The sequence below is a fragment of the Caballeronia grimmiae genome, assembly GCF_022879615.1.
Taxonomy (GTDB): domain Bacteria; phylum Pseudomonadota; class Gammaproteobacteria; order Burkholderiales; family Burkholderiaceae; genus Caballeronia; species Caballeronia grimmiae.
This window is the reverse complement of sequence record NZ_CP084271.1, coordinates 1,363,145-1,418,922: the sequence shown is the minus strand read 5'-3', so window position 1 is coordinate 1,418,922 and position 55,778 is coordinate 1,363,145. Positions and strand designations below refer to the sequence as shown.

The window sequence follows — 55,778 nt, the reverse complement described above, 5'->3', positions numbered from 1 at the left end:
CGACGGCGTAATTCTCGCGCACTCGAACGAGTCGGAATGGAAGGCGTTCCGCAACAACAAGAACAACGAGGCACTGCTCGACCGGATCTTCGTGGTCAAGGTGCCGTATTGCCTGCGCTACGGCGAAGAGGTCAAGATCTACGAGAAGCTCTTGCGCAACTCGTCGCTGGCGGATGCGGTATGCGCGCCCGGCACGCTCAAGATGATGGCGCAGATGGCGGTCCTCACGCGCCTGCACGAACCGGAGAATTCGAGTCTCTTCTCGAAGATGCAGGTCTATGACGGCGAGAACCTGAAAGACACGGACCCAAAAGCGAAGTCGTATCAGGAGTATCGCGATTTCGCCGGTGTCGATGAAGGCATGACGGGTGTCTCCACACGCTTCGCGTTCAAGATCCTCTCGCGCGTCTTCAACTTCGATTCGACCGAAGTCGCGGCCAATCCCGTGCATCTGATGTACGTGCTGGAACAGCAGATCGAACGGGAGCAGTTCCCGCCGGAAACGGAGCAGAAGTATCTGTCCTTCATCAAGGACGTGCTGGCTTCGCGGTATGCGGAATTCATCGGCAAGGAGATTCAGACCGCGTATCTGGAGTCGTATTCCGAGTATGGACAAAACATCTTCGATCGTTATGTGACGTATGCGGACTTCTGGATTCAGGATCAGGAGTTCCGCGATCACGACACCGGCGAGAGCTTCGACCGTGCCGCGCTCAATGCGGAACTGGAGAAGATCGAGAAGCCCGCGGGCATCAGCAATCCGAAGGACTTCCGCAACGAGATCGTGAACTTCGTGTTGCGTGCGCGTGCGGCCAACGGGGGCAAGAATCCCGCGTGGATCAGCTACGAGAAGCTGCGCGTCGTGATCGAGAAAAAGATGTTCTCCAACACGGAGGAACTCTTACCGGTCATCTCGTTCAATGCGAAGGGATCGGCGGAAGAGCAGAGGAAGCACGAGGACTTCGTCAATCGCATGGTCGCGAAGGGTTACACCCCGAAGCAGGTCCGCCTGCTGTGCGACTGGTATCTGCGGGTGCGCAAGTCGTCTTGAGGTGGTAGAGAAGGACAGGTTGTCGTGACTCAGGCTCGCGCCGCCCGGCTTCATCAATCGAACCGGGTGGCAAGGCGGGCACGTTGCGAGTGAGAGACGCTGGCGAGCCGCGCGGTACGCCAAGAACTCGAGCAGCGCCTCGCACCTCGCCAATTACGCGGGAGACTGGATGTGCTGCACCAAATCATCGACCGCAGGTTAGCCGGCAAGAACAAGAGCATCGCGAACCGCGAACGCTTCCTGCGACGCGTCAAGAACTACATTCGCCGTGCGGTGTCCGACGCGGTGCGCGATCGCAGCATCAAGGACATTCAAAGCACGCAAAGCATCACGATTCCGAAGAAGGACATCGCGGAGCCGTCGTTCCGGCATGGGCCGGGCGGCAAGCGCGAGTATGTCCATCCGGGCAACGCCGACTACATACGCGGCGACAAGATTCCGCGTCCGCCGGGCGGCTCGGGCGGCGGCGGCAAGAGTGCCAGCAACGAGGGCGAAGGGCAGGACGACTTCGTCTTCGAGTTGTCGCGCGAAGAGTTCATGCAGTACTTCTTCGACGATCTCGAACTGCCGCGCCTCGTCAAGACGCAACTGCTCGCGGTGCCCACGTGGAAGAACGTGCGCGCGGGCTGGGCGGCGGAAGGCACGCCGAACAATATCGACGTGGTGCGATCGCTGCGCTCCGCGCTCGGGCGGCGCATCGCGCTCGGCTGGCCGCTCGCGACGCAACTGCGCGAAATGGAACGCCAGCTCGAACAGCTCAAGGCCGAAGATGGCGACGCCGAAGAGATTGCGCGTCTCGAAGCGGAAATTGTCGTCATGCAGGGGCGGATCACACGCATTCCGTTCATCGATCCCTTCGATCTGCGCTATATCAACCGCGTGAAGCAGCCGACGCCATCGAGCAAGGCCGTGATGTTCTGCCTGATGGACGTATCCGGTTCGATGGACGAGCAGCGCAAGGACCTCTCGAAGCGCTTCTTCATCCTGCTGTATCTGTTCCTGCAACGGAACTACGAGAAGATCGAAGTCGTCTTCATCCGTCACCATACTCGTGCGGAGGAAGTGGACGAGGACACCTTCTTTCATTCGACGGAAAGCGGCGGCACGGTGGTATCGAGCGCGCTGGAGTTGATGAAGAAGATCATGGACGAGCGCTATTCGCCGACTGAATGGAACATTTACGGCGCACAGGCTTCCGACGGCGACAACTGGACGGACGATTCCCCTAAATGCCGCAAGCTGCTGGCGGACGACATCCTCCCGAAGGTCCGGTATTTTGCCTATATCCAGGTAGCGCCAGAGGAGCAGAATCTCTGGTTGGAGTATGCTCAACTGGCAGCGGGCGCCCCTGAGCTGGCGATGAAGAAAGTCGACTCGGCCTCGGATATCTATCCGGTCTTCCGCGAGCTTTTCGAAAAACAACAGGCGGCCGCATGACGAGCAGGCATTCGAACAACGAAGCGCGTGGTTATCATCTGGACGGCACGGACGATCGTGCTCCTTCGAAGCTCGGACCGGAAGCGGGGCAACGCAATGCGTCCGAAAAGACGCACGAGGAAGGCAGGATGAACGTTGCAGACAAGCGGCCGCTGCCGTGTCCGTCGGACTGGAGCGTCGAGCTGATCGAAGAATACGACGCCGAGATTTCGCGCGTCGCGAATCGTTATGGGCTGGACGTGTATCCCATTCAGCTCGAGATCATCAGCGCCGAGCAGATGATGGACGCGTATGCCTCCGTCGGCATGCCGGTGAACTATCGGCACTGGTCGTTCGGCAAGCACTTTCTCTCCACTGAGAAAAGCTATCGGCGCGGGCAGATGGGTCTCGCGTATGAGATCGTCATCAATTCGAACCCCTGCATCGCGTATCTGATGGAAGAGAACACGATGACGATGCAGGCGCTCGTCATCGCGCATGCCGCCTACGGGCATAACTCGTTCTTCAAGGGCAACTATCTGTTCCGGCTGTGGACGGATGCCCACGCGATCATCGATTACCTCGTTTATGCGAAGAATTACATCGCGGAGTGCGAGGAGCGTTACGGGCTGGATCGCGTCGAGGAACTGCTGGACTCGTGTCACGCGCTGATGAACTATGGCGTCGACCGTTACAAGCGTCCGCAAAAGTTGTCGCTCGCGAAGGAAGCGGCGATGCGCCGCGAGCGCGAGGCGTACCTGCAATCGCAGGTCAACGAACTGTGGCGCACGCTGCCGAACAAGAAGGCGCCGTCCGCCGAGGAAACGGAAAGCCGCTATCCGCCGGAGCCGCAAGAAAATCTGCTGTACTTCGCGGAAAAGAACGCGCCGCTCCTGGAGCCGTGGGAGCGCGAAGTAATCCGCATCGTGCGCAAGGTCGGGCAGTACTTCTATCCGCAGCGCCAGACGCAGGTGATGAACGAAGGCTGGGCGACCTTCTGGCACTACACGCTGTTGAACACGCTCTATAACGAAGGCCGTCTCGAAGACGGCTTCATGATGGAGTTCCTGCATTCGCACAGCAACGTGGTGTATCAGCCGCCGGTCACGAAGCCGTATTACAGCGGCATCAATCCGTACGCGCTCGGCTTCTCGATGATGAGCGACATTCGCCGCATCTGCGAAAGCCCGACGGACGAAGACCGCGAGTGGTTCCCCGAGCTTGCGGGCAGCGACTGGCTCGAATCGCTGCACTACGCGATGCGCAATTTCAAGGACGAGAGCTTCATCGCGCAGTACTTGTCGCCGCATTTGATACGCGAGATGCGCCTCTTCTCGATCCTCGACGACGACATGCGCGATGCGCTCGAAGTATCGGCGATTCACGACGGGAGCGGCTATCGGTACGTGCGGCAGGCGTTGTCGCGGCAGTACGACATTCATCATCGCGAGCCGAACATTCAGGTGTATTCGGTGAACACGCGCGGCGATCGCAGCCTCACGCTGCGTCACTTCATGACCGATAACCGCCATCTGTCGAACGACAGCGACGAAGTGCTCAAGCACATGGCGCGCTTGTGGCAGTTCGATGTGTATCTGGAAAGCGTCGATGAGAACGGGACGGTGAGAAAGCGCTTCGAGTGCCGTTACAACTCGCCGCATTCACGCTGACGCGGCGGTTTCCCAAAATGAAAACGGCTCCTACGCGGAGCCGTTTTTTCATACGCTCTTGCCTTCCTCGTCCTGCGAGAAGATATCCCAGCTCGCCATGAAGAGCGCGGCAACCAGCGGCCCGATCACGAAGCCGTTGATGCCGAAAAGCGCCATGCCGCCGAGCGTCGAGATGAGCACGACCCAGTCCGGCATCTTCGTGTCCTTGCCGACGAGAATCGGCCGCAACACGTTATCGACGAGCCCGATCACCACGACGCAGAACACCACCAGCACGATGCCGCGCCATATCTCGCCCGTCATGAAGAAGTAGAGGGCGGCGGGCACCCACACGAGCGCCGCGCCCACGGCGGGCAAGAGCGACAGAAACGCCATCAGCACGCCCCACAGGAGCGAGCCGTTGATGCCGAGAATCCAGAAGATCATTCCGCCGAGAAAGCCCTGCACGGCCGCAACCGCGATGTTGCCCTTGACCGTCGCGCGCACGACGGTGGTGAACTTCGCGATCAGATGCTGCTTCGGCGCGGGATCGAGCGGAATTGCGCGGCGAATGCGCCGGCCGATCTCGCCGCCATCGCGCAGCAGGAAGAATACGAGGTACAGCATCACGCCGAAGCTCACGACGAACTGGAACGTGTTCTGGCCGATCAGCAGCGCCTGCGCCGCCGCAAACTGGCTGATCTGCGACGCGCCTTCCATCAGCTTGCGCTGGAGGCCGGGGATGTCGTCGAGGCCGTATCGCCCGAGCATTTGCTGCGCGGACATGGGCAACGCATGAAGCACATGCTGGTAATACAGGCCGAAGTTGAGGTCGCCGCTCTTGATGCGCGTATAGACGAGCGCGACTTCCTGCACGAGCGTCACCGCGACAACCGCCACCGGAATGATCACGATGAGAATCGCGGCGGCGAGCGTCGTCAGCGCGGCGAGGTTGCGGCGTTTGCCGAAGCGGACGGTGAGCCAGCGCTGCATCGGCTGAAACAGCAGGGCGAGAATCGCGCCCCAGAAGATGGCGCCGAAGAACGGCAGCAGCACCCAGCCGAGCGCAACCGAGACGACGAACAGCAGGATGTGAAAGAACCGGGTATGGACGGACGGCTGATTGTTGTTCATTAGCGAAGCGACAGGTGATTGTGCGGGGCCATGCTAGCACGTGACTTCGAGCACGAATCTCGCCCGGGCTCGCGCAAAAGACAGGAAACGCCGCCGCGTCGACTAGAATTCTGCTTCCATTCCTTGCAGACGGCTTCCGATCGGTTCCGCAGCCTTACTGCCTCACGCATCGAACAATGAATCCAGGCGTCGTCTATGCTTTCACGGCCTTTGCCATTTGGGGCCTCTTTCCGATCTATTTCAAGGCGCTGCACGAGATCGGCGCGGTGGAAATGCTCGCGCACCGCATGGCGTGGTCCATGGCGTTTTTGCTCATCGTGCTCACCGTGCGGCGTCAGTGGCAATGGCTCGGCCCCGTGTTGCGCGACCGGCGGCTGCTCGCGCGCTTCGCGGCGAGCGCGGTGCTGCTATCGGCCAACTGGGGCATTTATATCTGGGCGGTGAACGACGGGCGCATCGTCGAGGCGAGTCTTGGCTACTTCATCAATCCGCTCGTCAACGTGCTATTCGGCATGGCGTTCCTGCACGAACGGCTGAGGCCGGGGCAGTGGATCGCGGTAATTGTCGCCGCGCTCGGCGTCGCGTGGCTCACGTGGGCCAACGGCGCGCCGCCGTGGATCAGCTTCGCGCTCGCGCTCACCTTCGGCGGCTACGGCCTGCTGCGCAAGACGGCGACGCTCGGCGCGCTGGAAGGGCTCACGCTCGAAACCATGCTGCTGTGCCCGATTGCGCTGCTGTATCTCTTCGTGTTGAGTTCGCACGGCGGCAGCGGTTTCGCCCATGCATCCACCGGTGTAAAGCTGCTGCTCGCCGCGGCCGGCCCTGTCACCGCCGTGCCGCTGCTGCTGTTTGCCGCCGGCGCGCGCCGCATTCCGCTGTCGATGCTCGGGCTCATCCAGTACATCACGCCGTCGTTGCAACTGCTGATCGGCGTCGTGCTGTATCGCGAGGCGTTCGGCCACGACCAGTTGATCGGCTATGGCGCAATCTGGGCCGCGCTCGCGCTGTATTCGCTCGAAGGCATCTATCGGGCGCGGCAGTCGCGAGCGTGATGGCGCTTACCGCTGCGCGTCGCCCCAGCGGTATTCGACGGTCAGATCGTCCAGCTTCGCCTTGAGGTCCGCATCGAGCGGCTGATCGACGGCCGCGAGGGTATCGTCGAGCTGTTCCGGCCGGCTTGCACCGATGATCGCCGACGTCACCGCAGGATTTTCGAGCACCCACGCCAGCGACGTGCTCGCAAGCGAACGTCCGGTCGGCGCGACGAGTTCCTTCAGCTTCTCGATGGTGCGGAACTCGCGCTCGTGCCAATAGCGCTCCTGATACATCTCGCCCGCCTTGCCGACCGTCGCGGTAAAGCGGCCATCGGAAGGCGCGGCGTCGTGACGATGCTTGCCCGTCAGCAATCCGCCCGCGAGCGGGTTGTACGGAATCACCGCAAGCCCTTCCTCGTTCGCCAGCGGCAGCAATTCGCGCTCGATCTGCCGGAACAGCAGGTTATAGCGCGGCTGCACGGAGACGAAGCGCGCCGTGCGCAGCACGTCGGCACGGCCCAGCGCCCGCGCGAGCCGATAGGCCAGAAAGTTCGACACGCCGATATAACGCGCCTTGCCCTGCCGCACGATCACATCCAGTGCTTCGAGCGTCTCGTCGAGCGGCGTGTCGCGGTCATCCATGTGTAGCTGATACAGATCGACGTAATCGGTATTGAGCCGCTTCAGCGATGCGTCGATCGCGTCGAGCAGATGCTTGCGCGACGCGCCCTTGTTCCACGCGAGCGGCCCCATGACGCCGACGGCCTTCGTCGCGAGAATGAAGCGGTCGCGCTTGCCTGCCAGCCAGCGCCCGACGATCTCCTCCGTGCGCCCGACGATGTCTTCCGTGCCGCCGAGCGGATAGACATCGGCGGTATCGATGAAATTGACGCCCGCATCGCTCGCGCGGTCCATGATGTCGCGCGACACGTCTTCGTCCGTTTGCAGGCCGAAGGTCATCGTGCCGAGGGTGAGACGCGAGACGGTGAGACCGGTGCTGCCGAATTTGCGGTATTGCACGGTTACGCTCCGAAAGAGGGAAGGGCTTGCGGGAAGAGGCAGGATAGCGCCGATGCCCTACGCCTGCCCGAAGCGCAGGCTGACGTCACGCGCTAACGCGCCGCCGATGCCTGCGCTTGCGCGGGCGGCGCCGGATCGAGCCGCCGGAACACCACGCCTGACAGCAGCGTGACCACGCCCATGCAGACGAAGCTCAGCCGAAAGCCAATCGACGCCGAGCCGAAGTGTCCTTCGAACACCTGCACGAGCGATCCGCCGATCGACACGCCGAGGCCGATCGCGAGCATCTGCACCATCGAGAAGAGGCTGTTGCCGCTGCCCGCATCCTCGCGCGACAAGCCTTTGAGCGTGACGCTGTTCATCGCGGCGAACTGCATCGAGTTGCATGCGCCGAAGAGGACGAGCACCGCAATCTCGACGGCGAGCGGCACCGACGCCGAGAACGCCGCGAACGCGACGATCGACACGCCGACGAGCGCCGTGTTCACCAGCAGAAACTGATCGTAGCCGTAGCGCTTGACGAGCCGCGCGATCCAGCGCTTCGAAAGCGTGCCGGCGATCGCGATGGGCAGCATCATCAAGCCGGATTGCAGCGGGCTATAGCCGAGTTCGAGCTGCATCATGAGCGGCAAAAGAAACGGCACCGCGCTCGACCCGATGCGGCACAGCAGGTTGCCGACGAGCCCCACGCTGAAATTCGGCTCGCGAAAGAGCCTGAGTTGAAAGAGCGGATTGGCCCGGTGCCGCGCGTACGGGATATACGCGAACGCGGACGCCACGGCGGTGGCGAACAGTGCAGCCGATACCGCGCCGCGATGCGTCTCGACCGGGCAATCGAGCGCGAGCGAAAACGACACCATGCACAGCGACAGCAGTCCGCAGCCGATGAAATCGAAAGGCGGCGCATCGTGCAGCGTGTCGACGGGCAAGAAGCGATGCACCGCATAAAGCCCGACCGCGCCGATCGGCACGTTGATCAGAAAGATCCAGTGCCATGTGAACGATTCCACGAACCAGCCGCCGAGCGTCGGGCCGAGAATGGGTCCGACCTGGCCGGCGACGGAAATCATCGCGAGCGCGGAGACATAGGCTTCGCCGCTGACAGCGCGCAGGATCGCAAGGCGGCCGATCGGCAGCAGCATGGACCCGCCGATGCCTTGCAGCACGCGGGCGAGCACCAGTTGATCAAGTGAGCGCGCCATCGCGCAGGTCAGCGATCCGATGACGAACAGGCTGATCGACACGAAGTAGACGCGCCGTGTGCCGAAGCGGTCCGCGAGCCAGCCCGATGCGGGCGTCAGCAGCGCCATCGTGAGCGTGTAGGCGACGACGATCGCCTGCATGGCGAGCGGCGCGGCGTGCAGATCGCGTGCGATCGAAGGCAGCGCCGTGTTGACGATGGTCGTATCGAGCGCCTGCATGAAAAAGCCCACGGCGACGATCCAAAGTAGCGCCGTGTGCGAAGACTGTCTGGTCATGGGGTGAAGTCGTAAGCGCGCCGCTGATATCGGTATCAAGGGCATCGTGAAATTTTAATGACGGGCGATATCATCGGGAAGCCCGCTAACCACATTGACTGTGATCGGAAAAGCCGATCAAAATGCCGCATGTTGAATCCGCTCTGGCTGAACACCTTCGCGACGGTGGCCGCGTCGCACAGCTTTACCGATGCCGGCCGGCAACTCGGCCTGCGGCAATCGAGCGTGTCGGAGCACATTCGACGCCTCGAAGAAAGCGTCGGCCGGCGGCTGTTCGTGCGCGACACGCACTCGCTCGCGCTCACCGCCGACGGCGAAGCGATGCTCGTCCACGCCCGCGTGATCCTCGAAGCGATGATGCACGCGGAATCGCAGTTCAGCTCGCAGCGGCTGCGCGGGCGCGTGCGGCTGGGCTCATCGGACGATCTCGCGCTCGGGCCGCTGCCCAGCGTGCTCGCGGCGTTCCGCGATACGCATCCGGACGTTGACCTCGAGATCACCATCGGCATGACGGGGCGGCTTTATCAACTGGTCGATTCCGGCGAACTCGACCTCGCGGTCGGCAAGCGCAGACTCGGCGATGCGCGCGGCACGCGGCTTTTCAGCGGGCGTCTGGAATGGCTGGCGAAGCCGGGCACGGTCGTCGATACCAGCCTGCCGCTGCCGCTGATTCTCGTCGCGGAGCCGAGCGTCACGCGCGCCGTCGTCCTCGATGCGCTCGCGATGGCCGGTGCGCGCTGGCAGATCGTCTGCACGAGCAGCAGCCACGCTGGCTGCATCGCCGCGGCTCGCGGCGGGCTCGGGCTCACGGTGCGCTCGCATTTTCTGGCGGGCCGGGGGCTGGCGCCGCCGGCGAACCGGGCGGAGTTGCCGGAATTGCCCGAAGTGGAGTTCATCGCGTTCGGGGCGAAGCATCTGAGCCGGCCCGCCGAAACGCTTCTGCAACTCCTGCAGGACAGCGATTTGCGCGGGGAGTGGGACGGCGAGTGAGGCACACGCCGTGCTTCGCGGCGGTTGTGCCGCTGCAACGCCGGACGGCGGCCCCGAATGGCTATCGCCGATCGCTTCTTATATATTGAGCGGCCATCGAAGTATCCTCGCCAACCCGTGCTTCCCAACCGCCGTTTCTTTTCCTCCGATGCCTCGCGCCGGTTGTCACGGGCGTGCCGCGCACTGTTGCTCGCGATCGCCGCGACGATGCCGCTCGCGAACGCGCACGCCGCCGCGTATGTCACGAAGCATTGCGACGACCTCGCCGGCAAGACCGTGCCCGCGTCGATCATCGGCTTGCCGACGCGCGGCGCGCTGATCACCACGGCATCGGTCGTCAAGGCCGCCGCGCCGGGCAACCGTAACGGCGAGTATTGCCGCATCAACGGCGTCATCCGGGCGCTGCAGGACACCACGCCCGACATCCGCTTCGAAGTCAATCTGCCGAGCCGCTGGAACGGCCGCGCGCTGCAGATGGGCGGCGGCGGCTACAACGGAGTGCTCGTTTCCGGCACTCAGCCGATGCCCTTCGCCCCGGACTCGACGCCGCTCGCACGTGGCTACGCGACGTTCGGTTCCGACTCGGGCCACGTCGGCAATTCGGGGCGCGCGGACTTCGCGGTCAACGACGAGGCGATCGTCAATTTCGGCTTTGCGCATCTCAAGAAAACGCGCGACGTGGCGCTTGCGCTGATCCAGATGGGCTACGGGCGCACGCCGGACAAGACGTATTTCGCGGGCGGATCGACGGGCGGACGCGAAGGCTTCACCGTGATCGAACGTTTCCCGAACGACTACGACGGCGTGATCGCCAACGCGCCCGCCATCAACTTCTCGGGCGTGCGGCTGCTCGGCGTGAAGCTCGGGCAGGCGTCGTATGCGAAACCGGGCGGTTTCGTCGGGATTGCGCAGCAGCGGCGCGTGTTCGAAACCGTCGTGCACGAATGCGACCGGCTGGATGGCCTCGCGGATGGCATCGTCGGTAACGTGGAGGCGTGCCGGAAGCTGGAACCGCAGATCATCGCGTCACTGCGTTGCGCGAACGGGCAGCGTCCGTCCCTGCGCGACAGTTGCCTGTCCGATGCGCAACTCGACACGCTGCAATTGCTGCGCGACGGACTGACGATGCCTTACGCGCTTGCCTACGGCGTCGATCAGTATCCGGGTTACAACGTGTTCCAGGGCGTCGATTTTTCGGGCGCGCTCGGCCTCGGCGACTCGCCGACGCTCGTCGCGCCGCCGACGTTCGCGGCCAACGGCTATCTCTTCGCTCAGGGCGATGCGTATATCCGCCACTTCGTCACGCGCGATCCGGGCTTCAGCGTGTTGTCGTTCGATATCGACAACCCCGGAAACTGGCGGCAGCGGCTCTTGACGCTTTCATACACCGTCGGTGCGATGAACCCGGATTTCACCGCGTTCATCGCGCACGGCGGCAAGCTCGTTGCGATGCACGGCCTGGCCGACGAAGTGATCAGCCCGAACCAGACGCTTGCGTTCTATCGCGGGCTCGTCGAGCGTTATGGTCAGGACACCGTCGATTCGTTCATGCGGCTCTACATGGTGCCGGGCTTTCAGCACGGCAACGGCGTGTTCATTCCCGCATGGGACGAACTCGGCGCGCTCGACGACTGGGTGACGAACGGCGTCGCACCGGAGACGCTCGTCGGCAGCGACATCGCACCCGCCACCAACGGACGCACGCGACCCATCTGCCGCTATCCCGGCTATCCGCGCTATATCGGCAAGGGCAGCGTCAATCTCGCGACGAGCTTTCGGTGCGTCGCGCCTTAGGCGGCGGGCTTCATATGGCGTCGACGGCGCGCGGCATGAAGCGCTCCACGATGCGCGCCCACGCCGGGCGCTTCAAGTTCGCACGATACGACGTCAGCGAGACCTCGATCGCGTGATCGCAGTCCGACGACAGCCAGATGCGTTCGCCGCGCACGAGACGCAGCACGTCGCCCGGCTGCATCCAGTAGTCGTAGGGATCCGAATGGCGTGTGAGCCACACAGACGCGCTCCCGATGCGCAATTCCGCATCGCACGGGAGACGCCACGACACGGTATGACGCGCGGCCACATCGACATACACCACGACGCGCGTCCCGCGCCTGTCCAGCAGTTTCGACAGCTCTTCCATCTTGCTCTCCATGATGTGAGCCAAAGACGGGGCGCGATGCACGCATAAAGCAGAAGGCCCCGTCTTTCGGCGGGGCCTTCGGAATCGACTTGCCAGCTTTTGCTTGTTTCTCGCTAGCGCACACGCTCTCCCGATGACCCGCCGTACATGGCGTTCACTGGGTTTTTAATCGCGGCGATGGCGAGGAGAAGAGTTGCGTGCATGTCGTGCAGTATCGAGGCGAATGCGCGGCGCTGTCAATATCGAGATGACGTCCGCATCGATCCTGACAGTTACGCGCCGGTATAGCCCTGCGGCCTCGTCGCGTTCTTCTTCGCGATATCCGCGTTCACCGATACGACGTACTGCGGCGATTCGGTGAGCGTCAGCGTGACGACGCCGTTCGTGTACGGCGCGCTCGATACGTTGCCCATCGCGTCGATCAGTTGCACGGTGCCGCTCGTGCCGGCTGCATCGACGTTGAGCTTGTAGGCGGCGCTGTACGTCGCGCTGAAGGTTCCGTTCGATGCCGGCCATACCGCGTTGTTGTGCGTCCAGAGCGCGGTGATGACCTTGCCGTTACCGCGCTGCTGGAACGCATACGCATACACGCCCGACGGCAGGTTGTTCACCGGGCCGAGCGTCACGGTGCCGTCGAGCACGCGCGTCATCGCGGCGACGGCCATGGCGGCCGGCTTCGGGCTGATGTTCGTGGTGCCGAATTCGGCTTGCGGATGATCGAGATCGAAGAACGTGCCGTAACCGGGTTCGCCGGGGAAGTCCGGGCCGAAGAACACGTAGGTCTGATCCGCGCCTTCGCCGAGCAGGATGATGTGCGTGCGCGCGACGACCGCGCCCTGCGCGAACAGCACGTTCGGCGTCGGATAGTTGGGACCGTAGCTCGAGCCGATGTCATAGCTGATGCCCGTCTCGGTCACGAACAGCTTCATGTTCGGCTTGTAGTCCTTCGCCATCTCCGCGCGCAGATTACGCATCTCGTTGAGCAGCGAATTGGCGGCATCGGCGAGGTTGGCGTCGGTGTGACGCCGCTCCGGCGGATGCGACGGCGACGTGCCTGCATCGTAATAACCGTGCGTGGCGATGCCGTCGAGATACTGCGCCAGCCCGAGCGGCGCGAGGCGCTTGAGGCGCTCCGTCGTCAGCGACGGGAACGGCTCGGCCGGGCCCATCACGACCGCGTGCGGATCTCTCGAATGCAGGCCCTGATACGCCGCCTTGTACAGCGCGACGAAGTTGGCGTCCGTGTCCTTCCACAGGATGTACGGCTCCCACGTGACCTGGTAATAGTTCGCGGACATCGTCGGGTAGTAGCGCGCGCGGATCGCTTCCGTTTCCTGGCCGACGCGCGCCGTGTAGTTCGCGAAGTACGACAGGTCGTTCGGAACGTAGCCGTAGTCCGGACTCTGGCCGTGCGCGCTCGCCCAGCCCGGCATGCCGTCGAGCCGCACGAGGCGCATCACGTTGCCGGACGTATAGAACGGATCGAGATTGTTCGCGGCCGGGTTGAAGGTGTTGCGGCCGCTCGGCTCCATCACGGACATCTGGCGGTCGTCGATGGTCGATGAGATACCGAGCGCGCCGAGCATCGTCGCGTTGCCGTTGAACCCCTGCATGCCGAAGCGATGCTGCTCCTGCTTCGCATACGTCACCGGAGGGATGACGCTGGCGAGATTCGGCATCACGCCGAAAGTCGCGATGCCGTTTGGCCGCGTGCCCGCCGTCTGCACCTGTCCGCCGCGATTCGCGAGCGTTGCCGAGACGGCGAAATAGCCCGCGAGCGTCGACGAGCAGGTGAGGGTGGTTTTCGTGGCGGCGCCCGGCACGGCGAAGCTGCCGCTCGCGACCGTCTTGCCGAGCGCATCGGCGATGGTCCACTTGAGCGTATCGGCCGAACCGGCGCGCGTCGTGATCGCCACCGGGAATTTCGCACCGGCGGGATACATGCGCGAGCCATCGGTGCTCGGGGTATCGACGGTGATCTGGCCCGAGCCGCCCGACGCCGATGACGTCGCCGGCGACGCGCACGTGAGAGCGGGCTTGGTTGCCGCGTTGGCGACGGACGCGGGCATCGAAGCGTCGTCGGCTCCGCCGCCGCAAGCAGCGAGCGCAAGGACGAGAGGAGACAGCAGGAATGCGTTCTTGTTGTTCATAAGCAGCGAGGAAGTTGGACGGAACCGCGAGGGCGCACCGGTCGTTTTTGCCTGAGTCGCGTCAGCGATCAGACGATTGGCCGCAGATACTACCTTCGATTGATGCGAACTGCACGTAACGGCGCGTAACTCGATGTAACGTACGACAATTGATCCTTATTGTCGTACGAATCTTTCCCGATTGCGGCGTGCCTCGCGACGGTTTAAGTTGGCGGCACGAATCCGCTCTAAGGAGACCGCCGTGGCTTTTCTGTTGCTCATCGTTGAACCGGTCGAACAGCGTACGCAGCGAACGCCGGAAGAAGGCCGGGAGGCGTATCGGCAGATGGTCGAATACGCCGATGGACTCAAAGCGCGCGGCGTGTTGCGCGCGTGCGAATCGCTGACATCGCTGAAGGATGCGTCGCGGGTATCGAATGCATCGGGCGGCGATCGCCGCGCCAGAATCATCGACGGACCCTTCGCCGAGGCGAAGGAAATGATCGGCGGCTTCTTCCTGCTCGATTGCGAGACGCACGCCGAAGCTGTCGCGATCGCCGCGGAATGCCCGGCTGCGGCGTGGTGCACGGTCGAAGTGCGCAAGATAGGGCCGTGTTATCTGTGATTTTTTGTCGATCGGTGTGGTCGTCGATCGTCGTCATCGAAGAAAAGGAAAACCAGGACACGCAACATGCACAAGCAAATCTTCGTGAATCTTCCGGTACGCGATCTCAAGCGATCGATGACGTTCTTCAAGGCGCTCGGTCTCGGCTTCAACCCGGCGTTCACGAACGAGAATGCCGCGTGCCTCGTCATTGGCGAGAACCTGTACGCGATGCTGCTCACCGAACCGTTCTTCCAGACCTTCACCGACAAGACGCTGATCGACGCGCACACGCACGTGGAGACGCTCGTCTGCCTGTCGTGCGAGAGCAGGGCGGAAGTGGATGACGTGATCGCGAAGGCCGTCGCCGCGGGCGGGCGCACGCCGCGTCCGCCTCAGGATCACGGCTTCATGTACGGACACGCTTTCGAGGATCCGGACGGACACATCTGGGAACTGGTGCACATGGCGCCGGAAGCGGCGTGAACGACGCGTTGAACGAGCGCGATGCGGCGACGCGCCGGGTGATCGACGCGGTATGGCGCATGGAGGCCGCGAAGGTGATTGCCAGCGTGGCGCGCGTGGTGCGCGACGTCGCGCTCGCCGAGGAACTGGCGCAGGACGCGTTCGTCGCGGCGCTCGAGCACTGGGGCCGTGCGGGCGTGCCGGACAAGCCGGGAGCGTGGCTGATGACGACAGCGAAGAACAGGGCGCTCGACCGTCTGCGGCAGCATGCGCTGCACGCACGCAAGCACGAGGAACTGGGCCGCGATCTGGACGCGCAGGAGATGCACGTGACCCCCGATTTCGTCGATGCCCTCGACGCCGCCCGCGAAGACGATATCGGCGACGATCTGCTTCGGCTCGTGTTCACGGCGTGCCATCCGGTGCTGTCGCTGGATGCGCGCGTCGCGCTGACGTTGCGGCTGCTCGGCGGGCTGACGACGGACGAAATCGCGCGGGGCTTTCTCGTGCCGGAACCGACGATCGCGCAGCGGATCGTGCGTGCGAAGCGGACGTTGTCGGCGGCGCGCGTCGCATTCGAGGCGCCGAAGGCCGCTGAACGCGCGGCGCGGCTGGCGTCGGTGCTCGAAGTGATCTACCTGATTTTCAACGAAGGCTATTCGGCGACGGCCGGCGCCGACTGGATGCGTCCCGCGCTATGCGAGGACGCGCTGCGGCTCGCGCGCGTTCTTGCGGAGCTGATGCCGGAAGAAAGCGAAGTGCACGGGCTCGTCGCGTTGATGGAGATTCAGGCGTCGCGGATCAAGGCGCGCGTGGACCGCGACGGGCGTCCGGTACTGCTGCCGGATCAGGACCGCAGCCGATGGGATCCGCTGCTGATCCAGCGCGGGTTCGCCGCGCTTGCGCGAGCCGACGCGCTGGGCGGTGCGCGCGGCGTGTATGCGCTGCAGGCGGCGCTCGCTGCATGCCACGCGCGAGCGGCGACCGCAGCGGAGACGGATTGGGCGATGATCGTTGCGCTTTATGACGCGTTGATGGTGGTCGCGCCGACGCCGGTTGTGGAGCTGAATCGGGCTGTCGCGGTCAGTATGGCGGTCGGGGCGCAGGCTGGGCTGGATATCGTCGATCGGTTGCGGGATTCGGAAGCGTTACGGGGGTATCACTTGTTGCCCGGTGTGCGGGCCGATCTGCTGGCGCGCGTCGGACGGAAGGACGAGGCGCGGGAAGAGTTTCTTGCAGCGGCGGCGTTGGCGAGGAATGCGAGGGAGCGGGAGTTTCTGTTGGGGCGTGAGCGGGAGTTAGGGTGATGTGGCTTGGCGCATTGTCGATTTGACATAAGACAAATTAGCGGTATTTCTATTACGTGCTTACATCCGATATCGCGCTTGTCATTAGCAGATGCCTTCAGCTTGACGCAGCCGCTCTTCGTGCGTGGTTGCCGGTTTGGCGTCTCCGCATCCAGTCATTACCGAAAGCTACGATGAACTGGCAAAGAATCGGCCGCACGGCGGCCGTCCCGCTGGCGCTCAAGACAGATCCGTCGGCGTTCGCGTGTTGCCGTCATCGGCTTCGGTTAACGGCAAGTCCTTGTTGGTCTCGTCGGCCTGCGTGGCTGGCTGCTTCGCCTTGTCGTTATCGACGACATCGGTGCCGGGTTCGTTCTGCGGAATTGTCATGGTCAACTCCCAGTTCAGTTGTTCGTGGAAGCGCGTCCGAGCGCGCGATACCGTTTCAGCACGAAAAATGCCCACGCAAGCGGACCACCGCTTGCTGCGCAACGAGAACTGGAACGTCACGGAAATGGAGCCACTATGTCGACCGCATCTACCGAAAACACCAACCCGCCCGCAAACCCCATCGACTCGGACGGCCTGACCGATCTGGGCCCGGCGCAGCCAAAAGATCCGCCGCACGCCCCGGAGCAAGACGCCGAGTTGCGTGATCCCCCGAGTCCCGCAGGCGTGCCGCCTGACGGCGAAAATGCGGATCGCTAGGAAGGCTGGCGCTGCCGCGGACCGCGCCTTTTCTATTCTCATAGAAGCCGTCTGTACGGCACTGCCCGGGCTTTTTGAGACGTGAGCGACCAGCCTTGCTTCATGCGATCGCTCGCGCGTTCTTGAACCTTCCATCACGCTCTTCCTTGTATAGCGAAGTCGATAAGCTGACTCGCGCATTCCCACGCATCCTGCGCGGCCGCGCCTTTCCTGCCCGTCTGTGCAAAAAAGATCGCGCCGTACAGCAAAAACACCATCTGGCGGCTCAACTGGTCCAGGACGGATGGATGAATCATGTCGAACAACGTGCGCCGGATCAGTTCCCGAAGCCGCTCCCTTTGCGCCTCCGCCATGCTGACTACCTGCGGATGAGCGTGATACTCGTAAAGTGCGGCGACAAAGACGCATCCCTGAAAATCGGGCTGATTGAACCAGCTTTCGTACCATTGGAAGATCGCCCTGAGCCGCTCCCTGCCCGACGGGTTGCAGGCGATGGCGGATGTCAGCGCCTCTTCTATTGCCTGCATCCGTTCCTTCAACACTTCCAGCAACAACGCTTCCTTCGACTGGAAGTATCGGTACATCGTCACCTTCGACACGTTCGATTCCCTCGCAATCAGGTCGACGCCGATCTGGTGGCAGCTATGCTGAGAAAACAAACGCGCGGCGGTTCCGAGGATGCGCTCTCGTACATCATTCATACAAGCCTCTCAACTGTACAGCGTATGTAAGCGCGGAACTTGCGCTTCACTGTACGCACTTCTATCGTGGTTCGGGAACGAGATTATAGGCAGTCGACCGATTGAGATAAGTCGAATCACCAAGGGCGGGGTTAGCTCAACTTGAATTCGGTTGCGAATATCGAACGGGGGGCAGTCGCGCTTCATTAACTCGATGGTAGGGAATCAATGAAATACGGACGTTCCCGTTGAATAGCAGGGAAAGGATGTTTCGCATAAATTTGGCATTAATTTCCACATATCGCGGCGACACAAACTGACATGCAGTATTAATGTCGGACTCCGCTTTACACGCTGTTTAAGAGAATCGGCGAACGACAACCGTCTACGTGTACCGCCTGTAAATCTAGCAACGCTCATCGAACGCACGCCCCCCAAAAAGGCCCATGACTCCACGTCCTCGGCCGGGGTCGGCACCACGCCACGCACATCAATTCAGATACATCGTATTGCGCCCTCACCTCCTTGGTCACACTCTCTCGGCTGCAAAGACGGGGCTTGCAACAACGCCAGCAAGACGAACTGCATCTGTTCAGCCAGCGCCACAATTTTTTGAAGGTTTCATGCGTGACCTGTTCACTTGAGCCGTTTCGACGATTACAGGCATCGATCACGGACTTATCAAAACTAACTGCCGCGAATCCGTTAATTCACCTCGAAGGCATTTAATTTAACTCGGATTTCCCTAAGAATGACTCTTACTATGGAATTTAGAATGGACAGTCGAAAAATTTTAATAGTACGTGACCTCTTACTCAGTTATTCTCGGCTTCTGAAACCGATTCACTCTTCAACACATCACAGGGCATGGAAATGAAACAGGAGTTTGCTCGTCGTCAGATTCTCGTCGCTGAAACCGCACCGGTCATTGTTCACGCCTTGCGATCGCTGCTCAGCGAAGGTCCATTGGAGAGTACGGTTGATTCGGTGATTTTACGTTTCGATCTGATTGACCGCCTGCAGGCCAACAGCGTCGACCTTCTCATACTCGATCCCGTGTGCGTGCAGCGAGACGTGGATATCGGTAATCTGGATTGTCTTCTCGAATTGAGACGCCGCTTTCCCTGCGTTCCTATTTTGTTTTGCACGACATTAAGAGACGTGATTATTCTGGACGAGATTTTCTGCATGAATAGAATCGGGATCTGCAGCAAATCGGACGAAATGATCGACATCTTCCGTCTTTGCGAGCAGCTGTTGTCCGGCAATTTCGGCGGCGTATCCCCGAAGATCGACGCAATGTTCCGTGGCGCCCGTCAGCTGGTATAAAGCGCTGATTACCAGAACGAACTTGTTCAATCATGGCGTCCGCCATTCGTCCAGAATCCGTACCGCTTGTGCGCGACTTTTGACGAACGCCTGGCTTGCAACCTTGCCCGCGGCTTATCTGGAATAACCGCGGAATTTTCAATTCGGTCGCAGGTCGAGATCGTCCAATCGTCAAATTTTTTGGGCGATCATCCCGAATCTGAAACACTGCCGCTCTGCGTGCCATAGTCGCGTGTTGATGCGCCACGCTGGTCCTACTACAAAGAGGTAAGCAAGCGGGATCACACGATCGAGCGCAGCTGAACCTACTTCATGGACTCCAGCATGATCGAGCAATACCACGACCTCCATCAGCAACTCTACGCAGGCAATATCGCCGAGTGTTTCCGTTTCCTCGACGAACGGCGTGCGTCGGACGGCCACACGCCCGACTACTGGCACTGGCGAGCCGTCACTCATCTTCGCGCTGGCCAATTCAACAAGGCGCTCGACATTTGCGTCGGGCTGACACGCAAATCCGAGAATTTCGCTTTCCACGTTCACTGTCTGTGTGACATCTGTGTTCACCTAGGACTTAAGGAAGTGGCGCTCGCGGCCATTGAACAGTTCGCGCAGAAGGCGAACACCTCGCCGGTTGCCGCCCGTCTATGGCGCGTTTACGGCTGGCATTATCTCGGTGACGACGACGGCGTGATCGGCATCACTCCCGAAGGTCTCGACGAGCATTCAGCTTTCGTGCTCGGTCACCATCAGGCGCGCAGCACGATGCGGCGCGATGGCATCGCGCAGGGCGTCGCGGCAATGCATCATTACTGGTCGTCCCATGATTCGCGCCGGATTCTTTTCCCTCATCTCGATCTGGCAGGCTACTGGACCGGCGAGCGCGCCCTGCCCGCGCGCCTCGAAGTTCGTCTGGTCGCGTCCGGCTATGGCGATATGGTCAATTGGTCGCGCTACCTTTGCGCGCTGGAAGCGATGGGTGTACAGGTGTTTTACGACAACAACCTGCTTCGCCTCGCGATGCCCGAGCCGGAGCGAGCCGAACTGGCCCGCGCAATGTACGCCGCCGGTTTCGAAAGGCCGTCGGGCGACTCCGCGATGTGGACCGACCCGTTCAGTCTTTTCACGTCACTCTTCCCGGTGCTGGGTTACGCGCCGTCGCACCGGTACATCGAGCCGGCCCATCCGTCGAGTGTCGACGGCATCATCGATGAAATTCGGACGCGTGCGCGCGGACGGCGCTGCGTCGGCCTGTTCTGGTCTTCTTGCGAATCGGCGAACAACTTCGCGAACCGCAGCCTGTGTCTGCCCGACCTCGATCCGCTGTTCGAGGACTCCCTCGATGTGTACTGGGTCATCATGCAACGGGGCTTCGAACGCCGCCGCTGGCTGAACGACCCGCGCTCGGCCGATCTCGACCGTTTCACCACGCTCAACCTGGATCTGACGCTGGCTCACTCGGCGGCAATCATCGACCAGCTGGATATCTTCATCGGCAACGATGGCGGGCTGAGTCATTACGCCGGCGCTCTCGGCAAGCGCTGCTACATGTTCCTGAATCAGGTCGCCGAGTGGCGATACGAGCGCGAGCCGACGTCCACGCCCTGGTATCCGAGCATGCGCCTCGTGCGGGCAAGCGAACTCGGCGGCTGGGACCGAGTCGTCGGCACGTTGCAGCAACTCCTGCACGCCGACGCCTGATCGTCCGGCAGCTCGGCAGTCCGGCGTGATGATCCGCCGGACCGCCTGTCCCGCTTAACGCGCGACCGTCTTGAAGCCGTACTCTTCGCGTGCGCCGTAGCGTCCCGGCGCAAACCCGTTGAACACGTGACCGCCTACCTTCGCGCCCACGTTTTCCAGGCGGCGCAAGGTTTCCTCGAGTTGCCGCGCACCCGTCCGATCGGCCCGCGACACCAGCAGCACCAGGTCGCAGTTCTGCGTCGCGATCGAAAGCGCGTCGCTAACCGGCAGGACCGGCGGCGAATCGATCACGACGTAATCGTAGATGTCGCGCAGCATGGCGAGCGTTTCCTGGAACGCCGGCCGGCCGAGCAGTTCCGCCGGGTTCTCCGGATAGAACGCACCCGCATCCATGATCGAGAGACCACCGTTGCCGAGCGGGACGATTGCTTCGTCCGGGCGCGCGGTCCCTTCCAGCACTTCGGCCAGCCCCGGCCCGGTGCGGCCATCGACGAGATGACGCAGCCGCCCTTGACGCATGTCGGCGTCGATCAGCAGCACGGACGCGCGCGTCTCGGCCAGCAGATACGCGAAGTTCGACGACACGAAGCTCTTGCCCACACCTTGCGTCGGACCGGTGAACAGGATGACCTTGCCGCCCGGTTGATTTGCATCGACGACATAGCCGGGATTCATCACGCTCGTGGTGCCGGCGAACGACATCGCGTTGGCCGAATTGAACGGATTCATGCCGCCCAGGCCGAACTGGTTCATCGGAACCGGCGCGCCGCTCAGCATCGCACGCACACTGCTGCGCAGCGAACGAAGCGCTTCGATGCTCGGATCGGTCGGACTCGCCATCGCGAGCAGCTTGGCGGGCGCGGCGTTGTGCGTCAGCGCGCGGACGTCCTGCTTCAGTTGCGCGGTCGAACGAGCAATCACGGCAAGACGCGGCAGTTGCGAGAAGTGATCGATTTCTTCCGGACTACGAAGCTCCTTGCGATTCATCGCGATCAGATAGATCGACACAGTGCTGAGGAACAAGCCGCCGAAGATAGAGCCGAGCAGCACGATCCACGCACGCGGCCACGATTGCTTCTCGGGTGCGACCGCCCAGTCGACCACGGCCATGCCCGGCGGCGTGCTGGCTGCCGCGACTTCGAGCTGTTGCGCATTGGTCAGCACGCTCGTGTAGAGCTGAGTCGTGACGGCCACATCGCGTGCAAGCTCGACGTATTGCCGCTGCACGGTAGGCAGATTCGCCGCAATCTTCGACGTCTCGGCAATCTCATGCTTCACCTGATTGAGCTGCGTGAGCGCGCTTTGATAGTTCTCGTTCTCCGGCCGATAGCGATGCTGCGCGGCGTCGAGCGCCAGTTGCAAGGTCGTCTGCTGCTCTTCAAGGCGGCTCATGCGCGTGATGAGCGCGGTGTTCTGCTGCGCCATATCCACCGTGCCGGTCTGCGTGCGAAACGCGTTCAGACGGCTCTCGGCGGCTTCCAGATCATGCTTCAGCGCGGGCAGGCGCTTCTTCAGGAAGTCGAGGCTCGTCTGCGCCTGCGCAGCGCGGCGTTCGGCATCGCGCTCCTGATACGTCTTGATGATCGCGTTGACCATGGCCTGTGCCACCAGCGGCGATTCGGCCTGATAGCTGAGACGGATCAACGACGGATCGCGCAGCGTCGATTCACGCGGCGGAATCGACGTGCGCAGCCGCGCGAGCACGTTGTCGAACGTCGTCTGTTGCGAATACTTGCGCAACTCGAAGCTCACGCCGGGACGCGCACGCAACGTGTCGATGCGCAGCTCGCCGGGAGCACGCCCGTCCGGCGTATCGACCTGAAAGAACACAGTCTCGCCGATACGTCCTTGCGCGAGCGCCTTGTCGTCTTTGTCGAAGAGCGTCCAGCGTCCGCCCTGCCCCGCGATCACGTGGAACTTCATCTTCAACGCGGATTCGGGCACCGTGAAAACGCCGGGCTTCAGGCGCTCGCCGCCCCATGCATATTGGTCCAGTCCGAACGGCGCGGGCGCGAGTTCGCTGTCGCTTGCGTGACGCGAAGCCAGATAACTGCCGATCAGCGGAAAATGACTTTGCGTCTCGACGACCGTATCGGCGCTCGTCTGCGCTATCGCCGCGCTCACGACCGAGCGTGAAGTCAGTACATCGCTTTCATCACTGGCGGAAGCATCGGCGGCCATGGAACCGGATACGTCCGACAGTGCGCTGATCGACGTGCCCGCCTTGCTTTGCACGCGCAACAGCGCCTCGGCGCGGTATTGCGGCGTTGCGAGCAAAACGTAGAGCACGCCCGCTGCGCAACACGTGCCGGTCACAGCGCCGAGCAACGTCTTGTGACGCACGACGCTGCGCCACAGATCGACCAGACCGTCGCCGCGTTGCGGAACTGGCGTCATGGCGGGGCGCATGTTATATGAAAGCATGTTATATCCCTAACAAATTAGATGAAAACCAGAGACGTCAGTCGCAACCGACGACGGCGCGTTCCCTCGTACACGCCGCTTGATACTATGAACCGACCGTGATGAACACCGGTCCTTCCGCTTCGGTCACTGCGAGCACGTTGCGCCTGTCGCGCCGCGTGCCGTACAGATCGGCGATGACCGCGCTGGCCGGCAGACGCGATACATCGAGATTCATGACGTTGCCCGCGCCGTAGCACCAGACAACGTATTTCGTGGCGCGCGCATCGTCGAACTTGAGCACGACGGTCTGCTCCTTCTCGTCGATGAAGTAGCGCGCATTTTTCGTGTTGGCCGTGAACGCGAACAGATGCTTTACTGCGTGATACGCGGGCAGTTTTCTGTTTCCGGCATCCAGTAGTCCGAAGTTATGTTCCATTTCCTTCGGGTTGGTGCCGTCGTTGCGCATGTCGTAATACGACGTCAGCCCGACTTGCGCGATCCAGTTCATCATCAGCAGCCGCACCGCGTAGTTGGCCTGTCTCGCACGCGCCTCGCTTGAATGACCATTTCCGATATCAGTTACATAGTGATATCCGAAGCTCGGGTATGACCATTCGGTTGCCCACACTTGCGGACGTTTAACGTAGCCCGACAGGTCGTGGCGCAACTCGCGATAGTCGTCGAGCACTGTTTCCGGCTCCTGCTGCCGGTATGGATGCACACTCACTGCATCGGGGCCCGTCTGCGTCGCGCTGATATCGCCGACTGCGCGAATGAAGCCGCGATCCACCTGCTGGACTCCGCCCGTTGCGATTACCACGTTCGGATTGGCGGTCCGCGCCGCTTGCACCGCGTTCTGAAGCAGCGCGCGGTAAGCCGCAGGCGATGGTTCCGCGAGCCAGTAATCCTTGTGGTCCTGCTCGTTCCATACTTCGAAGCGCACGGGCGCATCGCGATAGCGGAAGGCAGCCTGATAGACATACGTGCGAAACGCGGCAAGCTGCGGCGCGGATGTCGGCGGCTGATTCGGGCTATAGGCGTAATGCTTGTAGCCGAGAATCAGCAGCGCGCCGAGGCCGCGTGCGCGCAGATTGTTCACGAGACCATCGAAGCCGGCGAAGTGCCAGCCATCGGGCGCTTGCACCGCTTCCCAGAAGAGGTCCGTACGCACGAACGAGAAGCCGACGTCCTTCACGGCGTCGAGCAGTTTCGTATCGCCGATCTGGTGGATCGCCACGCCCGTGTTCGCCCTCGCCGATGCAAACGACGGCAACGCGACGTACGCGCGTTCGAGCGACGACGACGAGCCATCGATGGTGAGACTCGGCGTCGCCGATGCGGGCAGCATGGACGCGCACATCGCCAGTACGGCGGCCACTGCGAGCCGCCGCCGAATATTGCCGCTCTTCTGCATGATGTCAGAGCCCCCGCAGGCCGTCGTGCGGCGCATCGATCACGGTTGCGCGCGCCCGCCAGTTGGCCGGCGTAAAGCGGGCCGGCATGCGCCAGATGACCGGTTGCATGAACGCCGCGTTCTCGCGCAGATAGCTCAACGTGACGCCGAAGAACAGCAGGCAGCCGATCGATTCGAACGTATCGGTCGTCGCACACGAGAAGAGCAGATAGAGCAGCATCGCCCACGTCGGCCGGTCGTCGGTCGGAGCGCGCATCATCAGCCGCACGAAAAACGCCACGAGCAGGAGCGCGCCGACGATCCCGAAGTTCGCCATCGCATACAGCAGCGAGTTGTCCGCGTAGGCGACATTGAAGCCGAACGCGCTCTCGTAATACGTCGTTGCCGAGCCGAAGCCGCCCGGCCCGAGGCCGAGCCAGATGCGGTTGTTCTTCAGCAATCCTTCCATGATGACCGGCCATGTGTTGAACATGCGGTCCTGGAACGAAGCGAGCGTCGTGAAACCGGTGCCTGAAAGATTGAACATCAGCGTGGCGATGTACGACACGAACGGAAACGCGATCGCGATTCCTGCGGCCCACAGGCAGGCGCGCTTGATCGTCATCGTCGAGAAGAAGCAATGCGCAACGACGACAATGGCCAGCGAGACCGGCGCCGTCTTGTTGGTCGTGGCGTGAATCGCCGCGCCTGCACACACAAGCAGCACGCACTGCAACCAGCGCTTGTCCGTGCGCATCAGCAGCCACGCTGTGAGCAGACCCGCCATCAGGCCCGTGGATGCGCTGTCGCGCCCGAAGCCCGAAAGCCGCGATGCGATGCCGACATACGACGCCACAGCGGCACGTACGTTATGCCCGCCGACGGAGACGCTGACGCCGACCCACGGCATCGTCATGAAGGTGTTGGCGAGGATGCCGATGCCGCAAAGCGCCGCCAGCACCGCGAGCCCCGTTGTCGCAACCCGGCCGTTCAGATACGCGAGTGCTTGCGGTGTCGCAGTGAGCGCGAAGAGCATCGGCGTGACCGTCCACAGCCAGAAGCCGACAGCTTCGGGCGCGACGCCATGCGATAGCGACACGCACGATTCCGCGAGCATGTACAACGCGATGAGCGCGTGGCTCGCTCTTGGACGCCTGATCAGCGTGTACATCACCCAGGCAAGCATCAGCAGCTTGGGAAGATACGCGGCCTGAGGCACGCCTGCCATCGAGGTGTAGTAGCGAATGACGCCCGAGAGCACGTCGCTGCCGACGGCTGCGATGAAACTCGCCACCCACAGCTTGTCTTCGAGCGATGCCCTGTCCAATACCCTGTTCATTGTTCTACCGTCGCATGTCGTTGGGTGTCGTCGTGTCGAAAGCAACCGGCGACCGCCTCTTGTTGTGTGCACGCGCGGGTGACTGCCGACGAACCTGGCCAGGCTCATCCCCGTTGCCGGAAATTTACCTGTGGGGTATACGCGGCTCAGTGCGAAGACGCACGCTTCGCCCGGGCGGCGAGGCGCGTTCACGTTTGCTATGTCGGCTTTCGCGCATAACGGTGCGCTCGCAATCGTTGCTAAGAGCGGCAGCGCACATAGACGCGGTATCGGCTCGCCGGCGGCCGCATTCGCGTCGATACGTCACGTCGCGAACATGCGTTCGTCGTCGTACATAGCGGCGTGATGGGCAAGCATAGGATTGCCTATCAAATGCGCCGCAGGACATGCGACGCCCAAGCGAATCGCCGTCCATCCACGTCATCCCGAGAGCGCTATATGAATGCACAAGACCGTGCCGCACTGACGCAGGCATCGCGAGGGGGTATCGCGATCTTCGAATCGATGGTGGCGCCGCCGACGCTCGCCGCGATCAAAAGCAAGCTCGATGCAGCTTACGAAGCGACACCGGATCACGAGCAGTTCTTCGGCTGCGCGAAAGACATCGTGCACACGCTGCGGGACGACGCCGCGTTCAGGGAACTGGAAAGCGAGGCGGTGCGGGCCGCGTCGAACTGGCTCGCCTCGACGATGCATGTCGACGGAAAGGTAGGACCGTGGTTCGGGCTTCGCGTGGGAAGCAGCGCATCGACGTCAGGCAGCCATTGCCGCCATTTCGATTCGCAAGTGCTGACGCTCGTGATCGTGCTGCAGACCGCAAGCGATGACGACCGCAGCGGCGATCTGATCGTCTATCCGAAAGCGCGCGGCATTCCGCGACGCCGCGACAACGTCTTGCGCAAGAGCATGCAGTGGGGCGAACGCGCGCTACCCTTCCCGCTTCGCGCGGCGCGCACGCAGCGCCATCTGGACAAGGGGCTGTGCACGCACATCCGGGGCACGGCGGGCAGCATCTACGTGTTCAACGGATTTCTGATGCAGCACTGCAATCTCGATGTGCTCGAGGGCGAGCGCCGCAGCCTCGTCATTCATTATCTGGACCCGGGTCTGTCGCTGGGGCTGGCGCAGGTCAATCGCCTGCGCCGCAACGAGAGGGCCGTTCCTAAAGAGGCGGCGTATCCCGCCGAGATAGACGCGACTTGACGAGGTGTGCAGAACTCACATAAGCCGCGTCGCGAGCGTTTGCGGCAGCGGACTGCGGCGCGTGAGTGCGCAGGTCGGCGCATCGTGGTGCGGGCCGCGCACGTAGGTTTCGAGTTGGTCGATCGCGAACTGCTGCTCGTCGATCACATAGCGGATCATGTCGCCGATCGACACCATGCCGACGAGCCGCACCCCATCGATCACCGGCAGATGACGGATGCGATGCCGCGTCATCAGCGCCATGCAATCGTCCGTGCGCGTGGCGAGACCGACTGACATCACCGGAGCGGACATGATCTCGCCGACAGTTGTCGTGCGCGATGCCTTGTCCTGCAGTATCACCTTGCGTGCGTAGTCGCGCTCGGTCACGATGCCGCGCACCGCGCCGTTCTGATCCCCGCCCGCCGTCACGACGAGCGCACCGACGCCGGCATGCGACATCAATGCAATCGCTTCGTAGACGTTCGCCTCGGCGCTGATCGTATGGACGGCCGTATCGGACTTCGCTTTCAGGACTTGCTTCACCGTTGCCATGCCTTTCTCCGTTTGCCTGGGAAGTTGCGCTGCACCTGCCTGCTGCCTGCTTCAATCGAAGTCGAACATTTCGCCGAGAAAGGATTTCTTGCGGCGCGGATAACCGTGCCGTCCTTTCGAATCGCTGTAGCGATGATCGTGATCGCGACGGTCCCAGTCGCCATCGCGAGCGTAGTGATGCGGCTGCTGCATTTTCTGCAACGACACCTGCTCGTCGCGCTGAACGAGACGATCGAGTTCGCCGCGATCGAGCCACACGCCGCGGCACTTCGGGCAATAGTCGATTTCGATGCCTTCGCGAGCGGTCATCAGCAGGTCCGTCGCGGGGCAGACAGGGCATTTCATGTCGATTCCTTTCGGTTTGCTTTCGATGGAGACAATCTAGCGGAAGCATCGACGCCATGAAATGCACGAAATCGAGCGCATTAGTTCGTAAAAACCGAAGTCTTCATGCTCCGGACGTAGGTTCGACGCGATGTATCGAACCGTTCGCCCGCTGCGCGCGCAGCCAGTAACGCTCGCCACGGTGCGAAGTCCTTCGCCAACGACTTGCGCATCATCTCAAAACCCCGCAAGCTCTCGGTTGGCGGCGGGCAGCCGCTCGCCAATCCGCACTTAAAGGGCCCCCAATGTCCGATAAATCCACGATGAGCGAACAACGCGAAGGCTCCGATCAGCCCGACCTGCTGTACCTTCTTCAAGGCGCCGAAGACTTCAGCCGCTTCGTTTTTCCCGACAGCGAAGCGCTTTTCAAAAGCCTCGCGCACCAGCAGGCGCCGCATACGCTGTTCATCACCTGCGCGGACTCGCGGGTGTCGCCGGAAATGATTACGCAGACGCGTCCCGGCGAGCTGTTCGTGTGCCGCAACATCGGCAATATCGTGCCGGCGTACGGCGAGATGCTCGGCGGCGTGTCAGCCGTGGTCGAATTTGCGGTGCTGGCGCTGAACGTGCGGCAGATCGTGATCTGCGGCCATTCGGATTGCGGCGCGATGAAAGGCCTCGCGTCGGGCGCGACGATCGCCGATGAAATGCCCACCGTTCACGCGTGGCTGCGCAACGCGGAAGCCGCGCGCAGCGTCGTGACGGCGAGAAAGCTGGAGGAAGAACGCGTCGTGCAGGCGATGGTCGAAGAAAACATCCGGCTGCAACTCACGCATTTGCGCACGCATCCGGCAGTGGCCGGGCGGCTCGCGCTCAAACAATTGCAGGTGCAGGGCTGGGTCTACGACATCGGGCAGGGAGAGGTATCGGTTTTCGACGAAGGCGAAGGTGTCTTCGAGTCGATTCCCGAAGCGCGGGAGCGCTTGCTGCGCCAGGGCGCGCGTTGATCCGCGAACGCTGAGACGGCGCGGCTTGCGCCGCGCCTGTCATGGAACTGCTTACTGCACGCCCTTCTTGGCCGCGAGATCCTGCGCCATCTTCAAATGCTGCTGGATGGTCGGCAGCGCCTTCTGAGCCGCCTTCTTCAGATCCGCGTTCTGCCCTTCCTGCGCTTCCTTCTGGAAAGCCTCGACGGCCTGCTTGTGGCCCTCGACGCCGACCTTCTGAATATAGGCGGTGTCGAACTCCTTGCCCTTCAGGCCCTTCAGCGAATCGAGCACGGCGGTATCGGAGTTGTCCTTCGGCACGGTGACGCCGTGCGGCGCAGCCATCTTCAGTTGCAGCGTGAGCTTGGTGTGATCGACCATCATGTGATGCGCGAAATTCTTCACGTCCTTGTCCTGCGACTGTTTCGACGCGAGCTTGCTTGCATCGATTTCGGTGGAACTCGACATCGACGCTGCCTGCACGAATTCCTTGTCTGGCGATCCCAGTTCATTGGCTTGCGTGGTGCTGGCCGCCTGCGTCTGCGCAAGTGCGACTGCCGGCGCGGCGGATAGAAGCGCCGATGCCAGCGCGGTGAGCAGAACTGCATTGCTTTTCATTGAAGCCTCCTTGGGCGGTTGTTTGCCGCTTCTTCAGCAATACCGATGCCACGCTGTTTCACGCATGACACGATTCGGAACATGGCTTGCTGACGCCATGAGTTGCTACACTGTTCTTGTTCCCTTTCCCGATAGAGCACCATGCCCGTTTATGACTACGAGTGCGCGCGATGCGGCGCGTTCGAAGCAGTGCGCCGCATCGCCGAGCGTGACGACCCCGTTTCCTGTCCCGGCTGCGGCGAGACCGCACCACGTGTGACAATCGGCGCGCCATCGGTAGGAAGCAGCGGCGGAGAATCGAAGGAAAGCGTGGGCGGCTACGGCATGCGGCATGTCGGCGGCTGTTCGTGCTGTTAGCGCAGTGCGGTCGCGGCGGGCATGAGCGTTGCAGACCGTGCAGCGTTTCTCTGACGAAAACAGGAGGTGAAGGATGGCAATAGAGTTCAGCGGGCGGCGTCACGTCGTGGCGGCAGCGCGGGTCGCATTCGAAGCGACCGTCGATGGACGCGAAGTCTGGTGCAGCGTCTCTCTCGATGCGCTCAACGATCACTTCGGTAATGCCGGCACTTCGTCGCACGCGATGCTGAGTGCCTTCGAAGGCGGACGTGTCGAGATCGAGGAAGCAGCCCGGCGAACGCTCGAGCGCAATGGCGGACAGTCGGTCGAACTGGAAACGAACGACTTCAATCGCCGCTGAAGCGTTGCTTAGTTGCGTTGGCTGATGAGCGCGTCCGTCGCGATGCGCGATTCAGCCAAACTCGGAGCGCGACTTTCGCTAGGCGTTCGAACAACGCACGGAAAGAGCGACGTACTCTTTCTTCTCGATAAACGGGCAGCCTTCGTGCTGCTCTTTTCATTGGATGCAATGGAGTTGGCGCATCCGCATCTAACGGACCACGTAATCCATACGTCGAGTTATCGCCGCAGGCTTGCGGTCAATGATCACACCGCGCTCCGTCATCGCGCATAAAAACGCGTCAGTACATCCACCAGCCACCAGAACGGACACGGCTTACGGCACACGCCGTCGTAACCGGCTGTTTGCAGCGTATCGCGCATTTCATCGGCTGCGAAAGCGATCACCAGTTGTTGCGGCGTGTCGGGTGTGTCGGCGTGGCCGCGCAACTCGCGCACGAACCAGTGGTCCGGCATTGCCGGCCTCGCTTGTCCACCCGCCGCGTTGCCGAACCGCGTATCGACGAACACCGCCTGCGGATGCCACGTCGACGACAACTGAACGGCGCGTTCCGGCTCGCCGATCTGCACGGCTTCGAAGCCGCGCATCGCGAGCAGCAGCGCAAAAGAGTCCCCGACATTCGGCTCCGAATGCGCGATCAGCACGCGTCGCGGTGCGCTGACGACCGCCATGCGAGGCGTCCAGACTTCGCGGCGGCCCGTTCCCGCTTTGTTCAGTTCTCCGTCCATGTGTTCGGCGCGGCGATGAGCGCCGCACCGTAATCCATCAAGCAAGGACGAGGCCCGCCGCCCGGCCCGGCGCGTTCAGCGAGAAATCAGCAAGCCGACGATCAGACCGCCTATCGCGCCCATCGTGATCGCTTTCCACGGATTGTCGTGCACGAAGTCATCGGTGCCCTCCGTGACGCGGCGATACCGCGCAACCGCCACATCCTGCGCGCCCGCGATCACGCGTTTCGCGCGTCCGCTCGTCGAAGCGGGATCGGGATGAAAGCGGCTGCCCTGCCCCTCCGACGATGCCGAAGCCGGCTGCGCAAGCACCGCGGGACTGTCGCCGCCTTCGAGCGGGCTGCCATGCACATGCTCCGGGGAACGCGTCGGCACGTGCCGGGGCGGTTTGTGCGCCGCGCCGGCCGCGAGCGGCGTCACGTTGTCATCGCTGCCCTGCTCCATGCCCGGTCCCAGCGCCGCTTCCATCGCGCTCGTCACCGCGCTGCGCGACAGCGGCGGCGCTGGCGGTTGCCCGCCGGGCGTCCCCGCGCCGTTGCCCGACGCGTTATCCGATGTGATGCCTGCCGTGCTCCCCGATGCGTTGCCGTTTACGTTAGCCATGACGTCCTCTCCTTGTGCGTACCAGATGCATTGGCCAATCAATGCGCGTATCGATGACGCAAGAGTCGCACCGGACCGCCACGCCCGCCAGTCGTCCGTTCGGCCTAGGCCGGTTCGCCGGACGGCCGCGCGCCGCATCGCAATTTCTTTCACATACCGGTGAGAATTGCTCGTTTGCCGCCCGCGATCCGCACGCCTACGATGACTCTCCTGTCAGGCGATGCATCTTTCGTTTCACGCCGCGCCGAAGCATCCGTCGCGCGCCCGCCGATACGATGGCTTCGCTCCCGACTCCTTTGCGAAGCCCGCCATGAATCCCGTCAATCTTGCTCAACTGCTCTTACTCGCCGCGCTGTGGGGCGGCTCCTTCCTGTTCATCCGTGTCGGCGTGACCGATCTCGGCGTCGCGCCGCTGATGGCGCTGCGCGTCGGCATCGGCGCGCTGTTTTTGCTGATCGTGCTGGCGCTGCGCGGCTCGCCGCGCGAAGCCATCGCGACGATGCGGCAGCGCGCGTGGCCGCTCATCGTCGTCGGCGTGTTCAACTCCGCCGCGCCTTTCTGTCTCTTCGCGTATGCCGAGCTGACGCTGTCGGCGGGCGTGACCTCCGTCATCAACGCGACGACGCCGCTCTGGGGCGCGCTCGTGGCGTTCGTGTGGCTCGGCGATCGCCTGAGCCGCCTGCGCGTTGCGGGACTCGCGATCGGCTTCGCCGGCGTGCTCGCGCTGGTATGGGACCAGACCTTGGCTCATCCGGGCGCGACGGCCTCCGCGGTCACGCCGATGAGCACCGCGCTCGCTGCCCTGGCCGGCCTCGCCGCGACGCTTTGTTACGGCATCGCGGCAAGCTATACAAAGCGCCATCTGATGGGTGTCGATTCGCTGACCGTCGCCGCCGGCACGATGACGGCCGCGACCCTCGTGCTCCTGCCGTTCGCGCTGGTGTCGTGGCCCGCGGGACCGGTGTCGATGCACGCGTGGGGCGCGGTGATCGCACTGGGTGTCGCATGCACGGGTGTCGCGTACATGGTGTTCTTTCACCTGATCGCGGTGGCCGGGCCGGCGCGCGCGATCACCGTGACGTTCGTGATCCCGATCTTCGGCATCCTATGGGGCGCGCTGTTCTTGTCGGAACGCGTGTCGATCGGCATGGCAGTGGCGTGCGGCATCGTGCTCGCGGGCACGGCGCTGGCGACCGGCGTAGTCAAACGCGTGCCGTCGTGGCGCACCCGCCGTCCGGAATGCGTCAAGCAGTGACGGGACGGCGGAGCATCGCGCTCAACGCCACAGCCGCGTGAGGGCGCCGTCCTCTCCGCCGACGGGATCGGTGGCCGGGAACGGCAAGGCTTGCATCGCGCGCAGGTCGTCGGCGCTGAGGGCGTCGCGCCGGATGTCCCATTGCTGGTTCGGCGGATACGCGCCGATCACCTGAAACCGGCCGCCGCTTTTCAGCAGGCAATGACCGGTGCCGGCAGGCAGAAGGAGCGCATCGCCGGCACGCACGGAGATCACGCGCCCTCCCGGACCGCCGATGATCAGCTCCGCCTCGCCCGATGCAACTCCGAGCACCTCATGCGCCGTCGAGTGGAAATGGTGATAGTCGAAGACGCTGTCGCGCCATTGCGGCGGCCAGCCGTTCTGCGCGAAGAGTGCCTCGAAGCGGCTGCCACAGTCGCGGCCGCCGGGCTCGATCGCGCCGTGCCACAGCAGCACCGGCAGGCGCGCATTGTTCGGCACCCAGCCATTGGCGGCGAGCATGAAGTGCTCGCAGCGGGCGTCGGCTGCATGAAGGGTTTCGGATTGCTCGGCCATATCGGGTTCTCCGCGAGAGTTTGCGAAGGCCGAGCAACGGGTGTTCCAAGGATGCCGGCAAATCAGCCGAACGCGGCTTGCGTCGAACGCCGTTGAGCCGCGAGACAGGCACGGTGGGTGTCACCGCCCGTGCCAGTGCCCATAACCTCCGCCGAATCCCACTCCCACCGACACCGACGGCGCGTAGTGAGCCGGCCCGTACGCGTATCCATACGCCGGCGCGTAGCCGTATGCCGGCGCGGGCGCATAGCCATAAGGCGGCGCATAGACGCACCCGCCCAGCCCTACCGCGAGCCCGAGCGCGACGGGCAGGACGAGCGAGCGCGCCAGACTTCGCCCGCCCGGCTTCGTTGTAGTTGATGTTTTCATGACAACAGCCTCCCCGTCAGTTCCGGCTTACCAGTGACGATAACCATAGCCGCCGTGATGCGCGTACCAGTCGCGACGCTCCCAGTAGCGCGCGCCGTCCCAGTACCGGTCGCCATGCCAGCCGATGACGATCGCCGGCGCGGGCGCCACGACCACGGGCGCGGGCTGATACACGACAGGCGGCGCAGCCTGGTACGCGGCGGGTGGCGGTCCCGGCTGCCGCTCGACGTACACCGGCTGCTGCTCCACGTAAGCCGGTTGTTGCTCGACATAAGCCGGCTGCGGCTGGACATAGACGGGTTGCTGCACGTACACGGGCGGCGGAGCGTAAACGGGCGCGACCGGCAACCCGAGATTGACGCCAATGCTCACGCCCGCCGTCGCCGCTTCGCAAGCGAGACCCGCGAAGGCAACGATCCCCAGCCCTACGACACTCTTGATCTTCATTTTTTTCTTCCCCTGCCCAAGGCCGCAATGAGAGTGCGGCCATGAATCCATGGTATTCGCGGCGCCGCGCGCTTGCGTTACAACACCTGTAACAGATGTGAACGCTGAAACGAACGGTCGGTTGAGAATGCAACGCCGCCGCCCGCCGTTGCGCCGGCGCGCATGCTCGTGGGATAGTGCGGGCTTCGTCAAAACGGGATGCGCGAATGGACCTGTTGCGAAGCATGCGGATTTTCACGCGCGTCGCGGAAGCAGCGAGCTTCACTGCGGCGGCGCAACAGCTGGACATCACCACGGCGCAGGCGTCGCGTGCAGTCACGGATCTGGAGGCGCATCTGCGCACGCGCCTGTTGAACCGCACGACGCGCCGTGTCGCGCTCACCGATGCGGGCAACCGTTATCTCGCCCGCTGCAAGGAAGTAATCGCGCTCGTCGATGTCTCCGAGGCCGAAGCCAGCAACGCGCAAGTGTCGCCGAGCGGCGTGCTCCGCATGCATGCGCCGATCACCTTCGGACAGCACTATGTCGTGCCCGCGCTCACGCGCTATCTGGACGCGCATCCGCAAGTGCGTGTGGAGCTGACGCTGTCGCAGAACGTCCCGGACATGCTCGACGAAGGCTACGACGTGTTCTTGCAGATCACGACATCGACACTGCCGGATTCTGCGCTCATTTCTCACCGCATCTGCACGATGCCGAGCGTCCTCTGCGCGTCGCCGCGCTATCTCGAGCGTGCGGGCGTTCCGCGCTCCATCGAAGAACTGTCCGAACACGCGTGTCTGCAACTCGTCACGGCGTTCTTTCCGGTGGACCGCTGGATCTTCGAAGGCCCGCAAGGCAGCGTCGAAGTGGACTTGCCGCCGGGACGCCTGCGCGTGAACGCCGCCGACGCGCTCGCCGTCGCGGTCACGGACGGACTCGGCATTGCGCCGTTGCCGGCGCTGTCGGTGCAGCCGTTGCTGAAAAGCGGCGCGCTCGTGCGCGTGCTGCCGGAATGGGAACTCCAGACCATGACGATCTATGCGATGTACGCGTCGCGCCAGTATCTCGATGCGAAGATCAAGACGTGGGTCGCGTTTTTGCGGGATTTCGTCGTTGGGACGCTGGAGAGCGAGCTGGCGTGAAGCGCAGGCTTGGTGAATGCGGGCATCGGGCGTGGAGCGTTCGCTGAGACGGACTCGCCGCCCCTGCGGTTCGCCGGTTGCGGCTGGCGCTTTCATCGAATCAGAACGTGGGTAGCGTTCTTGCGGGATGTCGTCACTGGGACGCTGGAGAGCGGGTCGGCGTGGAGCGCCCAAGCGTCTTGAATGCGAGCATTGAGCGGCAACTTTACTGAGACGGACTCGCCGCCCTGCGGTTCGCGGATTCCGGCTGGCGCTTTCATCGAATCAAGACGTGGGTGGCGTTCTTGCTGGGGAGCGAGTCGGCGTGAAGCGCCCATGCGTGCGGAATGCGAGCATTGAGCAGCGGCTTCACCGAGAAGGACTCGCCGCCCTGCGGTTCGCGGATTCCCCCTGCACGCGGAGAATCCGCCGCGAAACCGTCAAGCCCCCTTCGCCGCGATCGCCGGCGCGGGCAATAAGCGGCCTGCGATCATCGCCCGGAGCGTTCCGGCAACCAGCATCGCGTTGACGATGTTCGCCGCGACGAACGCCACCGGCGCAATCCACTCGACCGGCCCTTGCGCGCCGCGTTCGAGCATGCGGATGGCCATCGTCGGCAGCGCGGCCGCGCCGAAGCTGAACGCCCAGTACGACGGCGTGAAATTGCGCTGACGAATCCACGGGACGAGACGCGCGAGCATCAGCGCCTGATACAGCCCATAGCCGAGCAGCATGTACGCGAAGGTATCCGGCGCGCCGTGCGTGATGGCGAGATACGACACGCCACCCACGACCGGCGGCGCGAGCTGAATGCCGAGGCTCGGGCGCAGCGCATCGGGCAGCGGCTCATGCACCGCCGCGCGATGAAGCACGAGCGATTCGATCGCGATCCACGAAAACACGCCCGCTCCGAAGAACAGCATGCCGGCCTGCGTCCAGCCCAGGCCCGCTGCCGCCGTGCCCGCGACAAAGCTGGGCGCGACCGTCGGCAGATACATGGCGGGCGTCGTCCATTCCGGCTTGCGGCCGCCTTGCCAGAATCGTCCGTGCAGATACGCGCCGAGCGCAAGCTGGCTCGCGACGCCCGCCGCGAACAGCACGATCGCCAGGGTGCGTGATTCGCTTTGCACGGCCTGCGCGGCGAGCATCGCCGATACGGGCGCGAGCGCGGCAAACGACGATTGCACCGGATGCTGCATCTCCGCGATCGCATCGGCGCGCTGCGTGAGCCACTTGTGCGCGTAGGCGGACATCAGCACCAGCCACACGGCGAGCGCGACCATCGTCATCACCGCCGGCACGCTTTCGGGAATCGGCCAAACCTTCGCGGCCGCGCGCCACGCACCGGCAAGCGCGAGCGCACCGACCGCGATGCCGAGGAACGCTACGGGCATCGGCGCACGCCCGGATGGAAGATTCGTGTTCATTGCTGCCTCTCCTTATCGAAGGACGCGGCGAGCGCGAATGCGTTCGTCTGTCGTTGGAGAGAGCTTAGGGGCGAGCGGCGGCCGTGCGAATGTCGCAGCGTCTCGTTCGGATGCGCGATCGTCTCGACTTGCGACGCCGCGCATCGCGCAAGCAGAGCTATTTGCGCCGCGCGATGCGCATCAACACGACGTACAGCACCGCGCCGGCCACCGCGCCGATCAGCCAGCCGAGATTGTTGGCGGGCAGAATTTTCAACAGTTGCGTCGAGAGTTCACATCCCACCGAGATGACGCCCGACACGAGCAACGCGGTCAGCCCGACCTTGTTCCATCCGCCGTCGTAGTAGAAGCGACCGCCAGGCTGCATCGTGTACAGCTCGGCGGCGTTCACCTGCTGACGCTTGACGAGGTAGTAATCGGCCATCATCACGCCGTACATCGGCGCGAGCACTGCGCCGAAAACCGACACGAAGATAGTGATGGCCTTCGGGCTGTCGACGAAGATCCACGGGCACACGAGGACCGCGAGTATCGATGCGATCAGCCCGCCCTTCTTGAAGTCGACGTGCTTCGGGAAGAGATTTGCAATGTCATAGGCCGGCGAAACGAAGTTGGCAACGATGTTGATGCCCATCGTCGCGATGATGAACGTGATGCTGCCGATCGCCACCGCGAGCTTGTTGTCGATACGCGAAACGATCTCGACCGGGTCCATGATCATCGTGCCGAAGACCTTCTCGCTGCCCGCCGTGACGATCACCGTGATGATCGCGAATGCAAGGAAGTTGAATGGCAGCCCCAGAAAATTGCCGATCTTCATTTGCCGCTCGCTTTTTGCAAAGCGGGAGAAATCGCCGAAGTTGAGCAGCAGCGCCGCGAAATAACTTACGACGAGCAAGGTCGCGTTGACCATCGCGTGCAACTGCTCGTCGCCGGGCAGCACCTTGCCGGAGAGCGTGAGGTCGAGACTGCCGAGGCCCGCGCGATACAGAATCCAGCCCATCAGAACGAACATCACCACATACACCGCCGGCCCGCAGAAGTCGATGAACTTGCGGATGATCTCCATGCCGCGCTGAAAGATTATGAGTTGCAGCAGCCACATGAAGAGGAAGCTGACCCAGCCGAGCATGTCGAGCCTGAGAAAGCTCGAATCGCGCAGCGCCACCGCCGATGGCACGAAGAGCAGCAAGAGCGTCGCGACCGCCTTCGATGCGAAGTAGGTCTGCACGCCATACCACACGATGCCGACGACGCCGCGAATCAGCGCGGCGAGATTCGCGCCCATGACGCCCATCGACACGCGTGCCATCACCGGGAACGGAATGCCGTGCACGAGGCTCGGCTTGCCGACCCAGTTCATCAGCACATAGACGATCAGGATGCCGATGGTCATCGCGAGCAGCACTTGCCAGCCTGAAAGTCCGAGCAGAAAGAGGCTGGCCGCGAAGGTATACCCGCCGACACTGTGAACATCCGACATCCACATCGCGAAGATGCTGTAGCCCGTCCATGTGCGGCGTGCGCGCGGAACCGGCGCGAGATCGTGGTTGTAGAGGCGTTCGTCGGCGTTGACGATTTCGACATCGGCGCCGGGGCCGGGCGTGGACGAATCGGCGACGTGAGAAGCAGGCATGACCGTCTCCCTGGCCGAGGCGTGCTTCAACCCGTGGTTGAACGCTCACGTTCGGCAGACTAAAGAAGCCGCGATGAACATGCGAATGGCCGGCGCTATAGAGAGGCACCGCGCCGCGACGGCTCGCTCATGCATGCGCGGACTCGTTGCGCCGGCCGTTGATGCAAGATTAATGCATGATTCCGAAAAGGTGAACGATGCAGGCTTGCCCGCTCAAGTAAAGCTGCATCCATGCCGATATGTGGGCCATGAGAAAAAAACGCCTCCCGTCCCGCGATCCGGAAATCGCACAGCAGGAAAGTCCCGTGGCTTTGGGCGATGCCTTCGCGGCCGCCGCCGAAGCGCTCGCGCTCTTCTGCCGCCTGCGCCGCATCGAAGCGGCGGATCTGCCCGCACGCGATGTCGATGCGCTGCTCGATATCGCCTTCGAAGAGGCCGCGCAGCAAGCCGCTGCCCAGCAACAACAACGCTGAAGCCGGCTGACTCCGCAGCCGGGCGTGCAACTTGCTCCCCGACCCTCACATCCTCTTTTAGATCAGGCGGGCAGGACATCGCGCCCATCGCCGCACATGCGCGCGTCGCGGAGGTCCCATGTCGAAGATTCTCGGCCCTGTACTGGGGCCTCAGCTTCACAACGTCGCGCGCCATCCGTTCGGCTTTCTCAAGCGCACGATCAAGGCGTTTCGCGCCAATCAGGGCATGCTGCTCGCGGGCGCGGTCGCGTATTACGCGCTTCTGTCGATCGTGCCGCTGCTGATCCTCATTGTCATCGTGCTGTCGAAGTTCGTCGGCCAGCGCGAGTTGCTCGAAACGCTCGCGCATCTGCTCGAATGGCTCGTGCCGGGACAGGCGCGGGCGATCGTTCGGGAACTCGCCAATTTTTTGACGCATCGCGCGGTCATCGGCTGGCTGCTGCTCGTCACGATGATCTTCTTCAGTTCGCTCGCCTTTACCGTGCTCGAAAACGCGATGTCGGTGATTTTCGTCCATCGCGTCGCGATCCGTCGACGGCATTTCCTGCTCTCCGCGCTGCTGCCTTATTGCTACATCCTGTTTCTCGGCGTCGGCATGCTGATCGTGACGCTCGTGTCGAACGGCTTGCAGGCGATGGGCGACAACAGCGTCATGCTGCTCGGCATCGAAGTGTCGCTCAAGGGTGCTTCGCGCGTGCTGCTGTATCTGCTCGGCGTGGCCGGCGAGATTTTCGTGCTGACGTCGATCTATCTCGTGATGCCGGTCGGTCGGCCATCGTTTCGGCTCGCGCTGCTCGGCAGCGTGACGGCCGCCGTGCTCTGGGAAATCACGCGGCACGTCCTCGTGTGGTACTTCGCGACGCTGTCGCAAGTGAGCGTCGTCTATGGCTCGCTGACGACATCCATCGTCGTGCTGTTCAGCCTCGAAGCGCTCGCGACGCTTCTGCTTTTCGGGGCACAGGTGATATCGGAGTTCGAGCGTTTCGGCTTGCCCGAACGCGATGTCACCAAGCCGTTTACGACCGAGGATGCGCAGCATTGAACACCATGCGCGCTACCATGAAGTCATGCGCCGTCTGTGCGCGATGCCACCAAAAGCGGCACCGCTGATCTGAGGAATGTCGAACGTGCCGTGCTGGCCTGCTCAATGCTACGGTACTATTCAGCTTTTGCACGGGCGGGCGACGCCGCTATTCGCCGCGCCTCGCAACATGTACGTACTTTTGCCTTATCTTACGTGCCGCATCGGGAAGTTTTTTCCGCATGCGGCGCTAGTTACGTGGTGCGAAGAGAGAACTTCCTCTTCGTTGAAATCTGCGTATTGCATTCGTTTTTTATGATCGAATGGCACGCGCCGCGCACTGCTCGCATTCGTGATCTTTGCGTCCGGCGCTTCACACGGCTTGCGCGTCAGGCTGCCAGCGCACTCGATGCGCCGTGCGCCTGCCGCCGTCGACGAACATGATTCTGGAGCGCTGCCATGCCCCGACACGCTGAGCTACCTGAAGAGCCGTTCGCGGGCGGCCCGAGTCCCGCTAACGATCCGTCCGTGCCTGATGCGCCGTCCGGATCCTTCGCCGACTTCGACGACGAAGAAGATATCGAGGCGGAGCCCGATCCCGTGCGCCCGCCGCGCCGCTTCGGCCGGCTCGCGCTGTGGATGGCGTCGGCGACTGCGCTCGGCGTCGGCGTGCTCGGCACCGTCGCATACAGCATGTGGTTCAATCAGGACCAGCGCGTGTATGCAGAAGCGATGACCAGTGCGCGGCAGACGCTCGGCGTCGATCAACCGGTCCTAGCGGCCACGCAGTCGTCGGGCGTAGTGGAAGCGCCCTCGACGGTGACGCATCCCGAGAACATCAAGCTCGCGGGCAGTCCGCCTGCGCTTGACCGGCCCGGTCTGAGCGCCGTCGCGGCAGCGCCGGCCGCCATCGCCGAGGACGACACCACCGAGCGCCGCGCGACGCCATCGAGTCAATCCGGCAATCGCGCGAACCGTGCAGCGGAGAAACCGGCGCGCACGGCGCAAGCGAACCAGAACGTCAAGCGTCATGCGCCGCCAGCGAAGGCCGAGCCGGGACTCTTTGCCCGCGTGGGCGCCTTCTTTCATCGAGTGAGCTATCGACGCAATGCCACATCCGGTCAGCGAGAGGAATATTCCCGTCCGTGACGGCGACGCGTTTTCGACGCGCGCACTTCGGTGGACTGACGGCGCGCGCGCGCATATCCAGCGGTTGCGTGTGCCCGGTCCCGCGCCCCTGGCCGGCGTCGCGCTGCTCTGCCTGCTGATCGGGCTGCTCTTTCTCGCGTTTCAGGTCCGCGCGATTTTCTCCGCGCAACTCCAGCAGGAATACATCGGACTCGTGCTCGAAGCGGTCGAGCGGGCCGATACGGCGCGCGCATCCGCGTTGGCGCTACAGGATGCCTCGACCAGCGACACCGCCCATCGCGCGGCCTATCGCGACGCGCGCATTGAATTCGCCGCGCGGCTCGCGAGCCTGCATGCCCTCATCATATCCAGTCCGGCGCCCGCCCCCGCGCTGCCTTCGAGCGTGCTCCTGCCCGCAGCCGATCTGAAAGCGGCGAGCGCCGCGCTCGATTCCGCCTATTTGTACTGGCGCGCCGAACGCGATCGCGCGAGCGCCGATGTGCGCGAACGGATCGTCAGCGTGTCGCATACGCTGATCGCGCTGTCGTCGATCGTATTTGGCGTGCTGATAACCGCGCTCGGAATGTATGCAAAACGCAATCGGCAACTGGTTGGACTTTCGAGCGAATTCGAGCACGCGTCCCTGCACGATGCGATGACCGGCCTTCCCAACCGCCGCAAGCTTTTCGCCGCGCTAGAAGAAACGGCGGAGCATCTCGGCGACGGCACGAATGCAAAACGCATCGCCGTGCTGTATATCGATCTCGACGGATTCAAGCGCGTCAACGATACGCACGGCCACCGCATCGGCGATGAGTTTTTGATTGCGGTATCGCGGCGTTTTCGTCAGACGGTGCGCAACAGCGATGTGGTCGCGCGCATCGGCGGCGACGAGTTCGCCGTGCTCGTGCGGGAATTTTCGAGCGATCTGGAACTGGCGGCGATCGCGCAGCGCATCATCACGTGCGTGGCGGAAACCGATGGCCGCATGGACTTGTCGCTCGTGCGCGCGAGCATCGGAATCGCCAGTTATCCGGATCGCGTGACCGATTACTGGCGGCTCGTCGCCGCCGCCGACGACACGATGTACGCCGTCAAGCGCAACGGCAAGAACGGCTACGCGTTCGCATCGCCGGCGGCGTGACCCGGCCTTGAAGGCGGCTTATGCCGCGGCGCGCAGGTCTTCTTCGCCGCCGAGTGCTTCGGTCAGCGCCGTGAACAGGCGAGCGAGTTCGCCCGTCATCAGCAGGAAGTCGGATTCGAAACGCTCGTCGTCGTTGGCCGCGGTGGGATCGGCGGCTTCCTTGATGACGTCGAGCGGCGTCACGCGCTTGAGCGTCAGCGACGGCGTCAGCACGAAGGACACGCGGTCGTCCCAGGTCATCGCAAGACGCATGCACTGCTTCCCCGCTTCGATGTGGCGGCGCATGTCCTCGGCCTCCAGCGCATGGCCGACGTAGCGCACCGTGGCATTGCCTTCGCCGGTCGAGCGCAGTTCGGTGTCGCGATCGAGCGTGAAGCCTGCGGGACCGTCGCCGCTCAGCAGCCACTCGGTCATCGCGGATACCGGCGAGCGCGCGGGACGAACGCTGGCGAGCGGCAGATCCGTGACCGACTTCACCAGCAATCCGATGATGTCATCGGCAACCGTCGCGGATGCCGCGTCGATCGCGAGCCATCCATGCACCGGATCGATCCAGACGCGCGTATCGCGGCGAATACTGAATGCACGCGGCAACAGCTCGTCGGTCACCTGCTCCTTCAGTTCGCGCATCTGCTTGCGGCCGGGTTTGAAGCCCTGCTGCCCTTCGAGTTCGAGCGCGCGTTCCTTCGTGAACTGCGTGACGACGGACGCGGGCAGCAGTTTCTTCTCCGCGCGATACGTGATCAGCATCTGGCGGTTGATCGTGTAGACGAGCGAATCGTCGTTGCGCGGCGAGACCCAGCCGCGCCGCTCGTTCTCGACGCTCGATGCGGCGCAGAAGCCAAGCGGCGCGAGCCATTGCTCCATTTGACCCGGCGTGACGGTCCAGTGAGCGGGAAGACGGTGAAGCTGAAGATTCTTGAACCACATGGCGGCGCTTTCGATGTTGTTCGGAAAAGCGGGCCATTCTATACGACGCGCATCGCATTCTGCATGCATCATTCGTTCGCATGGCGGCGTGCCGGCACGATGCGCCATTGCAGATTGACGCCCGCCGCTGCGAGCAGAATCAGCGCTGCCCCCGCGACTTGCAGCCAGGCGAGATGCTGGCCGAACGCAAGCCAGTCGACGACGATCGCCACCACCGGATAGATGAACGACAGCGCGCCCGTCATGGCGACGGGCAGTTTCTGGATCGCGCCGTAAAGAAGCACGTACATGAGCCCCGTATTCACGACGCCGAGCACGATCAGGTCGGCCCATCCGCCGATGCTTGCAGGCGCGGCATCGAACTGGGCGAACGGGCTGAGCATCGCGATGCCGAGCAGCACATGCAACATGGCGATGAGATGCGGCGGCGTGTCTTTGAGGCGCTTTGTGATGATCGACGATATCGCGTACAGAAAGGCCGCGCCGAGCGCATAGGCGATGCCTTCGAGATAGCGTCCGGGCATCGCGAGCACCGCCGGTTCGACGCGCACGACCATCACGAGCCCTACGAACGCGATGCCGAGCCATGCGAGCGTCGAAGCGGAAATTCGCTCGCGCAGCACGAGCGCCCCGAGCGCGACGAGCATGAACGGCTGCGTGTTGTAGACGGTCGTGGCCATCGAAATCGACGCGCGCGAATATGCGGCGAACAGCAGCAGCCAGTTGCCGACGATCGCGACGCTGCCAAGCGCGACCCATCCCAGCATGCGCCACGAGAAATAGCGCTTGCGGAGGAAACCGAGCATCGCGCATATCGCGACGAGCGTCGCTCCGCCGAAGACGCAGCGGAAGAACACGACGTTCCATGCCGACTGCCCCGACGACACGACGAGCCAGCCGATCGTGCCCGACATCAGCATCGCGAGCGTCATTTCGATGGCGCCGCGCCGATGCCCGGCGGCGTTGCGGGTGTTGCTGATCGCGTGACTGTTCATGGCGGTGATTCGGACGCGGTTTCGATAAGCTGAAGTCTATCGATGCGCGCCACGTAAAACCATGCCTAAAATAAGGCACTTTTCGTTCTTCATCTTGCTATCGAAGGCCATCATGCCGAAGCACCTTAACGCATCGCAGACGACCATCGACGCCATCGATCGCGAACTGATCAGCGTGCTTGAAAGCGACGGACGCATCGCGGTAAGCGAACTGGCGAAGCGCATCGGACTGTCCGCGCCGAGCACGGCCGAGCGCATCCGCCGTCTCGAATCGCAAGGCGTCATTCGCGGCTTCACGGTGCAGATCGATCCGGCCGCGCTCGGTTATACGCTGCAAGCCATCGTGCGCGTTCAGCCGTTGCCGGGTCAGTTGCATCTGGTCGAGGAAGCGATCCGGCGGATTCCCGAGTTCGTCGAATGCGTGAAGGTCACGGGCGATGACTGCTTCGTCTGCCGCCTGTATCTGCGTTCCATCGAACATCTCGACGATATCCTTGCGAAGGTCACCGACCGCGCCGCGACGAGCACGGCCATCGTGAAGACGACGCCTATCGAGCGCAGGCTGCCTCCGCTCTGAAGAATCGCGTTGCACCCATCGAACGGCGCTACACTAGGGACGCTTGTTGCTGCAAGCGAGGGAGCATCCGATGACCGACACCGACGCCAAGCGCACGTTTCGCGGCCTGCCGCTCACGCCCGAGCAGGATGCCGAAGTCAGGCATTACATCAAGAAAAAGAAGCAGCGCGGCGAACCGTGGGATACGCCCGAACTGACCGCGATGCTGCGCGACATGCTTGACCCACCCGACAGCGACGAAGCGTCGGATGAAGAGGCCGACGGAGAAACGCGCGCGTTCGCCGAACGCGCATCGGCGTCCGTCGACGAAGGGATCGATCCGATCGAGAACAGCGAGGAATGGCACGCTGCGATGGAAGCCGAAGCGATGAAAGGGCCAAGACGTTAGGACGAAAAAAACGCCGGTAAAAACCGGCGTCATATCCGCTTGGTCCATCGCATTCAGTGCCTGTGATGCAGCCAGTCACGCGGCGGATGAGTATCGAGCCAGCGCGCTTTCGGTGGATGAATATGCGGGTGCCTGTGATGCATGACCAGAATCACGATGGCGCATAGCACCACGACGACTCCGACCATCAAGGTAATCATCGGCTCGGTCATCGGAACCTCCTTCAGGGCAAGAGGACGACGCTTTCATTGTAGATGCTCTCGCGCCGTCAAAGCGCACTGCGCCGTAAATCGATTTGTATTGCGTAATCCCTTATAAGCAGCCCGACGCATTCGACCGATGGGTGTCCTATAGTGCAGAAGGACCGCTCATTGGGAGAATCGACATGGCGACATGGAAACCTGATCCGAGCTTCTACCCTTCCCCGCGACTCGCCGCGAAGGCGCCGCGCGAAACGCTCGCCTATGTCGCGACCTTCGACCCCGAGCGCAAGATGCCAGACAAGCTGGCCGTCGTCGATGTCGACCCCGACTCGCCGAACTATGCGCAAATCGTGGGCGAACTGGCGATGCCCGATGTTGGCGACGAGCTGCATCACTTCGGCTGGAATGCGTGCTCGTCGTGCCTGTGTCCGAACGCGCCGCATCCGCATATGGAGCGGCGCTATCTCGTCGTGCCGGGGCTGCGTTCGTCGCGCATTCATATCGTCGATACGAAGCCCGATCCGAAGAAGCCGGTCATCGTGAAGACGATCGAGGCCGCCGAACTCGCGGAAAAGACCGGCTATACGCGGCCGCACACCGTTCATTGCGGCCCCGGCGGCATCTATGTCAGCGCGCTCGGCAATGCGGAAGGCAAGGCGCCGGGCGGCGTGCTGATGCTCGATCAACAGAGCTTCGATCCGCTTGGCCGCTGGGAAGTGGATCGCGGGCCGCAGCAGCTTGCATACGACGCCTGGTGGCATCTCGGTTACGACACGATGGTCACCAGCGAATGGGGCACGCCCGATACCTTCGAAGAAGGTCTCGTGCCAGAACTGCTGCTCGGCGCGAAGTACGGGCGCAAGCTGCACTTCTGGGACCTGACGAAGCGCAAGCACGTGCAGGAGATCGACTTCGGCGATGAGTATCAGCTCGTCTTCGAGCTGCGTCCCGCACATGATCCAACGAAGGCTTATGGCTTCGTCAATTGCGTGATCAGCCTGAAGGATCTGTCGTCGTCGATCTGGACGTGGTATCGCGACAAGGACAAGTGGGCCGTCAAGAAAGTGATCGACATTCCCGCCGAACCCGCCGACGCCTCGGTGCTGCCACCGCTATTGCAGGGCTTTGGCGCGGTGCCGCCTCTAGTGTCGGACATCGACCTGTCGATGGATGATCGCTTCCTCTACGTATCGTGCTGGGGCACCGGAGACATGCTGCAATACGACGTCTCCGATCCTTTTGCACCGAAGCTCGCGGGCAAGGTTCGCATCGGCGGCGTAGTCGCCCGCGCGACGCACGCAGGCGCAAGCAACGGCCACTTGAATGGAGGCCCGCAGATGGTCGAAGTCAGCCGCGATGGACGCCGCGTGTACTTCACGAATTCGCTATACGGTGCGGTGGATTCGCAGTTTTATCCCGAAGGCATCAATGGCTGGATGGTGAAGCTCGACGCTGGCGCGGACGGAGGCCTGAGCATCGACGAACGCTTCTTCATCGACTGGCCGAAGGGGCATCGCCCGCATCAGATACGGCTGCAAGGCGGCGATTGCTCGTCGGATTCATATTGCTATCCGTGACGCCTTCGACGAGCGTGGACACATGAATACCGGCACGCCCGCGCTCTGGATTACCGCCGCGGGCCTTGGCGCGTTTCATGGCGTCAATCCCGCCATGGGATGGCTCTTCGCGCTCGCCCTCGGTCTCTATGCGCATAGCAAGCGCGTGGTGCTGCTATCGCTCGTGCCGATCGCATTGGGGCATGCGCTATCCGTTGCGCTCGTCCTGGCGGGCGTGCTCACGCTGGGATCGTTCGTCAGTCACGAGACGCTTGCGCGCGGCTCCGGCGTGCTGCTGATCGGCTGGGGCGTATGGCGTGCGTGGCGCGGGCACCGCGGCCGTCCGGCGGTCGGCATGCGCACCGGGCTGGCCGGCCTCGCGCTGTGGTCGTTCGTGATGTCCAGCGCACACGGCGCGGGCTTCATGCTCGTTCCCGCGCTATTGCCGTTCTGCGGCAGTGCGACGAATAAATCATCTGCTGGGGCGTTCGAAGCAGGCGCGGTTGCCCTGTCGGTGCATACGGTCGCGATGCTCGCCGTCATCGCCGGCATCTCGCTCTTTGCGATGTCAGTGCACGAGCGCACAGGCCTCGCCTTCCTGCGAAGCGGCTGGATCAACGTCGATTGGCTATGGAGTGTGGCCCTCATCGCGTGCGGCGTGTGGCTCTTGCTATAACGTCGATATCCCCCTGAGACGAACACCGTGATGGCGGACACCGGCAGAAGTTAGGCGGGCAACGCCTACCGACGGCGATTGCGCGGCACTGTGCGTCGCTGCAATATCGTCGAAAACGGCCAGAAAAAAGATCATTCGATCACGAGTCAATAAAAACAGGGGACTTCGAATGCGCGAGATTTCATACGCAGAACAGACCGTCAATTCCGGCAATCCGCTCGCGCGTTTTGCGCATCGCACGCGAATGACGATGGCGACCGATCTCGTCACCGGCCTCTGCCCGATGCGCGGCACGGTCGTCGATTTCGGCGCGGGTCCGGGGCTCTTTCTGCATACGCTCGGTGAAGCGCGGCCCGACATCACGCTCATCGGTCACGACAAGTTCATGGCGCCGACGTTTCCTGAAGTCCGTTACGCGGAATCGCTCGATGGCGTGGCACCGCACAGTGTCGACGTGCTGACGTCGTTCGAAGTCTGCGAGCATCTGTACGAAAGCGAGCTCGACGCCCTGCTCGACGACGCCGCGCGCATCCTCAAGCCGCACGGCGCGCTGCTGATTTCCGTGCCGATCATGTACGGTCTCGCGATCGCCCCGAAAGTATCGAACTGGATGATTCGCAGCCGCTCGCTGAAGTCCGAGTACTCGCCCGCCGAAGTGCTGAAGTCGATGATCGGCATTCGGGTGCAACGACCCGAGAATCCGCGCACCACGCATAAAGGCTTCGATTTCCGCGAGCTGCGCGCGATCGTCGGCGAACGCTTCGCCATCGAAGCCGTGCACGTGAGTCCTGTCCCGCATGCGCCGTGGTGGATTAGTTCGCGATACTTCATGATTTGCCGGCCACGCAAACGCGCCTGAGCGCACCGCAATGCTTTACTCTCGCGCCGACACTTCATCGGCGCGAGGCAAGCTGTCCGCGCTCCATCCCCCGCCCAACGCCTTCACCAGCGCAACGCTCGCAGCCATTCTGCGCTGCTGGATACGCACCGCCGCGCGCTGATCCGACAGCACGGTGGCCTGCGTCACGACAACGTTGAGATACGTGATCGCCCCGTTTTCATAGCGATTGCCGATCTTGTCGAGCGCGCGCTTCGCGGCATCGACGGCTTGCGATTGGGCTTCGCCTTCGCGACGCAGCACGTCCAGCGCATTCAGGTTGTCTTCGACCTGACCGAACGCGGTCAGCACCGTTTGCCGATAATCCGCGACGCTCTCGTCATATGCGGCACGCGCCGCATCGCGGGCTGCCGCGCGGCCGCCAAAGTCGAGCGCCGTGAAGGCGAGTTGCGGCCCCAGCGACCAGAAGCGGCTCGGCGCCATCAGCCATGAACTGAAGCGCGTCGCTTCGAGACCGCCGGTCGCGGCCAGCAACAGGTTGGGAAAGAATGCGGCCGTTGCGACGCCGACGCGCGCATTCGCCTGAGCGACGCGCCGTTCGGCCGCCGCCACATCGGGGCGGCGCTCCAGCAACGCCGATGGCACCGACAGCGGCAACGCGGCAAGCGCCGCGCTGGGATGCGGCACATGATCCGCATCGAGCGGCGCGACGTCGAGTGCGAAGGTCGAAGGCGGTTCGCCGATGAGAATCGCGATCGCATTGACGAGACTCGCGTGCGTGGTTTCAAGCTCGATCAATTGCGCCTGCGTTGCGCGCAACTGCTCCTCCGCCTGCGCCACATCGGATTCCGCCGCCACACCGCCCGCGAAGCGATCGCGCGTCAATGCAAGCGCCTTTTCGTAGGCTTGCAGCGTCTCCTTGAGCAGGCGCTCGTCTTCGACCGTGCCGCGCAGATCGAAGTAGTTCGTCGCGAGTTCCGCCTGCATCGAAAGGATGGCGTTTTGCAGGTCCGCCGCGCTCGCCTGCGCTTCCGCTTGCCCGCCTTCGACCGCGCGTGAAATGCGGCCCCACAGGTCCGGCTCCCATGAGATTTGCGCCTCGACGAGATAGTCCGGCACGGTCACGCCCGCGCTCGATCGATACGACACATTCGACGATACCCGCGACTGATTGAACGACGCGTTGGCCGTGATGGTCGGAAAGAACGCCGAGCGCGCCTGACGCACCGCTGCACGCGCGCCGCGATAACGCGCGGCTGCGGCAGCCACCGTTTGATTCGAAGCGGCCACGCGCTCTTCCAGCGCGTTCAGTTGCAGATCGCCATAGACTTCCCACCACGGTGCGCGCGGCATCGCGTCCGCAGGTTGCGCAGGCTTCCAGTCTTGCGTCGATACGGGTACGTCCGCCGGTATGGATGACTTGAACGAAGCCGGCGTCGTCACATCTGGCCGAACGTAATCGGGACCGACCGTGCAGGCGGCCATCGTCATGGACAACAGCGACAGCGTGAAGCCCGCATGCATGCGCTTCATGATGCCTGACCGCTCTTCTTCACATGCGCCTGCCCGATGCGCACCGTGGCACCATCGACGATGGAGTCCGGCGGATTCACGATTACGCGCTCATCGCCCTTTAACCCCGATACGATCGACACGCGCGTGCCGTAGTCGGTGCCAAGCGTAATGGGCAGCAGCTTCACGCGATTGTTCGCATCGACGCTCGCCGCATGCACGCCGTCCGGTCTGAACAACAGCGCATTGCCGGGCAAGGTGTAAGACGCCGTCGCGCTCGTCAGATGAAAACGCACTTGCGCATAAGCGCCCGCGAGCAATTCGCCGGTCGGGTTCTTCACGTCGACCTCGACGCGCATGGTGCGCGCGACCGGATCGACCGCACCGGCCGTGCGCACCGTCACGCCTTCGAACTTGCGATTGCGATCCTCGTTCAACAGCAATTCCGCCGGCATGCCGACTGTCACCATGCGCGCATACGTCTGAGGCACATCGACGAATACACGCAGCGTCGTGGCGTCCTGCACATGGAACAACTCGCGGCCCGCCGCGCCGCTGCCCGCATCGATCAACTGGCCGACATCCGTGTTGCGCGCGGTGACGACGCCATCGAACGGCGAATAGATCTTCTGAAACGAGACGAGCTGTTCAAGCCGCGACACGTTCGCCTGCGCCGCATTCAGCGACGCCTCTTTTGCGAGCATGTCGCCGTTCTTCTCATCGGTTTCCTGACGCGATACCGAATTGTTCTTCGCCATCTGCGCCCAGCGTTCCGCCGTGCTTTTAGCGAGCAGATAGTTCGCCCGAGCGGTCTGCGCATCGGCGCGCGCCTGACGCAGTTGATCGTTGATCTCGGGTGCATCGATCTCCGCAAGCAACTGGCCTTTCTTCACCTTGCTGCCGATGTCCACGGTCCAGCGCTTCAGATAACCGCTGGTGCGCGCGAAGATCGGCGCATCGGAAAACGCGCGGATATCGCCGGCGAGCAACAGGTCCTGCGTCGGCTTCATCTGCGTGGGCTTGATGACTTCGACCGTCAGCATGCCGTGCTCGGCTGCATCGCGTTGAAGTTCCGCGTGCTCGGCATGGCGCGACCAGATGCCCTGTGCGACGATGCCGGCCACGATCAACAGCGCGATCACGAGCCACAGGCGTCCTCGCCTGCCGGTCGCCGAACGTTGCGTCAACTGCTCTTCCATTCATGCTCCGTCTATTCAGGAATGTGCTTTCTGCATGCCTGCGTCGCGTTCCTTGCGTGCCTCGATGCGCTTGTAGACCATCGAAAACACGACGGGCACGAAGAACAGCGTCGCCACGGTGCCGACCATCAGCCCGCCGATCACCGCGCGCCCGAGCGGCGCATTCTGCTCGCCGCCTTCGCCGAGCCCGATCGCCATCGGCACCATGCCGATCATCATCGCGAGTGCGGTCATCAGCACGGGACGGAACCGCGTATAGCCCGCTTCGAGCGCGGAACGCAGGGCATCGCCATGCTCGTCGAGCGCGGAACGCGCGAAGCTCACGACGAGAATGCTGTTGGCGGTCGCAATGCCGATACACATGATGGCGCCGGTGAGCGCGGGAATCGACAGCGTCGTATGCGTGAGGAACAGCATCCACACGATGCCCGCGAGCGCGCCCGGCAACGCGGTGATGATGATGAACGGATCGAGCCACGACTGGAAGTTCACGACGATCAGCAGATACACCAGCACGACAGCGAGAATCAGCCCGAGCGCGAGACCCGAGAACGACGTGTTCATCGTTTCGACCTGACCGCGTATGTCGATGGACGATCCCTTCGGCAATTGTCCGCGCGATTCATCGATGATGCGTTGCACGTCGTCGGATACCGCACCCAGATCGCGGCGTTCCGTCGTCGCATAGAGATTGATGGTGGTCTGCGCGTTGTAGTGATAGACGACTGCATCGCGCGAGCTGCGCGAAAGCGAGGCCAGCGCACCGAGAATATTCGTCTTGCCGCTCGCCGACGTCACCGGAATATTGGCCACCGATTGCAGTGAATTCATGTCGTATTGCGGCGCCGTCGTGATCACGTTGTAGCTCACGCCATTGACCGGATTGAGCCAGAACGTCGGCGTCGTTTGCTGGCTTCCCGACAGCGTGATGAGCAGATTGTTCGCGACGTCGCGCTGTGTGAATCCCGCTTGCAACGCTTTAGTGCGGTCCACTTCGACATTGATCGATGGAAGATCGGAGGGCTGCTGAATGCGTGCATCGACGAGACCGGGGACGCGACGTATCTTCTCGAGCAAATGATTCGCGAAGTCGCGGTTGCCGCGCACGTCGCGCCCGGTGATCGCGATATCGATCGGCGCGGGCAAGCCGAAGTTGAGGATCTGACTCGTGATATCGGCGGGCAAGAACGAGAACGTCACGCCGGGAAACTCTTGCGGCAAGCGCCTTCTCAGCATGCGGATATAGTCGTCGGTCGGCGCATGATCTTCGTTGAGGCTGATGAGCACGTCCGCATCGGCGGTGCTCACGGTGCCCGTGTTGTTATACGAGAGATTGATGCCCGATACCGGCAAACCCATGTTGTCGATGATCGAGCGGATCTCATTGCGAGGGATTAGCTCGCGTATGCGATTGTCGACGCGGTCGGTCAGCACGGCCGTCTCTTCGATGCGCGTGCCTGTCTTGGTTCGCATGTGCATCGCGATGACGCCCGAATCGACCGATGGAAAGAAGTCGCGTCCCAGGAACGGCGCGAGCGCAAGCGAGAGCAGACAGCACGCGAGAAAGAGCGATGCAAAGCGGCCCGGATGCGCGAGCCGCGCTTCGAGAAAAGCGCGATATCGGCCGCGCACCGCTTCGAAACGCCGCTCGAAACCCAGATGAATGCGCACGAAAAGATTGCGCGAACCCTTCATCGATTCGACATCGCCGCCCATGTGTTCGTGATGACGCAGCAGATACTTAGCAAGTGTCGGAATGAGCGTGCGCGAGAAGAAGTACGACGCGAGCATCGCGAACACGACGGCCTCGGCCATCGGCACGAACAGATAATGAGCGACGCCGGTGAGCAGGAACATCGGAATGAATACGATGCAGATGGAAAGCGTGGAGACGAGCGTCGGCACCGCAATCTGCTGTGCGCCATCGAGAATGGCCTGTTCGAGTTCCTTGCCCTGCTCCAGATTCTGACTGATGTTCTCGATCGCGACCGTCGCATCGTCGACGAGAATGCCGACGGCCAGCGCAAGCCCGCCCAGCGTCATGATGTTGATCGTCTGGCCGATTGCGGAGAGCGCGACGATCGACGTCAGCATCGATAGCGGAATGGAGATCGCGATGATGAGCGTCGCGCGCCAGCTACCGAGAAAGAGCAGCACCATCAGCGCGGTCAATCCGGCTGCGATGACCGCTTCGCGCAGCACGCCGGACACCGATGCGCGCACGAACAACGACTGGTCCGCGACCGGCTCTATCTTCAGCGATTCAGGCACCATGCCGCGCAAGGTGGGCAGAAGATTCTTCACGCGCGCAACGATATCGAGCGTCGATGCGTTGCCGCTCTTGTTGATCGTCAGAAGCGATGCGCGCGTGCCGTCGACGCGCACGATGTTGGTCTGCGGCTGGAAGCCGTCGCGGACATGCGCGACGTCCTTGATGTAGATCGTGCCGCCGGGGCCGGTGCGGATCGGGATGTCGTTGAGTCCTTCCAGCGTGCTCGGGCTTGCGTTCAGGCCGACTGAGTATTCCATCGAACCGATCTTCGTCGTGCCGGTGGGCAAGATCAGATTCTGCGCGCTGATTGCATTGACGACATCGGTCGGCGCGAGGTTCTTGGCCTGCAGCTTTTGTGAATCGATATCGACCATGATCTGCCGCTGTTTGCCCCCATACGGCAACGGCACGGATGCGCCCTGCACGGTCGCAAGCTGCGTCTTCAGAAAGCTATTGCCGAAGTCATAAAGTTGCTGTTCCGTGAGTTCGGCCGACGACAAAGCGAGGCGCAATATCGGCACCGTCGATGCATTGAAGCGCAGAATGTTCGGGGGCGTAATGCCGGGCGGAAGTGAGCGCAACTGCGTCTGCGAGAGCGCGGTGATCTCGGCGATAGCTTCATCGACGTTCGCGTTCGGCTGGAAATAGATGCGAATGACCGCGATGCCCGGCAACGATTCCGATTCGATGTGTTCGATGTCGTTGACCGCAACTGACAGACCGCGTTCGTAGTTCAGCGTGATGCGGCGTTCCATCTGATCCGGCGGCAGGCCGTTGTAACTCCAGATGACGCTGACGACCGGTATGTCGATGTTCGGAAAGATATCGGTAGGCGTGCGCAGAATGACGAGCGGGCCGATGATCAGCAACAGCAGCGACAGGACGATAAACGTGTACGGACGCCTGAGCGCGAGTCTTACGATCCACATCGAAATTCCGCCTGCCCCGTTGGGTTTGTTATCTGCGCGCTGTGTTGTTTCGCCCTGCTCGATGGTCTCGACACGATGACACAGATGAAGCTTACAAAACAAATCGCGCAAACGGTTGCGAGGGTTTATGCGGAAGGTTTTCTTTAGATCAATGCGGTGCTTTGCGTCGAAAGGCGTCAGTCAAGCTGCGTAGCGTGGTTTGGCACGGCATCACCCTTACCTCTTGCTGAGCACAACTTGTCGCCCGTGACATGAAACGGTCAGCCGGCTGTCAGGGAGGCGTTTTGCATGCGGCGTACTGCATGCCGCATGCAAAACGCAATGTCAGTTCGCCGGAATCGTCACCACCGGCGCCTTCGACGTATCGGTCACTTCGGCGAGCGCCATCAGGTTCTGCACGACAGTGAACGCGTACTTCGAGTCGAAGTCGCCCCGATCGATCCAGTACTGCGATTTGTCGTAGAGCACGCTTACGTACGCATCCTGTGGCGCTTTCTCGCCGACCTTCACGACGATGGTCGGCCGCGTTTCGCCGCCGATCAGCCCGATCGTCGGCTTTGTCGCGCCGGTTCCGACTTGCGCGTCGGGCACGGGAATCTGCGCGCCGAGATCGGTCAGGATGCCGAATACCGAGCGCGTCACCATCGGAATGCGATCCTTGTCCGACGACTGGCCGTACACGATCTCGTACGTCTTCATCTTCGGCGACAGATGAAGCAGCTTGCGGACAAGCGCGAGATCGTCGACGGTGGCCTTGTTCGAGCCGCTGCGCGTCGCGGCGAGCGTGATATACACGCGCCCCGCGTGGTCCTCGTTGCGCGATTCCACGTTCAGTTCGCCCGCCAGTTGCAAACGCCTCAACGCCTGAATCAACAGGAAGAACTCCGGCGCGCCCGATGCGTTCGGCCCGCCGAGCGCGTTGCCGTTTTGCAGGCCCGCGATCGATTGCGCGGTGATACGCAGCAGCAAGTCGATCGGCATGCCACTCTCGGCGAGCGGCAGCACGAGCGTCGGCGACAGCGGCCGGATGTAGGCGCTGGCGTAGGCGTCGCCTGTCGTCGGGGTGAAGGTGAACGTCGGGTGATTCGAATACGACACGCTGCCCGTCGCCTGTGCATAGTTCGGCTGCGCGCCCGATCCTGCATTCAGAATTGCACCGCCGCTTGCATCGAAGTTGTAGGCCGCGATGATGCTGCTCACGGTCAGAAACGACGGCGCATCGGCAAAACGCAGACCGACGATCGCAGCGAGGATTTCGCGCTTCTGCGCATCGCCGAGTGCGCGGGCGTAGTCGACCTGATCGGCCTTCAGGCGTGACGGGCCAAGGCTGGAACAGCCTGCCGCAAGAAAGGAGGCGGACAGAACGGCAATGGACAAGGCTTTCGTGGGGATCGTGCTGGCTAAGGTCCTGATCATGGGCTCGGGGTGGATTGTGCGAGGAGGATCGTCGGCACGGAGTCGGCGGAACGTCGCGGCAGCTCAGCAATTTGCATACCG

Annotated in this window: 55 protein-coding genes (1 of these 55 cut by a window edge); 28 read left to right on the top strand and 27 right to left on the bottom strand. The window is 62.8% G+C overall.

The window, feature by feature from the left end:
- The 3 genes from LDZ21_RS06745 to LDZ21_RS06735 form a co-directional block, all read left to right on the top strand.
- Nucleotides 1-1,051 carry the 3' portion of a PrkA family serine protein kinase gene (locus LDZ21_RS06745; protein ID WP_035966243.1) on the top strand. Its footprint begins 872 nt before the window's first position, so 1,051 of the gene's 1,923 nt are visible here — the last part of the coding sequence; its start codon lies off the left edge, out of view; its stop codon occupies nt 1,049-1,051.
- 171 nt (nt 1,052-1,222) lie between these two features.
- A complete protein-coding gene (locus LDZ21_RS06740) occupies nt 1,223-2,488 on the top strand; it encodes a YeaH/YhbH family protein (RefSeq protein WP_244794720.1) in 1,266 nt (421 codons plus the stop codon).
- Entirely contained in the window at nt 2,485-4,137 is a 1,653-nt protein-coding gene (locus LDZ21_RS06735) for a SpoVR family protein (RefSeq protein ID WP_035966239.1), read from the top strand. Before LDZ21_RS06740 ends, LDZ21_RS06735 begins: the two co-directional genes overlap by 4 nt.
- 48 nt (nt 4,138-4,185) lie before the next feature.
- Here the strand turns inward: LDZ21_RS06735 and LDZ21_RS06730 are convergent, their stop codons facing one another.
- Entirely contained in the window at nt 4,186-5,250 is a 1,065-nt protein-coding gene (locus LDZ21_RS06730) for an AI-2E family transporter (protein ID WP_035966237.1), read from the bottom strand.
- A 176-nt stretch (nt 5,251-5,426) separates the two neighbouring features.
- Between LDZ21_RS06730 and rarD the strand changes: the two genes are divergently transcribed.
- Nucleotides 5,427-6,302: an EamA family transporter RarD gene (rarD, locus tag LDZ21_RS06725; RefSeq protein WP_035966232.1), complete on the top strand. Its 876-nt coding sequence runs from the start codon at nt 5,427-5,429 to the stop codon at nt 6,300-6,302.
- 6 nt (nt 6,303-6,308) lie between these two features.
- On the opposite strand, the gene LDZ21_RS06720 is transcribed toward rarD, so the two are convergent.
- Nucleotides 6,309-7,304, bottom strand: a complete 996-nt coding sequence (locus LDZ21_RS06720) for an aldo/keto reductase (protein ID WP_035966231.1) — start codon at nt 7,302-7,304, stop codon at nt 6,309-6,311.
- A 92-nt stretch (nt 7,305-7,396) separates the two neighbouring features.
- Complete coding sequence (locus LDZ21_RS06715) at nt 7,397-8,782, bottom strand: DHA2 family efflux MFS transporter permease subunit (RefSeq protein ID WP_244794719.1); 1,386 nt, start codon at nt 8,780-8,782, stop codon at nt 7,397-7,399.
- Between the two features lie 129 nt (nt 8,783-8,911).
- Here LDZ21_RS06715 and LDZ21_RS06710 point away from each other — a divergent pair, with 129 nt between their 5' ends.
- Together LDZ21_RS06710 and LDZ21_RS06705 are read left to right on the top strand one after the other, a co-directional pair.
- Entirely contained in the window at nt 8,912-9,772 is an 861-nt protein-coding gene (locus LDZ21_RS06710; RefSeq protein ID WP_244794718.1) for a LysR family transcriptional regulator, read from the top strand.
- A 207-nt stretch (nt 9,773-9,979) separates the two neighbouring features.
- Entirely contained in the window at nt 9,980-11,566 is a 1,587-nt protein-coding gene (locus LDZ21_RS06705; RefSeq protein ID WP_244794783.1) for a tannase/feruloyl esterase family alpha/beta hydrolase, read from the top strand.
- A 10-nt stretch (nt 11,567-11,576) separates the two neighbouring features.
- Here LDZ21_RS06705 and LDZ21_RS06700 read toward each other — a convergent pair whose 3' ends face one another.
- Both LDZ21_RS06700 and LDZ21_RS06695 read right to left on the bottom strand, forming a co-directional pair.
- Nucleotides 11,577-11,927, bottom strand: a complete 351-nt coding sequence (locus LDZ21_RS06700) for a DUF2917 domain-containing protein (protein ID WP_035966227.1) — start codon at nt 11,925-11,927, stop codon at nt 11,577-11,579.
- 260 nt (nt 11,928-12,187) lie between these two features.
- Nucleotides 12,188-14,065, bottom strand: coding sequence for a hypothetical protein (locus LDZ21_RS06695; RefSeq protein ID WP_244794717.1), 1,878 nt, complete (start codon nt 14,063-14,065; stop codon nt 12,188-12,190).
- A 241-nt stretch (nt 14,066-14,306) separates the two neighbouring features.
- Here LDZ21_RS06695 and LDZ21_RS06690 point away from each other — a divergent pair, with 241 nt between their 5' ends.
- The 3 genes from LDZ21_RS06690 to LDZ21_RS06680 all read left to right on the top strand — a co-directional run bounded on the left by LDZ21_RS06690 (nt 14,307) and on the right by LDZ21_RS06680 (nt 16,420).
- On the top strand, nt 14,307-14,669 hold the full coding sequence (locus LDZ21_RS06690; RefSeq protein ID WP_244794716.1) for a YciI family protein: 363 nt from the start codon (nt 14,307-14,309) through the stop codon (nt 14,667-14,669).
- Between the two features lie 66 nt (nt 14,670-14,735).
- Nucleotides 14,736-15,134: a VOC family protein gene (locus LDZ21_RS06685; protein ID WP_244794715.1), complete on the top strand. Its 399-nt coding sequence runs from the start codon at nt 14,736-14,738 to the stop codon at nt 15,132-15,134.
- Between the two features lie 59 nt (nt 15,135-15,193).
- Entirely contained in the window at nt 15,194-16,420 is a 1,227-nt protein-coding gene (locus LDZ21_RS06680) for an RNA polymerase sigma factor (protein ID WP_244794782.1), read from the top strand.
- 219 nt (nt 16,421-16,639) lie between these two features.
- Here the strand turns inward: LDZ21_RS06680 and LDZ21_RS06675 are convergent, their stop codons facing one another.
- On the bottom strand, nt 16,640-16,789 hold the full coding sequence (locus tag LDZ21_RS06675) for a hypothetical protein (RefSeq protein ID WP_244794714.1): 150 nt from the start codon (nt 16,787-16,789) through the stop codon (nt 16,640-16,642).
- Nucleotides 16,790-16,924: 135 nt separating this feature from the next.
- On the opposite strand from LDZ21_RS06675, the gene LDZ21_RS06670 reads away from it, so the two are divergent.
- The gene (locus LDZ21_RS06670) at nt 16,925-17,107 is read left to right on the top strand and encodes a hypothetical protein (RefSeq protein WP_244794713.1); all 183 of its coding nucleotides are present in this window, start codon (nt 16,925-16,927) and stop codon (nt 17,105-17,107) included.
- A gap of 134 nt (nt 17,108-17,241) precedes the next feature.
- Here the strand turns inward: LDZ21_RS06670 and LDZ21_RS06665 are convergent, their stop codons facing one another.
- Nucleotides 17,242-17,808 carry a TetR/AcrR family transcriptional regulator gene (locus tag LDZ21_RS06665; protein ID WP_244794712.1) on the bottom strand — a complete coding sequence of 189 codons (567 nt, stop codon included), beginning with the start codon at nt 17,806-17,808 and terminating at the stop codon, nt 17,242-17,244.
- A gap of 852 nt (nt 17,809-18,660) precedes the next feature.
- On the opposite strand from LDZ21_RS06665, the gene LDZ21_RS06660 reads away from it, so the two are divergent.
- Nucleotides 18,661-19,116 (top strand): hypothetical protein, encoded by a 456-nt coding sequence (locus LDZ21_RS06660; RefSeq protein ID WP_244794711.1) that lies wholly within the window; start codon nt 18,661-18,663, stop codon nt 19,114-19,116.
- Nucleotides 19,117-19,440: 324 nt separating this feature from the next.
- Nucleotides 19,441-20,817: a hypothetical protein gene (locus tag LDZ21_RS06655; RefSeq protein WP_244794710.1), complete on the top strand. Its 1,377-nt coding sequence runs from the start codon at nt 19,441-19,443 to the stop codon at nt 20,815-20,817.
- Nucleotides 20,818-20,871: 54 nt separating this feature from the next.
- Here LDZ21_RS06655 and LDZ21_RS06650 read toward each other — a convergent pair whose 3' ends face one another.
- From LDZ21_RS06650 to LDZ21_RS06640, 3 genes are all read right to left on the bottom strand, one after another.
- A complete protein-coding gene (locus LDZ21_RS06650) occupies nt 20,872-23,241 on the bottom strand; it encodes a GNVR domain-containing protein (RefSeq protein ID WP_244794709.1) in 2,370 nt (789 codons plus the stop codon).
- 85 nt (nt 23,242-23,326) lie between these two features.
- Entirely contained in the window at nt 23,327-24,640 is a 1,314-nt protein-coding gene (locus LDZ21_RS06645) for a cellulase family glycosylhydrolase (protein WP_244794781.1), read from the bottom strand.
- Between the two features lies 1 nt (nt 24,641).
- Nucleotides 24,642-25,955: an O-antigen ligase family protein gene (locus tag LDZ21_RS06640; RefSeq protein ID WP_244794708.1), complete on the bottom strand. Its 1,314-nt coding sequence runs from the start codon at nt 25,953-25,955 to the stop codon at nt 24,642-24,644.
- Nucleotides 25,956-26,393: 438 nt separating this feature from the next.
- Between LDZ21_RS06640 and LDZ21_RS06635 the strand changes: the two genes are divergently transcribed.
- Nucleotides 26,394-27,158, top strand: a complete 765-nt coding sequence (locus LDZ21_RS06635; protein WP_244794707.1) for a hypothetical protein — start codon at nt 26,394-26,396, stop codon at nt 27,156-27,158.
- A 15-nt stretch (nt 27,159-27,173) separates the two neighbouring features.
- On the opposite strand, the gene LDZ21_RS06630 is transcribed toward LDZ21_RS06635, so the two are convergent.
- Both LDZ21_RS06630 and LDZ21_RS06625 read right to left on the bottom strand, forming a co-directional pair.
- On the bottom strand, nt 27,174-27,692 hold the full coding sequence (locus LDZ21_RS06630) for a CBS domain-containing protein (RefSeq protein ID WP_244794706.1): 519 nt from the start codon (nt 27,690-27,692) through the stop codon (nt 27,174-27,176).
- A gap of 51 nt (nt 27,693-27,743) precedes the next feature.
- A complete protein-coding gene (locus tag LDZ21_RS06625) occupies nt 27,744-28,037 on the bottom strand; it encodes a TFIIB-type zinc ribbon-containing protein (RefSeq protein ID WP_244794705.1) in 294 nt (97 codons plus the stop codon).
- Nucleotides 28,038-28,321: 284 nt separating this feature from the next.
- On the opposite strand from LDZ21_RS06625, the gene LDZ21_RS06620 reads away from it, so the two are divergent.
- Entirely contained in the window at nt 28,322-29,023 is a 702-nt protein-coding gene (locus LDZ21_RS06620; protein WP_244794704.1) for a carbonic anhydrase, read from the top strand.
- Between the two features lie 51 nt (nt 29,024-29,074).
- Here the strand turns inward: LDZ21_RS06620 and LDZ21_RS06615 are convergent, their stop codons facing one another.
- The gene (locus tag LDZ21_RS06615) at nt 29,075-29,620 is read right to left on the bottom strand and encodes a DUF4142 domain-containing protein (RefSeq protein WP_035966217.1); all 546 of its coding nucleotides are present in this window, start codon (nt 29,618-29,620) and stop codon (nt 29,075-29,077) included.
- 141 nt (nt 29,621-29,761) lie between these two features.
- On the opposite strand from LDZ21_RS06615, the gene LDZ21_RS06610 reads away from it, so the two are divergent.
- Together LDZ21_RS06610 and LDZ21_RS06605 are read left to right on the top strand one after the other, a co-directional pair.
- A complete protein-coding gene (locus LDZ21_RS06610) occupies nt 29,762-29,977 on the top strand; it encodes an FmdB family zinc ribbon protein (protein ID WP_035966216.1) in 216 nt (71 codons plus the stop codon).
- 73 nt (nt 29,978-30,050) lie between these two features.
- Nucleotides 30,051-30,317, top strand: coding sequence for a DUF1488 family protein (locus LDZ21_RS06605; protein ID WP_035966215.1), 267 nt, complete (start codon nt 30,051-30,053; stop codon nt 30,315-30,317).
- Nucleotides 30,318-30,577: 260 nt separating this feature from the next.
- Here the strand turns inward: LDZ21_RS06605 and LDZ21_RS06600 are convergent, their stop codons facing one another.
- Nucleotides 30,578-31,045: a PleD family two-component system response regulator gene (locus tag LDZ21_RS06600; RefSeq protein WP_244794703.1), complete on the bottom strand. Its 468-nt coding sequence runs from the start codon at nt 31,043-31,045 to the stop codon at nt 30,578-30,580.
- A 75-nt stretch (nt 31,046-31,120) separates the two neighbouring features.
- Nucleotides 31,121-31,648 (bottom strand): ElaB/YgaM/YqjD family protein, encoded by a 528-nt coding sequence (locus LDZ21_RS06595; protein ID WP_244794702.1) that lies wholly within the window; start codon nt 31,646-31,648, stop codon nt 31,121-31,123.
- Nucleotides 31,649-31,958: 310 nt separating this feature from the next.
- On the opposite strand from LDZ21_RS06595, the gene LDZ21_RS06590 reads away from it, so the two are divergent.
- Entirely contained in the window at nt 31,959-32,903 is a 945-nt protein-coding gene (locus tag LDZ21_RS06590; RefSeq protein WP_244794701.1) for a DMT family transporter, read from the top strand.
- Nucleotides 32,904-32,924: 21 nt separating this feature from the next.
- Here LDZ21_RS06590 and LDZ21_RS06585 read toward each other — a convergent pair whose 3' ends face one another.
- The 3 genes from LDZ21_RS06585 to LDZ21_RS06575 form a co-directional block, all read right to left on the bottom strand.
- Nucleotides 32,925-33,458 carry a cupin domain-containing protein gene (locus LDZ21_RS06585; protein ID WP_244794700.1) on the bottom strand — a complete coding sequence of 178 codons (534 nt, stop codon included), beginning with the start codon at nt 33,456-33,458 and terminating at the stop codon, nt 32,925-32,927.
- 120 nt (nt 33,459-33,578) lie between these two features.
- Nucleotides 33,579-33,827: a hypothetical protein gene (locus LDZ21_RS06580; RefSeq protein ID WP_244794699.1), complete on the bottom strand. Its 249-nt coding sequence runs from the start codon at nt 33,825-33,827 to the stop codon at nt 33,579-33,581.
- A 27-nt stretch (nt 33,828-33,854) separates the two neighbouring features.
- Entirely contained in the window at nt 33,855-34,274 is a 420-nt protein-coding gene (locus LDZ21_RS06575; RefSeq protein ID WP_244794698.1) for a hypothetical protein, read from the bottom strand.
- Between the two features lie 206 nt (nt 34,275-34,480).
- Between LDZ21_RS06575 and LDZ21_RS06570 the strand changes: the two genes are divergently transcribed.
- Entirely contained in the window at nt 34,481-35,398 is a 918-nt protein-coding gene (locus LDZ21_RS06570; protein ID WP_244794697.1) for a LysR family transcriptional regulator, read from the top strand.
- A gap of 419 nt (nt 35,399-35,817) precedes the next feature.
- Here LDZ21_RS06570 and tehA read toward each other — a convergent pair whose 3' ends face one another.
- Nucleotides 35,818-36,804: a dicarboxylate transporter/tellurite-resistance protein TehA gene (tehA, locus tag LDZ21_RS06565; RefSeq protein ID WP_244794696.1), complete on the bottom strand. Its 987-nt coding sequence runs from the start codon at nt 36,802-36,804 to the stop codon at nt 35,818-35,820.
- A gap of 157 nt (nt 36,805-36,961) precedes the next feature.
- Nucleotides 36,962-38,440: an NCS1 family nucleobase:cation symporter-1 gene (locus LDZ21_RS06560; protein WP_244794695.1), complete on the bottom strand. Its 1,479-nt coding sequence runs from the start codon at nt 38,438-38,440 to the stop codon at nt 36,962-36,964.
- Nucleotides 38,441-38,688: 248 nt separating this feature from the next.
- On the opposite strand from LDZ21_RS06560, the gene LDZ21_RS06555 reads away from it, so the two are divergent.
- The 5 genes from LDZ21_RS06555 to LDZ21_RS06535 all read left to right on the top strand — a co-directional run bounded on the left by LDZ21_RS06555 (nt 38,689) and on the right by LDZ21_RS06535 (nt 42,206).
- On the top strand, nt 38,689-38,913 hold the full coding sequence (locus tag LDZ21_RS06555; protein ID WP_244794694.1) for a hypothetical protein: 225 nt from the start codon (nt 38,689-38,691) through the stop codon (nt 38,911-38,913).
- Nucleotides 38,914-39,031: 118 nt separating this feature from the next.
- A complete protein-coding gene (locus LDZ21_RS06550; RefSeq protein ID WP_035966205.1) occupies nt 39,032-39,955 on the top strand; it encodes a YihY/virulence factor BrkB family protein in 924 nt (307 codons plus the stop codon).
- A gap of 36 nt (nt 39,956-39,991) precedes the next feature.
- Nucleotides 39,992-40,378 (top strand): hypothetical protein, encoded by a 387-nt coding sequence (locus LDZ21_RS06545; RefSeq protein WP_244794693.1) that lies wholly within the window; start codon nt 39,992-39,994, stop codon nt 40,376-40,378.
- Nucleotides 40,379-40,393: 15 nt separating this feature from the next.
- The gene (locus tag LDZ21_RS06540; protein WP_244794692.1) at nt 40,394-41,083 is read left to right on the top strand and encodes a hypothetical protein; all 690 of its coding nucleotides are present in this window, start codon (nt 40,394-40,396) and stop codon (nt 41,081-41,083) included.
- A gap of 64 nt (nt 41,084-41,147) precedes the next feature.
- Entirely contained in the window at nt 41,148-42,206 is a 1,059-nt protein-coding gene (locus LDZ21_RS06535; protein WP_309774377.1) for a diguanylate cyclase domain-containing protein, read from the top strand.
- Between the two features lie 18 nt (nt 42,207-42,224).
- Here LDZ21_RS06535 and LDZ21_RS06530 read toward each other — a convergent pair whose 3' ends face one another.
- Both LDZ21_RS06530 and LDZ21_RS06525 read right to left on the bottom strand, forming a co-directional pair.
- Nucleotides 42,225-43,136: a recombination-associated protein RdgC gene (locus tag LDZ21_RS06530; protein ID WP_244794690.1), complete on the bottom strand. Its 912-nt coding sequence runs from the start codon at nt 43,134-43,136 to the stop codon at nt 42,225-42,227.
- 68 nt (nt 43,137-43,204) lie between these two features.
- Nucleotides 43,205-44,131 carry a DMT family transporter gene (locus LDZ21_RS06525; protein ID WP_035966202.1) on the bottom strand — a complete coding sequence of 309 codons (927 nt, stop codon included), beginning with the start codon at nt 44,129-44,131 and terminating at the stop codon, nt 43,205-43,207.
- A 112-nt stretch (nt 44,132-44,243) separates the two neighbouring features.
- On the opposite strand from LDZ21_RS06525, the gene LDZ21_RS06520 reads away from it, so the two are divergent.
- A complete protein-coding gene (locus LDZ21_RS06520) occupies nt 44,244-44,708 on the top strand; it encodes an Lrp/AsnC family transcriptional regulator (RefSeq protein WP_244794689.1) in 465 nt (154 codons plus the stop codon).
- A 70-nt stretch (nt 44,709-44,778) separates the two neighbouring features.
- Nucleotides 44,779-45,096, top strand: a complete 318-nt coding sequence (locus tag LDZ21_RS06515; RefSeq protein WP_035966285.1) for a hypothetical protein — start codon at nt 44,779-44,781, stop codon at nt 45,094-45,096.
- Between the two features lie 53 nt (nt 45,097-45,149).
- On the opposite strand, the gene LDZ21_RS06510 is transcribed toward LDZ21_RS06515, so the two are convergent.
- Complete coding sequence (locus LDZ21_RS06510) at nt 45,150-45,308, bottom strand: hypothetical protein (protein WP_244794688.1); 159 nt, start codon at nt 45,306-45,308, stop codon at nt 45,150-45,152.
- 173 nt (nt 45,309-45,481) lie between these two features.
- Here LDZ21_RS06510 and LDZ21_RS06505 point away from each other — a divergent pair, with 173 nt between their 5' ends.
- The 3 genes from LDZ21_RS06505 to LDZ21_RS06495 all read left to right on the top strand — a co-directional run bounded on the left by LDZ21_RS06505 (nt 45,482) and on the right by LDZ21_RS06495 (nt 48,390).
- Entirely contained in the window at nt 45,482-46,876 is a 1,395-nt protein-coding gene (locus LDZ21_RS06505) for a selenium-binding family protein (RefSeq protein WP_244794687.1), read from the top strand.
- Between the two features lie 22 nt (nt 46,877-46,898).
- Nucleotides 46,899-47,531, top strand: coding sequence for a hypothetical protein (locus LDZ21_RS06500; protein ID WP_244794686.1), 633 nt, complete (start codon nt 46,899-46,901; stop codon nt 47,529-47,531).
- Nucleotides 47,532-47,700: 169 nt separating this feature from the next.
- Complete coding sequence (locus LDZ21_RS06495; RefSeq protein WP_244794685.1) at nt 47,701-48,390, top strand: class I SAM-dependent methyltransferase; 690 nt, start codon at nt 47,701-47,703, stop codon at nt 48,388-48,390.
- A gap of 15 nt (nt 48,391-48,405) precedes the next feature.
- Here the strand turns inward: LDZ21_RS06495 and LDZ21_RS06490 are convergent, their stop codons facing one another.
- From LDZ21_RS06490 to LDZ21_RS06475, 4 genes are all read right to left on the bottom strand, one after another.
- Complete coding sequence (locus LDZ21_RS06490; RefSeq protein ID WP_244794684.1) at nt 48,406-49,902, bottom strand: efflux transporter outer membrane subunit; 1,497 nt, start codon at nt 49,900-49,902, stop codon at nt 48,406-48,408.
- On the bottom strand, nt 49,899-51,080 hold the full coding sequence (locus LDZ21_RS06485; protein ID WP_244794683.1) for an efflux RND transporter periplasmic adaptor subunit: 1,182 nt from the start codon (nt 51,078-51,080) through the stop codon (nt 49,899-49,901). Before LDZ21_RS06485 ends, LDZ21_RS06490 begins: the two co-directional genes overlap by 4 nt.
- Before the next feature lie 15 nt (nt 51,081-51,095).
- Nucleotides 51,096-54,281 (bottom strand): efflux RND transporter permease subunit, encoded by a 3,186-nt coding sequence (locus tag LDZ21_RS06480; RefSeq protein ID WP_244794682.1) that lies wholly within the window; start codon nt 54,279-54,281, stop codon nt 51,096-51,098.
- A gap of 324 nt (nt 54,282-54,605) precedes the next feature.
- Entirely contained in the window at nt 54,606-55,697 is a 1,092-nt protein-coding gene (locus tag LDZ21_RS06475) for a hypothetical protein (protein ID WP_404980522.1), read from the bottom strand.
- Between the last annotated feature and the right edge of the window lie 81 nt (nt 55,698-55,778).

What these genes read in the sequence shown, in the direction of transcription:
- LDZ21_RS06735 (WP_035966239.1), top strand. Translation starts at nt 2,485, where the DNA reads ATGACGAGCAGGCATTCGAACAACGAAGCGCGTGGTTATCATCTGGAC.
- LDZ21_RS06730 (WP_035966237.1), bottom strand. Translation starts at nt 5,250, where the DNA reads ATGAACAACAATCAGCCGTCCGTCCATACCCGGTTCTTTCACATCCTG.
- rarD (WP_035966232.1), top strand. Translation starts at nt 5,427, where the DNA reads ATGAATCCAGGCGTCGTCTATGCTTTCACGGCCTTTGCCATTTGGGGC.
- LDZ21_RS06715 (WP_244794719.1), bottom strand. Translation starts at nt 8,782, where the DNA reads ATGACCAGACAGTCTTCGCACACGGCGCTACTTTGGATCGTCGCCGTG.
- LDZ21_RS06710 (WP_244794718.1), top strand. Translation starts at nt 8,912, where the DNA reads ATGTTGAATCCGCTCTGGCTGAACACCTTCGCGACGGTGGCCGCGTCG.
- LDZ21_RS06705 (WP_244794783.1), top strand. Translation starts at nt 9,980, where the DNA reads ATGCCGCTCGCGAACGCGCACGCCGCCGCGTATGTCACGAAGCATTGC.
- LDZ21_RS06700 (WP_035966227.1), bottom strand. Translation starts at nt 11,927, where the DNA reads ATGGAGAGCAAGATGGAAGAGCTGTCGAAACTGCTGGACAGGCGCGGG.
- LDZ21_RS06695 (WP_244794717.1), bottom strand. Translation starts at nt 14,065, where the DNA reads ATGAACAACAAGAACGCATTCCTGCTGTCTCCTCTCGTCCTTGCGCTC.
- LDZ21_RS06685 (WP_244794715.1), top strand. Translation starts at nt 14,736, where the DNA reads ATGCACAAGCAAATCTTCGTGAATCTTCCGGTACGCGATCTCAAGCGA.
- LDZ21_RS06680 (WP_244794782.1), top strand. Translation starts at nt 15,194, where the DNA reads ATGGAGGCCGCGAAGGTGATTGCCAGCGTGGCGCGCGTGGTGCGCGAC.
- LDZ21_RS06675 (WP_244794714.1), bottom strand. Translation starts at nt 16,789, where the DNA reads ATGACAATTCCGCAGAACGAACCCGGCACCGATGTCGTCGATAACGAC.
- LDZ21_RS06670 (WP_244794713.1), top strand. Translation starts at nt 16,925, where the DNA reads ATGTCGACCGCATCTACCGAAAACACCAACCCGCCCGCAAACCCCATC.
- LDZ21_RS06665 (WP_244794712.1), bottom strand. Translation starts at nt 17,808, where the DNA reads ATGAATGATGTACGAGAGCGCATCCTCGGAACCGCCGCGCGTTTGTTT.
- LDZ21_RS06660 (WP_244794711.1), top strand. Translation starts at nt 18,661, where the DNA reads ATGAAACAGGAGTTTGCTCGTCGTCAGATTCTCGTCGCTGAAACCGCA.
- LDZ21_RS06655 (WP_244794710.1), top strand. Translation starts at nt 19,441, where the DNA reads ATGATCGAGCAATACCACGACCTCCATCAGCAACTCTACGCAGGCAAT.
- LDZ21_RS06650 (WP_244794709.1), bottom strand. Translation starts at nt 23,241, where the DNA reads ATGCTTTCATATAACATGCGCCCCGCCATGACGCCAGTTCCGCAACGC.
- LDZ21_RS06640 (WP_244794708.1), bottom strand. Translation starts at nt 25,955, where the DNA reads ATGAACAGGGTATTGGACAGGGCATCGCTCGAAGACAAGCTGTGGGTG.
- LDZ21_RS06635 (WP_244794707.1), top strand. Translation starts at nt 26,394, where the DNA reads ATGAATGCACAAGACCGTGCCGCACTGACGCAGGCATCGCGAGGGGGT.
- LDZ21_RS06630 (WP_244794706.1), bottom strand. Translation starts at nt 27,692, where the DNA reads ATGGCAACGGTGAAGCAAGTCCTGAAAGCGAAGTCCGATACGGCCGTC.
- LDZ21_RS06625 (WP_244794705.1), bottom strand. Translation starts at nt 28,037, where the DNA reads ATGAAATGCCCTGTCTGCCCCGCGACGGACCTGCTGATGACCGCTCGC.
- LDZ21_RS06620 (WP_244794704.1), top strand. Translation starts at nt 28,322, where the DNA reads ATGTCCGATAAATCCACGATGAGCGAACAACGCGAAGGCTCCGATCAG.
- LDZ21_RS06615 (WP_035966217.1), bottom strand. Translation starts at nt 29,620, where the DNA reads ATGAAAAGCAATGCAGTTCTGCTCACCGCGCTGGCATCGGCGCTTCTA.
- LDZ21_RS06610 (WP_035966216.1), top strand. Translation starts at nt 29,762, where the DNA reads ATGCCCGTTTATGACTACGAGTGCGCGCGATGCGGCGCGTTCGAAGCA.
- LDZ21_RS06605 (WP_035966215.1), top strand. Translation starts at nt 30,051, where the DNA reads ATGGCAATAGAGTTCAGCGGGCGGCGTCACGTCGTGGCGGCAGCGCGG.
- LDZ21_RS06600 (WP_244794703.1), bottom strand. Translation starts at nt 31,045, where the DNA reads ATGGACGGAGAACTGAACAAAGCGGGAACGGGCCGCCGCGAAGTCTGG.
- LDZ21_RS06595 (WP_244794702.1), bottom strand. Translation starts at nt 31,648, where the DNA reads ATGGCTAACGTAAACGGCAACGCATCGGGGAGCACGGCAGGCATCACA.
- LDZ21_RS06590 (WP_244794701.1), top strand. Translation starts at nt 31,959, where the DNA reads ATGAATCCCGTCAATCTTGCTCAACTGCTCTTACTCGCCGCGCTGTGG.
- LDZ21_RS06585 (WP_244794700.1), bottom strand. Translation starts at nt 33,458, where the DNA reads ATGGCCGAGCAATCCGAAACCCTTCATGCAGCCGACGCCCGCTGCGAG.
- LDZ21_RS06580 (WP_244794699.1), bottom strand. Translation starts at nt 33,827, where the DNA reads ATGAAAACATCAACTACAACGAAGCCGGGCGGGCGAAGTCTGGCGCGC.
- LDZ21_RS06575 (WP_244794698.1), bottom strand. Translation starts at nt 34,274, where the DNA reads ATGAAGATCAAGAGTGTCGTAGGGCTGGGGATCGTTGCCTTCGCGGGT.
- LDZ21_RS06570 (WP_244794697.1), top strand. Translation starts at nt 34,481, where the DNA reads ATGGACCTGTTGCGAAGCATGCGGATTTTCACGCGCGTCGCGGAAGCA.
- tehA (WP_244794696.1), bottom strand. Translation starts at nt 36,804, where the DNA reads ATGAACACGAATCTTCCATCCGGGCGTGCGCCGATGCCCGTAGCGTTC.
- LDZ21_RS06560 (WP_244794695.1), bottom strand. Translation starts at nt 38,440, where the DNA reads ATGCCTGCTTCTCACGTCGCCGATTCGTCCACGCCCGGCCCCGGCGCC.
- LDZ21_RS06555 (WP_244794694.1), top strand. Translation starts at nt 38,689, where the DNA reads ATGAGAAAAAAACGCCTCCCGTCCCGCGATCCGGAAATCGCACAGCAG.
- LDZ21_RS06550 (WP_035966205.1), top strand. Translation starts at nt 39,032, where the DNA reads ATGTCGAAGATTCTCGGCCCTGTACTGGGGCCTCAGCTTCACAACGTC.
- LDZ21_RS06540 (WP_244794692.1), top strand. Translation starts at nt 40,394, where the DNA reads ATGCCCCGACACGCTGAGCTACCTGAAGAGCCGTTCGCGGGCGGCCCG.
- LDZ21_RS06530 (WP_244794690.1), bottom strand. Translation starts at nt 43,136, where the DNA reads ATGTGGTTCAAGAATCTTCAGCTTCACCGTCTTCCCGCTCACTGGACC.
- LDZ21_RS06525 (WP_035966202.1), bottom strand. Translation starts at nt 44,131, where the DNA reads ATGAACAGTCACGCGATCAGCAACACCCGCAACGCCGCCGGGCATCGG.
- LDZ21_RS06520 (WP_244794689.1), top strand. Translation starts at nt 44,244, where the DNA reads ATGCCGAAGCACCTTAACGCATCGCAGACGACCATCGACGCCATCGAT.
- LDZ21_RS06515 (WP_035966285.1), top strand. Translation starts at nt 44,779, where the DNA reads ATGACCGACACCGACGCCAAGCGCACGTTTCGCGGCCTGCCGCTCACG.
- LDZ21_RS06510 (WP_244794688.1), bottom strand. Translation starts at nt 45,308, where the DNA reads ATGACCGAGCCGATGATTACCTTGATGGTCGGAGTCGTCGTGGTGCTA.
- LDZ21_RS06505 (WP_244794687.1), top strand. Translation starts at nt 45,482, where the DNA reads ATGGCGACATGGAAACCTGATCCGAGCTTCTACCCTTCCCCGCGACTC.
- LDZ21_RS06500 (WP_244794686.1), top strand. Translation starts at nt 46,899, where the DNA reads ATGAATACCGGCACGCCCGCGCTCTGGATTACCGCCGCGGGCCTTGGC.
- LDZ21_RS06495 (WP_244794685.1), top strand. Translation starts at nt 47,701, where the DNA reads ATGCGCGAGATTTCATACGCAGAACAGACCGTCAATTCCGGCAATCCG.
- LDZ21_RS06490 (WP_244794684.1), bottom strand. Translation starts at nt 49,902, where the DNA reads ATGAAGCGCATGCATGCGGGCTTCACGCTGTCGCTGTTGTCCATGACG.
- LDZ21_RS06485 (WP_244794683.1), bottom strand. Translation starts at nt 51,080, where the DNA reads ATGGAAGAGCAGTTGACGCAACGTTCGGCGACCGGCAGGCGAGGACGC.
- LDZ21_RS06480 (WP_244794682.1), bottom strand. Translation starts at nt 54,281, where the DNA reads ATGTGGATCGTAAGACTCGCGCTCAGGCGTCCGTACACGTTTATCGTC.
- LDZ21_RS06475 (WP_404980522.1), bottom strand. Translation starts at nt 55,697, where the DNA reads ATGATCAGGACCTTAGCCAGCACGATCCCCACGAAAGCCTTGTCCATT.